The 57,671-nt window shown below is 35.1% G+C and carries 41 protein-coding genes (2 of these 41 only partly in view); 28 read left to right on the top strand and 13 right to left on the bottom strand.

Annotated features, from left to right (window positions below):
* The 7 genes from M666_RS19765 to M666_RS19735 form a co-directional block, all read left to right on the top strand.
* Positions 1-907, top strand: partial view of a glycoside hydrolase family protein gene (locus tag M666_RS19765; protein WP_039326118.1) — the 3' portion only. Its footprint begins 188 nt before the window's first position; the window shows 907 of its 1,095 coding nt (coding positions 189-1,095); its start codon lies off the left edge, out of view; the stop codon is at positions 905-907.
* A gap of 27 nt (positions 908-934) precedes the next feature.
* On the top strand, positions 935-2,530 hold the full coding sequence (locus tag M666_RS19760) for a sialate O-acetylesterase (RefSeq protein WP_029445493.1): 1,596 nt from the start codon (positions 935-937) through the stop codon (positions 2,528-2,530).
* Positions 2,531-2,595: 65 nt separating this feature from the next.
* Positions 2,596-3,345: a DUF6250 domain-containing protein gene (locus tag M666_RS19755; protein ID WP_029445494.1), complete on the top strand. Its 750-nt coding sequence runs from the start codon at positions 2,596-2,598 to the stop codon at positions 3,343-3,345.
* Between the two features lie 467 nt (positions 3,346-3,812).
* A complete protein-coding gene (locus M666_RS19750) occupies positions 3,813-5,114 on the top strand; it encodes an MFS transporter (RefSeq protein ID WP_029445495.1) in 1,302 nt (433 codons plus the stop codon).
* Between the two features lie 30 nt (positions 5,115-5,144).
* On the top strand, positions 5,145-5,987 hold the full coding sequence (gene kduI / locus M666_RS19745) for a 5-dehydro-4-deoxy-D-glucuronate isomerase (protein ID WP_029445496.1): 843 nt from the start codon (positions 5,145-5,147) through the stop codon (positions 5,985-5,987).
* A gap of 4 nt (positions 5,988-5,991) precedes the next feature.
* On the top strand, positions 5,992-6,786 hold the full coding sequence (locus M666_RS19740; RefSeq protein ID WP_029445497.1) for a gluconate 5-dehydrogenase: 795 nt from the start codon (positions 5,992-5,994) through the stop codon (positions 6,784-6,786).
* Between the two features lie 11 nt (positions 6,787-6,797).
* Positions 6,798-7,970 carry a BT3233 family polysaccharide utilization protein gene (locus M666_RS19735; protein WP_029445498.1) on the top strand — a complete coding sequence of 391 codons (1,173 nt, stop codon included), beginning with the start codon at positions 6,798-6,800 and terminating at the stop codon, positions 7,968-7,970.
* A 121-nt stretch (positions 7,971-8,091) separates the two neighbouring features.
* On the opposite strand, the gene M666_RS19730 is transcribed toward M666_RS19735, so the two are convergent.
* From M666_RS19730 to M666_RS19705, 6 genes are read right to left on the bottom strand one after another with little or no spacing between them, the layout of a single operon-like run.
* Complete coding sequence (locus M666_RS19730; protein WP_173399838.1) at positions 8,092-9,396, bottom strand: TRAP transporter large permease; 1,305 nt, start codon at positions 9,394-9,396, stop codon at positions 8,092-8,094.
* A 2-nt stretch (positions 9,397-9,398) separates the two neighbouring features.
* A complete protein-coding gene (locus M666_RS19725) occupies positions 9,399-9,893 on the bottom strand; it encodes a TRAP transporter small permease (RefSeq protein WP_226989936.1) in 495 nt (164 codons plus the stop codon).
* Positions 9,893-10,867, bottom strand: a complete 975-nt coding sequence (locus tag M666_RS19720) for a TRAP transporter substrate-binding protein (protein ID WP_024479531.1) — start codon at positions 10,865-10,867, stop codon at positions 9,893-9,895. Before M666_RS19720 ends, M666_RS19725 begins: the two co-directional genes overlap by 1 nt.
* A gap of 5 nt (positions 10,868-10,872) precedes the next feature.
* Positions 10,873-12,282: a glucuronate isomerase gene (uxaC, locus tag M666_RS19715; protein WP_029445501.1), complete on the bottom strand. Its 1,410-nt coding sequence runs from the start codon at positions 12,280-12,282 to the stop codon at positions 10,873-10,875.
* 3 nt (positions 12,283-12,285) lie between these two features.
* Positions 12,286-13,461 carry a mannonate dehydratase gene (gene uxuA / locus M666_RS19710; RefSeq protein WP_024479533.1) on the bottom strand — a complete coding sequence of 392 codons (1,176 nt, stop codon included), beginning with the start codon at positions 13,459-13,461 and terminating at the stop codon, positions 12,286-12,288.
* An 18-nt stretch (positions 13,462-13,479) separates the two neighbouring features.
* Positions 13,480-14,295 (bottom strand): SDR family NAD(P)-dependent oxidoreductase, encoded by an 816-nt coding sequence (locus M666_RS19705; RefSeq protein WP_029445502.1) that lies wholly within the window; start codon positions 14,293-14,295, stop codon positions 13,480-13,482.
* A 181-nt stretch (positions 14,296-14,476) separates the two neighbouring features.
* Between M666_RS19705 and M666_RS19700 the strand changes: the two genes are divergently transcribed.
* Positions 14,477-15,529: a substrate-binding domain-containing protein gene (locus M666_RS19700; RefSeq protein ID WP_029445503.1), complete on the top strand. Its 1,053-nt coding sequence runs from the start codon at positions 14,477-14,479 to the stop codon at positions 15,527-15,529.
* Between the two features lie 23 nt (positions 15,530-15,552).
* On the opposite strand, the gene M666_RS19695 is transcribed toward M666_RS19700, so the two are convergent.
* Genes M666_RS19695 through M666_RS19680 form a run of 4 tightly spaced genes read right to left on the bottom strand, consistent with a single transcriptional unit; the run spans position 15,553 to position 21,394 of the window.
* Complete coding sequence (locus M666_RS19695; protein WP_029445504.1) at positions 15,553-17,388, bottom strand: family 78 glycoside hydrolase catalytic domain; 1,836 nt, start codon at positions 17,386-17,388, stop codon at positions 15,553-15,555.
* Positions 17,389-17,420: 32 nt separating this feature from the next.
* Positions 17,421-18,602: a Gfo/Idh/MocA family protein gene (locus M666_RS19690; protein ID WP_029445505.1), complete on the bottom strand. Its 1,182-nt coding sequence runs from the start codon at positions 18,600-18,602 to the stop codon at positions 17,421-17,423.
* A 49-nt stretch (positions 18,603-18,651) separates the two neighbouring features.
* Positions 18,652-20,013, bottom strand: a complete 1,362-nt coding sequence (locus tag M666_RS19685; protein WP_039326113.1) for a Gfo/Idh/MocA family protein — start codon at positions 20,011-20,013, stop codon at positions 18,652-18,654.
* The gene (locus M666_RS19680; protein WP_029445507.1) at positions 20,006-21,394 is read right to left on the bottom strand and encodes a 3-keto-disaccharide hydrolase; all 1,389 of its coding nucleotides are present in this window, start codon (positions 21,392-21,394) and stop codon (positions 20,006-20,008) included. The genes M666_RS19685 and M666_RS19680 overlap by 8 nt, the downstream gene beginning before the upstream one ends.
* Positions 21,395-21,704: 310 nt before the next feature.
* Here M666_RS19680 and M666_RS19675 point away from each other — a divergent pair, with 310 nt between their 5' ends.
* From M666_RS19675 to fucP, 14 genes are all read left to right on the top strand, one after another.
* The gene (locus M666_RS19675) at positions 21,705-24,830 is read left to right on the top strand and encodes a SusC/RagA family TonB-linked outer membrane protein (protein ID WP_029445508.1); all 3,126 of its coding nucleotides are present in this window, start codon (positions 21,705-21,707) and stop codon (positions 24,828-24,830) included.
* 18 nt (positions 24,831-24,848) lie between these two features.
* Positions 24,849-26,516 carry a RagB/SusD family nutrient uptake outer membrane protein gene (locus tag M666_RS19670; protein WP_029445509.1) on the top strand — a complete coding sequence of 556 codons (1,668 nt, stop codon included), beginning with the start codon at positions 24,849-24,851 and terminating at the stop codon, positions 26,514-26,516.
* A gap of 121 nt (positions 26,517-26,637) precedes the next feature.
* Positions 26,638-28,695 carry a glycosyl hydrolase 115 family protein gene (locus M666_RS19665; RefSeq protein ID WP_029445510.1) on the top strand — a complete coding sequence of 686 codons (2,058 nt, stop codon included), beginning with the start codon at positions 26,638-26,640 and terminating at the stop codon, positions 28,693-28,695.
* Positions 28,696-28,705: 10 nt separating this feature from the next.
* The gene (locus M666_RS19660; protein ID WP_029445511.1) at positions 28,706-31,036 is read left to right on the top strand and encodes a GH92 family glycosyl hydrolase; all 2,331 of its coding nucleotides are present in this window, start codon (positions 28,706-28,708) and stop codon (positions 31,034-31,036) included.
* Between the two features lies 1 nt (position 31,037).
* Positions 31,038-32,339, top strand: a complete 1,302-nt coding sequence (locus M666_RS19655; protein ID WP_029445512.1) for an alpha-L-fucosidase — start codon at positions 31,038-31,040, stop codon at positions 32,337-32,339.
* Between the two features lie 35 nt (positions 32,340-32,374).
* A complete protein-coding gene (locus M666_RS19650; RefSeq protein ID WP_029445513.1) occupies positions 32,375-33,793 on the top strand; it encodes an alpha-L-fucosidase in 1,419 nt (472 codons plus the stop codon).
* Positions 33,794-33,800: 7 nt separating this feature from the next.
* Positions 33,801-36,380, top strand: a complete 2,580-nt coding sequence (locus M666_RS19645; RefSeq protein WP_226989935.1) for a glycoside hydrolase family 3 protein — start codon at positions 33,801-33,803, stop codon at positions 36,378-36,380.
* Positions 36,380-37,450 (top strand): phosphatidylinositol-specific phospholipase C1-like protein, encoded by a 1,071-nt coding sequence (locus M666_RS19640; protein WP_082007938.1) that lies wholly within the window; start codon positions 36,380-36,382, stop codon positions 37,448-37,450. Before M666_RS19645 ends, M666_RS19640 begins: the two co-directional genes overlap by 1 nt.
* Positions 37,451-37,454: 4 nt before the next feature.
* Positions 37,455-40,421, top strand: coding sequence for a glycosyl hydrolase 115 family protein (locus tag M666_RS19635; RefSeq protein ID WP_158400261.1), 2,967 nt, complete (start codon positions 37,455-37,457; stop codon positions 40,419-40,421).
* A 5-nt stretch (positions 40,422-40,426) separates the two neighbouring features.
* A complete protein-coding gene (locus M666_RS19630) occupies positions 40,427-42,277 on the top strand; it encodes a metallophosphoesterase family protein (RefSeq protein WP_052206698.1) in 1,851 nt (616 codons plus the stop codon).
* Between the two features lie 67 nt (positions 42,278-42,344).
* Positions 42,345-46,379: a hybrid sensor histidine kinase/response regulator transcription factor gene (locus M666_RS19625; RefSeq protein ID WP_029445518.1), complete on the top strand. Its 4,035-nt coding sequence runs from the start codon at positions 42,345-42,347 to the stop codon at positions 46,377-46,379.
* A gap of 143 nt (positions 46,380-46,522) precedes the next feature.
* Entirely contained in the window at positions 46,523-47,401 is an 879-nt protein-coding gene (locus M666_RS19620; RefSeq protein WP_029445519.1) for an inositol oxygenase family protein, read from the top strand.
* Positions 47,402-47,490: 89 nt separating this feature from the next.
* Positions 47,491-49,068, top strand: coding sequence for a solute:sodium symporter family transporter (locus M666_RS19615; protein ID WP_029445520.1), 1,578 nt, complete (start codon positions 47,491-47,493; stop codon positions 49,066-49,068).
* Between the two features lie 19 nt (positions 49,069-49,087).
* Positions 49,088-50,386 (top strand): L-fucose:H+ symporter permease, encoded by a 1,299-nt coding sequence (gene fucP / locus M666_RS19610; RefSeq protein WP_029445521.1) that lies wholly within the window; start codon positions 49,088-49,090, stop codon positions 50,384-50,386.
* 148 nt (positions 50,387-50,534) lie between these two features.
* Here fucP and M666_RS19605 read toward each other — a convergent pair whose 3' ends face one another.
* The 3 genes from M666_RS19605 to M666_RS19595 all read right to left on the bottom strand — a co-directional run bounded on the left by M666_RS19605 (position 50,535) and on the right by M666_RS19595 (position 52,189).
* The gene (locus tag M666_RS19605) at positions 50,535-50,720 is read right to left on the bottom strand and encodes a CsbD family protein (protein ID WP_024479538.1); all 186 of its coding nucleotides are present in this window, start codon (positions 50,718-50,720) and stop codon (positions 50,535-50,537) included.
* 115 nt (positions 50,721-50,835) lie between these two features.
* On the bottom strand, positions 50,836-51,423 hold the full coding sequence (locus M666_RS19600) for a porin family protein (protein ID WP_029445522.1): 588 nt from the start codon (positions 51,421-51,423) through the stop codon (positions 50,836-50,838).
* Between the two features lie 217 nt (positions 51,424-51,640).
* Complete coding sequence (locus M666_RS19595) at positions 51,641-52,189, bottom strand: lipid-binding SYLF domain-containing protein (RefSeq protein ID WP_029445523.1); 549 nt, start codon at positions 52,187-52,189, stop codon at positions 51,641-51,643.
* A 313-nt stretch (positions 52,190-52,502) separates the two neighbouring features.
* Between M666_RS19595 and M666_RS19590 the strand changes: the two genes are divergently transcribed.
* From M666_RS19590 to M666_RS19565, 6 genes are all read left to right on the top strand, one after another.
* Entirely contained in the window at positions 52,503-52,901 is a 399-nt protein-coding gene (locus tag M666_RS19590) for a VOC family protein (protein WP_029445524.1), read from the top strand.
* Between the two features lie 13 nt (positions 52,902-52,914).
* A complete protein-coding gene (gene hpf / locus M666_RS19585) occupies positions 52,915-53,217 on the top strand; it encodes a ribosome hibernation-promoting factor, HPF/YfiA family (RefSeq protein ID WP_024479542.1) in 303 nt (100 codons plus the stop codon).
* Positions 53,218-53,354: 137 nt separating this feature from the next.
* Complete coding sequence (locus M666_RS19580) at positions 53,355-53,750, top strand: hypothetical protein (RefSeq protein WP_029445525.1); 396 nt, start codon at positions 53,355-53,357, stop codon at positions 53,748-53,750.
* Between the two features lie 36 nt (positions 53,751-53,786).
* Positions 53,787-54,788, top strand: coding sequence for a DNA topoisomerase IB (locus M666_RS19575; RefSeq protein WP_029445526.1), 1,002 nt, complete (start codon positions 53,787-53,789; stop codon positions 54,786-54,788).
* A gap of 296 nt (positions 54,789-55,084) precedes the next feature.
* Positions 55,085-57,388, top strand: a complete 2,304-nt coding sequence (locus M666_RS19570) for a chondroitinase-B domain-containing protein (protein ID WP_029445527.1) — start codon at positions 55,085-55,087, stop codon at positions 57,386-57,388.
* Positions 57,389-57,399: 11 nt separating this feature from the next.
* Positions 57,400-57,671, top strand: partial view of a heparinase II/III family protein gene (locus M666_RS19565; RefSeq protein WP_029445528.1) — the start only. 1,969 nt of this gene lie beyond the right edge of the window; 272 of the gene's 2,241 nt are visible here — the first part of the coding sequence; its start codon is at positions 57,400-57,402; its stop codon lies off the right edge, out of view.

Here is a 57,671-nt window from a genome sequence, read left to right as displayed (position 1 = left end):
AAAATTTCTACCCTTTCATCCCGGCTGGATGACTAATTCAGAAATTGTCCATGCCACTTCCAATACCCCAGAGGGACCCTATACATTTAAGGATGTGGCTTTAGGAGCTCGTGGTGCTCAGTATTGGGATGGCAGATCTTGTCACAACCCTAAAATTGTGAAATATAAAGACACCTATATTTTATATTATATGGGATCCACACATCCTTTTGAGGATGTGTCAGAAAATAATATAGCCCAATTTACACTTACTAGTAAATGGTGTATTTCGGCGCGGTGGGGAAAGCGTATAGGAATGGCGATTTCTAAAAATCCTAACGGGCCTTGGGAAAGGTATGATGCCCCGATATTTGATGTGAAACCGGATTCATTTTATAGTTTTTTAACCTCTAATCCGTCACCCTTACTAAAAGATGATGGCGCTGTAGTATTACTTTTCAAAGGTCGAAATTATAAAGAGGACGGTATTTCTAATTCAGATATGAGTATAGGTGTTGCTACAGCACCCTCTTTTGAAGGGCCATATACGGTAGTAGGTGATCAACCCCTTTTTTCTACGGAACATTTAGGGGAGATTGAAGATCCTCATATTTGGAAAGATGTTAACGGGATACACATGGTAGCCAAAGACCAACGCGGAAAAATTACAGGGGTCGCAGGAGATGGATTATTGGCACATTCTGAAGATGGTATTCAGTGGGAGGTAGATCCAAACCCAAAAGCATATACTAAATTGGTGAAATGGGACACCGGCAAAATTATAAAACAAGGACAATTAGAACGGCCGTTTGTTTTGGTTGAAGACAATGTGCCTACTCATATTTTCTTTGCGACCATGGATGGACCTGGAGGTTTTAGTAAAGGATCAAAAACGTGGAATATGGTGATTCCTTTATCTCAAAAATAATCATTCAATCTATTTAAAAATTACACGATGATAAAGAATTTCACTTTAGTACTTTTTGTTATTTTTCTTTTACCACAAGCGCTTCGAGCGGAGGTAACCGTAAATGCCATTTTTTCTGATCATATGGTACTACAGCGCGATACAAAAGTGCCAGTATGGGGTTGGGCAGATCCAAAAGAAGCAATAACTATTTCTGGGAGTTGGGGAAAAACGGCTTCTGTACTAACTAGCCCTGAAGGTAAATGGCGCGTAGATCTAGAAACACCTAGCGCTGGAGGCCCTTTTACCATCACTATTTCAGGAAAAAATACGATTGTTATTCATGATGTGTTATCAGGAGAAGTTTGGCTTTGTACAGGGCAATCAAATATGGATTTTTCAATTTCAAAATTCTTGAATGATTCTAAAGATCCAAAACATCAACCTTTGGTAGCATATATTAGAAATGAAGCAGCTACTGTAAATGACCCTTACTTAAGACACATTGAAGTGCCACAGGCAACATCCTTATTTGATAAAGAAGTTAATTTTGAAGGCAATTGGCGAAAGGCAACAACAGATGAAATAGGGAAGATAACGGCTACAGGTTATTTTTTTGCTAAGGAACTAAGGAAACAGTTAAACGTACCCATAGGGCTAGTAGAATGTTCTTGGGGAGGAACACGTGTACAGCCCTGGATTTCAGAAGCATCTTATCTTGAGGATGAAAATCTGAGAGATTATTTTTTAGCCAATAGAAAAGAAGAGAAGGCATTAATTTCTAAAATGGATGCTGAAGATTATCAAGATACAGAGTACAACGAGCAGATGGAACACTGGAAAAGCAAAGGTGAAAAGGGAAAACAACCCAAACCTATGACGCATCCTAAAGAAGATCGACAAGCACCTGGAACATTATATAATGCGATGTTACATACCATTATTCCCTATAAAATAAAAGGAGCCATTTGGTATCAAGGGGAAAGCAACGCCGTGTACATGCCCAATGAATATGAGGCATTTTTAACCAATATGATTCGCAGTTGGAGAGCCGATTGGGGGCAAGGAGATTTTTCTTTTTATATGGCACAACTAGCAGCGTGTACTAGAGGAAATGATACTGCAGACAAAGGTTGGGCAACGGTTAATGATCATTTGAGGAGAACTACTAAATTACCAAATACAGGCCTTGCCGTATTATATGATATAGGAGAACCGCGCGATATTCATCCTCACAACAAAATGGATGCCGGTAAAAGATTAGCGTTTTGGGCATTAGAAAAAGATTACAACGTAAAAACATCGGTTTATAGCGGACCACTGTATAAAAGTAAGAAGGTTAAAAAGGATAAAATTATCATCTCTTTTGATCATGCGAAGTCGGGTTTAATGGTAGGATATAAAAACCTGCTAGATGATACAATTTCAGTAGATGAACCATTAGAATGGTTTGAGGTTTTAAGTAGTGATGGAATCTGGTATAAAGCAAATGCCACTATAATCTCTAAAAATAAAGTAGCCGTTTGGAATGCTACTGTTTCAGAACCGCTAGAAGTGCGTTATGCATGGTCAGGAAATCCTGAAGGGGCAAACCTTTACAATACGGGAGGTTTACCAGCAGCAGCTTTTAGTACAGAAGACTAAAGCTTATAAGCTAAAGCAAGCTTATTTTTTAATCTAATTATGAATATTGTTTAAGATAAAAGTATATGAATTTTGAAAGATCGATAGGTCATTTTGCTGGGTATAGCGTGTTGCTATTTTCACTATTTGTTTTAAGTGCATGTAATTCTAAGATCAAATTGAATGATACTCAAACAGTGGATGTAACCTTACTACATACCGAGTCTTTTGATGAAAATTTAAATAATTGGAAGGTAGAGCAGATGCCGGGGGGAACAGTGCAAATTGTCAACAAAAAGCTCGAAATATATGATGCTGCAGGATGTACTATTTGGTATACACAAAAGTTAGAAGGCTCAATTATGATAACCTATGATGCGACGGTCATTGATAACGGAGAATTACATGACCGCGTATCAGATTTAAATTGCTTTTGGATGGCTACAGATCTTGAAAATCCAACTAATTTATTTGAAAATTCAGCACGTCGGGGTGGAAAGTTTTCAAACTATGATTCGTTACAATTGTACTATATGGGTGTTGGCGGACATAACAATACCAAGACCAGATTTAGACGTTACTTAGGTAATGGAGAAAGACCCTTATTGCCAGAACATGATTTAACGGCATCAAAGTTTCTTCTTAAAGCTAATACTACGTATAAAATTAAAATAATAGCCCATGAGGGCATCATTCAATATTATAAGGATGATTTGCTTATTGCAGATTTTCAAGATTCACAGCCTTACACTTCGGGTTATTTTGGACTCAGAACAGTAGATAATCATATGACGGTTGATGAGTTTAAAGTATACAGATTATCACCTGCCAATTAATTGAAATCAGCTTTATTAAAAAGATTCTTGATCTTTATAACTACTAAGATTCCACTTAAAATTTGCAAGGTCTATTTGATATCACTTGTCTGGTAATTTTTAAATAAAGCTTTTGTGGGAGCTGCTGTTGGGAGGCTATAGTTCTAAAATGAATTATAGTTTATAGGCTTTGAATACTAATTTATCCTTTCACTTTTTATTAATTTTTATACTTGTTTCAAAGATGTTGAGGTGTATAAACTATAATTCAGGCCAATAAAAAAATAGCGCTTGAATCGGTCTTTTAAAATCATATTGTTAGGTATTCTAAGCTGCTTTTGTATTCAAAATATAATCAGAAGATACAAGGTGTAGTTTGAGAATATTGATCTAAAAGCCATTCCAAGCGTATTTAGAAAATAGCAATAATTAATGAAATAATAGCATACTGTTTAAGGAGGCTAAAAGAGGAATAATTTAAAGACTACATGAATAAAATAAAACAAAAAATTGGAAACTATCGCTTTAGAATTTTAGGATTACTATTATTTGCGACGACCATAAATTATTTTGATAGAAGCATTATTGGTGTTATGGCGCCTACACTTCAAAAAATGTTTGATTGGACTAATGAAGATTACGCAAACATTATCATTAGTTTTCAAGTAGCCTATGCCATTGGTATGTTGACCATGGGAGGTATTATAGATAAATTAGGAACAAAAATAGGATACACATTAGCCATTGCCATATGGAGTATTTTTGGAATGCTTCATGCTGCGGTTAGACCAGGTTTTAGCGTCATAGGCTTTAGTCTAGCTCGTTTTGGTTTAGGTTTTGGAGAGGCAGGTAATTTTCCTGCAGCAATAAAAACAGTCGCAGAATGGTTTCCGAAAAAAGAACGTGCTTATGCTACTGGAATATTTAATGCAGCAACAAGCATTGGAGCCATTGCAGCACCATTTGTTGTAGGGTGGATTGTACATGAAGACGGTACCAATTGGCAGATTCCTTTTTTAATAACAGGTGCTTTAAGCGCTATTTGGGTTTTTCTGTGGTTAAAATATTATAAAAAACCGGAGGATCATCCTAAAGTAAGCAAAGAAGAGCTTGAGTATATTATTAGTGATTCGGCCGTAGAAGTGAGTAAAGAAAAACTACCGTGGATCAAAATCCTAAAAAGACGAGAAGCTTGGGCTTTTGCAGCTGCTAAAATTACCGATGCTGTTTGGTGGTTTTACCTTTTTTGGGGTGCAAAATTTTTGGCAGAAACTTTTGGTTTAAAACTAAAAGACATAGGAGTTCCTTTCTTTATTATGTATGTTCTTGCAGATGGGGGTAGTATTCTGGGAGGCTACTTATCGGGATATTTTATTAAGAAAGGATGGTCTGTAAATAAAGCTAGAAAAACCACTTTATTGCTTTGTGCGGTAATGATTTTACCCGTTTGCTATGTGGCTTTTGCCGAGAACAAATGGTTAGCTGTGTTCTTAATTGGGATTGGAGCAGCAGGGCATCAAGCATGGTCGGCAAACATATTTACCTTAGTCTCTGACGTTTTTCCTAAAAAAGCCACAGCATCTATTGTTGGGCTAGGAGGAATGATTGGTGCCGTAGCAGGTATTATTAGTAATAAACTACTGGGTAAGTTTCTAGACCAGGCCGATAATACCGCTTATTTCTGGGCTTTTTTAGTGGCAGGTTCTAGTTATCTCATTATTTTAGGTATTGTTCATTTATTGATGCCGAAAATGATTCCGCTAGACGAAAATTTAAAACAAATTCTATAACTATATAATTAATATTAAATACAATTTTAAATGTCAAATACTTACGAAACACGTTATGCTTCACATCCTGAAGCTGTAAAAAAATACGATACAGAACAACTTAGAGAAGAGTTTTTAATATCAGACTTATTACAAGAAGATAGATTGAAACTAGTCTATTCTCATTATGATCGGTTTATTACGGGTGGTGTTGTTCCAGCAGCAAAGAAAGTACTATTAGAAAGCATTGATCCATTGAAAGCTTCGTACTTTTTAGAAAGAAGAGAACTTGGTATAATTAACATTGGAGACAGTGGAACAGTTACTGTAGACGGAGAAGAATTTCATTTAGATCATAAAGAAGCACTTTATTTAGGCCGAGGTAACAAGGAAGTGTATTTTTCTAGCAAGTCAGAAAAAAGTCCCGCTAAATTTTACTTAAACTCAACTCCTGCTCATAAAGCTTTTCCAAATAAAAAAATTGGAATTAATGATGTAGAGGTAGTAGAATTAGGGTCTCCAGAAACCGCTAATGCCAGAACACTTAGAAAGTATATAGTAAATAGTGTCGTAGACGTATGTCAATTGCAAATGGGAATGACGTCTTTAAAATCAGGGAGTGTTTGGAATACCATGCCAGCACATGTTCATGATCGTAGAATGGAAGTGTATTTCTATTTTGAGATTCCAGAAGGGCAAGCGGTAAGTCATTTTATGGGACAGCCTACAGAAACAAGACATATTTGGATGGATAATAACCAAGCTGTTATTTCTCCACCATGGTCTATACATTGTGGTTCAGGAACTTCAAACTATACTTTTATTTGGGGAATGGCGGGTGAAAACCTAGATTATGGCGATATGGATGTGTGTAAAATAACCGAATTACGATAAAACTATGAGTATCTCATTATTTGATTTAAAAGGAAAAATTGCATTAGTAACAGGAAGTACTCATGGCTTGGGTATGGCTATGGCAATGGGTTTAGGAAAAGCAGGAGCCACTATCATCGTGAATGGTAACTCATCACAAGACAAAATAGATACAGCCTTAGTCGCTTATAAAACAGAAGGTATCAATGCTTTTGGTTACAAGTTTAATGTTACAGATGAAGACCAAGTAAAAGCTGCAGTGAAAAGCATTGAAGCAGAAGTAGGGACGATAGATATTTTGGTGAATAACGCAGGTATTATCAAAAGAACACCACTCGAAGATATGGAAGTATCAGATTTTAGAGAAGTGGTAGATGTAGATTTGGTGAGTCCGTTTATTGTTTCCAAACATGTTGTGAAAGGAATGATAGCTCGTAAGAGTGGTAAAATTATCAATATTTGTTCTATGATGAGCGAATTGGGGAGAAATACGGTTGGTGCATATGCAGCAGCAAAAGGTGGACTTAAAATGTTGACGCAGAATATGGCGACCGAATGGGCAAAACATAATATTCAGATTAATGGAATTGGTCCTGGGTATTTTGCAACGACACAAACGGAACCCATTCGAGTAGAAGGGCATCCGTTTAATGATTTTATTGTGAATAGAACGCCGGCAGCAAAATGGGGAGACCCTAATGATTTAAGTGGTGCTGCTATTTTCTTAAGTTCTAAGGCAAGTGATTTTGTAAATGGTCATATTCTGTATGTAGATGGCGGAATTTTAGCAACCATAGGAAAACCATCCAATGAAAACTAAAACAAACAAGAATGAACGTTAATAAATTAGCCTTTTTTTTAAGTATAGGATTCGTATTACAATCTTGTGAGCCAGAAAAAAGTACCTCAGTTTTTATTGTTAATAATAATTTGAATGTGGAGCGCTCTTTTGAGACGGTAGAACTATCCAAAGAATTTTTAGCGGATAAAGATTTAAATACTATTGGCATTAAAGATATTGAAACAGGAAAATTACAAATTGTCCAATTGGTAGATACTAATGGAGATTCAATAGAGGATGAACTGCTGTTTCAGCCTACATTAGGGCCAAATTCTGAAAGAAGATTTGAAATAGTAACCGCAACAAAAGAAGAGCAACCTACTGCTCCCGACTATTGTTATTCTCGTTTTGTTCCAGAGCGTACAGATGATTATACGTGGGAGAATGATAAAGTCGCTTTTAGAATGTATGGACCTACAGCGCAACAAATGATTGAAGATAGTATTCCGGGAGGAACATTGTCAAGTGGGGTAGATGCCTGGTTAAAAAAGGTAGAATACCCTATTATTAATAAATGGTATGAGAAGAATAGCAAAAGGGCAGGGGCCTACCATGAAGATACTGGTGAAGGTTTAGATAACTTTCATGTAGGATCAAGTAGAGGTGTAGGCGGTCTTGCCATAAAAGAAGATACGACGTACTACTATTCTAAAAATTTCATAGAATGGAAAACAATCACAACAGGCCCTATTAGGACTAGTTTTTATTTAAAACATAAGGATTGGAACGCCGGTGAACATCAAATTCAAGAATCAAAAATAATAAGTTTAGATCTAGGAAGTAATTTTTCTAAATTTGAGATTAGCCTTGAAGGTTCAGAGCATATTTCTGTTGGATTAACGCTGCATGAAAAAGATGGTGTAGTTACCGGAGATACAAACAAAGGTTGGGTGAGTTATTGGGAGCCGCATGCAGATTCAGAATTAGGGTCTGCAATCATAGCAAGTAAGAACTACTTTATAGATTACGAAACCTATGATACAAATATAACCGATTTAAGTAATGCATATGCGAACTTAAAAGTTATAAATGATAAGGTAGTTTACTACGCTGGTTTTGGCTGGAAAGAGAGTGGTCAGTTTAAAACAAAAGAAGCATGGGAGCAGCATTTAAATAGTGTTTCTGAGAAAATAAATAACCCATTGATCGTTCGTAAAGAATAACATCTAATCATTTTTGAATGATAACAGAAAACCCTGTAACGTTTTGTTACAGGGTTTTTTAGTTTTAGGAACTAACAGCGATAAAAGAGCTATTAGCTAATTATTTTTAGGTCTGTTTATTCTATAGATCAAACAATCTAGGTAAAAACATAGATATTTCAGGAATGTATAAGACCAGTAATAACACAATCACCATTATTGCTAAAAAGGGCAATAGGGGTTTAATTACCTGAGATACGGATATTTTGGCAACGCCACTACCTACAAAGAGAATGGTTCCAACAGGAGGAGTACATAATCCAATACAAAGGTTTAATACCATGACGATTCCAAAATGGACAGGATCCATACCTAAAGCAACAACTACAGGTAAGAAGATAGGTGTAAAGATGAGTACGGCAGGAGTAATATCCATAAACGTACCAACAATTAATAGGATAATATTGATCACTAAAAAGATGACAAATTTATTGCTAAATTGTTCTAGTAGAAAGTTACTCATAAGTTCAGGTACACTTTCAAAAGAAAACAGCCATGACATCGCCATAGAAGTACAAATTAAGAACATAACTACCGCGGTAGTTTTTGCACTGGTCAATAATACACTAGGAAAATCTTTTACACGAATATCACCATAGATTAAAGCAAGAATTGCAGCGTATAAAACAGCAATTACGGATGCTTCTGTTGCGGTAAAAACTCCTGCAACAATACCGCCAACAACAATGAAAAGTAAAAGAAGGCTAAAAAATGCCTTTCTAAAATACGTCCAGATTTCTTTTAATGGAGCTCTTTGTTCTTTTGAGAATTTTCTGCGGATAGCCACAAATGCAACGTAACCCATTAATGCTAGACCTAGCAATATTCCAGGTAAATAACCTGCAATAAATAAGGCAGCTACAGAGGCGGTACCGCCACTAGCTAAAGCATAAACAATTAAAATGTTACTGGGTGGAATTAGAAGCCCGGTAGTAGATGAGGTAATATTTACCGAAGCACTAAACTCTCTTGGGTATCCTTCCTCTTCCATTCTGTCTGTCATGATGCTACCAATAGCTGAGGTTGCCGCAATAGCAGAACCAGATATGGCGCCAAATAACATAGACGCCAATACGTTCACATACGCTAGACCACCAGGTAAACTAGCAACTAATGATTTTGCAAAGTTGATGAGTCTATTGGCAATACCACCTCTTTTCATGATTTCACCTGCCAAAACAAAGAACGGAATGGCAAGTAATGCAAAACTATCAATACCGGTAATCATTCTTTGGGCTATGGTGGTGATGCCTGGTAAACTATCAATATTCAGGAGTAAACTAATGGTGGTAGAAATGCCAATAGAAAAAGCTACAGGCACTTTAAGCATTAATAAAATGAAAAAACTAACAAATAAAACGATGATACTTATCACTTCAATACTCATAATTATTCGGTTATTTGGTTAGAATTAATTTTAGCTATGTGGTAGATAGAAAAACACATCATAAGTAATCCACTAAATGGAAAAATGCTATACACATATCCCAAAGGTATACGTAAGGTCCCCGAAAGTTGCTCTAAATCTAGGGTAGTATAGACTAAATTAAATCCGCCAATGACCATAACAATTAACGCGAATAAGAAGACACATACTTCAATTAAGAGCAGCACTTTTTTCTTTTTAGCCGATGAGAATTTTTGGTATAAAAAGTCCATCGATAAATGTTCTCTTTTTGCACTTAAATAAGCAGCTCCTAATATGGCAAGCCATATCAAAGAAAAACGGGCAAATTCTTCGGTCCAAGAGAAGGACCTGTTTAAAAGGTATCTTGAGAATACCTGCCATAAAACGTCTAAAACTAATAATGCAAAAATAAAGATCAAAAGCACTTCCATTATTTTGCAAGTATTTTTAAAAAGGGTATCTAATCTATTCATCATTAGTTCTTTTTTATTTGTTCAATTAAGCTTGATAAATCAGGATTTTCCTTTTCAAATTCTTCTAAGACGGATTTAGATTTTTCAGCGAATAAAGATTTTTCAGGAATGATAATTTCTACACCAGCCTCCGTTGCTATTTTCATAGATTCTTCTACGGAATCATTCCAATATTTTTTTTCGGCTTCAGAAGATTCTTCGGCCGCTTCTTGTACCCATATTTTTTCTTGATCTGTTAATTTCTCCCAATATTTGGTACTTATTAAAAGTACATCTGGTACGGCAGAATGTTGATCTAAAGTATAGTATTTACTGACTTCAAAATGGTTAGAAGAAACAAAGGATGGTGGGTTGTTTTCTGCGCCATCAACAACACCTTGCTGTATTGCAGTATACAGTTCTCCGTAAGCCATTGGCGTAGCAGAGCCTCCCATAGCATTCACCATATTTATTGCCATTTGGTTGTTCATTACACGAATTTTTAAACCTTTTAAATCATCAGGAGTTCTAATGGCTTTATTACTGGTATAAAAACTACGACTTCCTGCATCATAATAACATAAACCACGCAAGTAGAATTTACTCCCTTTTTCTAAAATAGATTTACCGATGGGACCTTCTAAAACATCAAATTGATGTTCTTTGTCTCGAAACAAATAAGGAATACCCAGTACATGATATTCTGGGACAAAATTAGACATGGTGGCAGCACTAACTTTGGTGATAGCCACACTACCAATTTGTAATAACTCTAATACCTCGCGTTCCGAACCCAATTGACCATCAGGGAATATTTTAATCTTTAAAGTACCATTAGATTTTTTATCTAAAGATTCTTGGAATTTTAGAATCCCTTTATGTACCGGATGTGTTTGAGGTAGGGTGTGCGCTAAATAAAGTGTTTTAGTTCCAGACTCTTCTTTACATGAAGTGATAAATAAAGCGAAAACAACACAGAGTAGTGTATAGTATTTCATGATGTTTAGTTGAATTTAAAATAGTTTACCGCGTTGTTATAGCAAATATCTTGGACCATTTTACCTAAAAAGTTTAAATCATCAGGCACTAAACCTTTCCGAACATCTTCCGCAAGCAAATCACATAAAATACGTCTAAAGTATTCGTGTCTTGGAAAAGATAAGAAACTTCTACTATCTGTAAGCATTCCTACAAATCTGCTTAAAAGGCCCATATTAGAAAGTGCATTCATTTGCTTTTCCATACCGTCTTTCTGGTCTAAAAACCACCAGCCAGATCCCCATTGCATTTTTCCTGCACATTCTCCCGTATTATAATTCCCCATCATGGTAGCAAAAACTTCATTTTGCGACGGATTTAAATTATAACTAATCGTTTTAGCCAGAATTCCCTCATAATCTAACCTGCCAAAAAAGGCAGACATAGATTTTGCATGCGTATTATCACCCATAGAATCACAACCAGAATCGGCTCCTAATTCCTCCAATAAGCGAGTGTTATTATCCCTAAGTGCTCCTAAGTGAAACTGTTGTACCCAGTTTTTTGCATGATACATTTTACTTAAATGGTATTGTATACATGATTTGTAGCTATTTGTCTCGGCATCAGAAAGGGAGCCTCCAGAAAGTCTTTTTTTCAAAATGGAATTGGCTTCATCATCCGTAAAGTCAAAAGCATAAATTTGCTCTAGACCAAAGTCAGACAAACGGCAACCATTAGCATTAAAGAAATCTACACGTTCTTGAATCGCTTTTAATAAATCATCTAAAGAGTGAATAGGAAAAGAAACGCATGTGGCTAATTTTTCTAAATAACTTTCAAAAGATGTTTTATTGATTAAGAAAAGCTGATCCGGCCTAAACGTAGGATATACTTTAGTGAAAAAACCTTGTTTTGCTATTTCTTGATGGTACGCTAAATCATCAATAGGGTCATCTGTGGTACAGATAACTTCTACATTCATTTGTTCAAGCAGTTGCGCCGGAGTTTTATGTGCTAAAATAGTATTCGCTTTAGCATAAATTGTAGAAGCCGTACTTTCTTGTAAAATAGCATCAACATCAAAGTAACGTTTTAATTCTAAATGCGTCCAATGAAATAAAGGGTTCCGCAAGGTGTACGGAACCGTTTCTGCCCATTTGTTAAACTTTTCTTCTTGTGACGCGTTGCCTGTAATATATTTTTCATCGATACCATTAGCTCTCATAGCACGCCATTTATAATGGTCGCCATTAAGCCAAGCATCAGAAAGATTTGCCATAGGCTTATTTTCTGCGATTTGCTTTGGGGATAAATGATTGTGATAATCAATAATAGGCATGTCTTTCGCAAAATCATGATATAGTTTTATGGCTATATCAGAATTTAATAAAAAGTTTTCTGTAATAAAGTTCTTTGATGTTATGGAAGCCATTGCTTATAAACTGTTTTTAATACCTAATTCTAATCCTCTTAATTCCGCTAAACCGCGTAACCTTCCAATTCCTGAGTATCCAGGATTCGTTTTCTTATTCAAATCATCTAACATTTGATGTCCGTGATCTGGTCGCATAGGTATTACGGCATCTTTTCTGCCTTCTTTAGCCCTACGCTTTTGTTCTATTAGAATTTCTTTAACCACACTATACATATCTACATCGCCTTCTAGATGGTTGGCTTCATAGAAATTACCTTGTGCATCTCTTTTGGTGCTTCTAAGGTGAATAAAGTGAACACGATCTGAAAAATGTTTAAAGATTTGGACCAAATCATTATCATCTCTAACCCCTAAAGAACCGGTACAAAAAGTAATTCCGTTGGCTATATGTGGAACTTGTTCAAATAAATAAGCATAATCAGCCTCGGTACTAACCACTCTTGGCAAGCCTAATATTGGAAAAGGTGGATCATCTGGGTGAATACACATCACTACATTTTCTTGTGCAGCAATGGGGATAATTTCTTTTAAGAAAGCAACTAAGTTTTCTCTTAATTTCGACGCATCAATAGTATCATAGGTATTTAATACTTTTTGAAACTGCTCTAAAGTATAGCCTTCTTCAGCACCAGGTAAACCCGCGATAATATTATTAATCAATTGCGTTTTATCAGCATCCGATAATTGATCAACATAGGCTTTAGCCTCGGCTTTTTGAGTAGCTGAATAGGTGTTTTCCGCACCAGGTCTTTTTAAAAGGTAAAGTTCAAAAGCAGCAAAAGCAGTGACATCAAAACGTAGTGCTCTAGAGCCGTCTTCTACTTCATAATCAAGTGATGTTCTGGTCCAATCTAAAACAGGCATAAAATTGTAGCATACAATATGAATACCACAAGAAGCTAAATTTTTAATACTCTGTTTGTAGTTCTCTATATAAGTTTTAAAATTCCCAGAACGGGTTTTTATATTTTCGTGAACAGGAATACTTTCTACAACACTCCATGTTAATCCTACTTTTTCAATAATAGCTTTACGCTCTTTAATAGCAGCTACTTCCCAAACTTCTCCGTTTGAAATTTGGTGTAATGCAGAAACAATACCTGTTGCACCTGCTTGTTTTATATCTGATAAGGATACGGGATCATTTGGCCCGTACCAACGCCATGTTTGTTCCATACTATTTTATTTTTTCAATTAAACCCCACTAAATGCACTAAAACCACCATCAATAGGCACTACCACTCCTGTTACAAATTTTGAAGCATCTGCACATAAGTAATGAATTGTTCCGTTTAATTCGTCTGTTTCTCCAAAACGATTCATAGGAGTATTTCTAATAATAGTATCTCCACGATCTGTGTACTTACCCGTTTCTTTGTCTATTAATAAATCTCTATTTTGATTGCCAATAAAGAATCCTGGAGCAATGGCATTTACACGTAAACCTTCACCAAATTTTGTAGCTAATTCTACAGACAACCATTTGGTGAAATTATCTATGGCCGCTTTAGAGGCAGAATATCCAACAACACGGGTAATTGCACTCTGTGCAGTCATGGAAGAGATGTTGATAATTACCCCTTTTTTATTTTCAACCATCTTTTTTCCAAACACTAATGCAGGTAAAATACTTCCGAATAAATTTAAATCGACAACCTTTTTAAAGTCATCAATATTCACATCAAAGATGGTCTGGTCTACACCAATGGTTGCGCCAGGCATATTCCCGCCAGCAGCGTTAATGAGCACATCTATTTTTCCGTGTGTTGTTATAATTTGATCGGCAATTTCTTTTAAGCTAGTTTCATCTAATACATTACATACATAACCAAACACATTGGCACTAACTTTTTTTAATTTTTCTAAAGCAGCATTTACGGTTTCTTCTCTACGGTCAAGTACAATTACGGTAGCACCATTACCTAGGAGGTAGTTAGACATTTCACCGCCTAATACACCGCCACCGCCTGTGATTAGGATTACCTTATTTTCTATATCAAACAAATTCATTCTAACTGTTGTTTTTCTGAGGTTATACTTCTAATTTTCAAGCGTTACGAGTGTGTTTTATTATATATTAAAAATTTTCGTGTACGCACACGTAAATATAGACAGATTTTTTTCATTTTCACTATATTTACCAAAATTTGTGTGCGCACACGAAAAATAAATCCAATTTGAAGATTAGCATATGATTACAATTAATGACATTGCAAAAGAAGCTAAAGTTTCAGCAGGGACTGTAGATAGAGTAATTCATAAAAGAGGAGGCGTTTCAAAAAAAACAGAAGCTAAGATAAAGTCGATTATAGCTAAGCATGATTTTCAAATCAATGCTATTGCTAGTTCTTTAGCATTGAATAAAAGAGTACAAATTGCGGTATTAATTCCTGATTATGATGCGGAGAATACATTTTGGAAATCACCAATGATGGGAATTCTAAAAGCAAAAGAGGAAGTAAAAAAAATAGGGGCTAGTGTTTCTTATTTTAGTTTCAATCAATTTGATGAAGCTTCGTATGTGTGTCAATTTAAAGAAGTAATTGCCGCAAAACCTGATGCCTTATTGTTGGCTCCTTTATTTGGTTCTGCGACTAAAGTATTAGCTAAAGAATTAGATAATAAAGAGATTCCTTATGTATTCTTAAATATTAATTTAGAAGGCTGTAATAATATATCATTTATAGGACAAGATTCTTATATGAGCGGATTTCTTGCAGGGAAATTAATGCGACTCTCCATAAAAGACAAAAGTGCCATTGCTGTTATGCAAACGAGAGCGAACCTAGATAATAACCATGCTATTTACAAGAGAATAAAAGGCTTTGAGGATTACTTTAAAGCAAATAAGGATACAGTTTCGTTGCTAAACATCAATATTGCAGATTTAGAAAATGCGGTAGCACTAGCAGAAAAACTAGAAGCGATGTTGGCTGAAAACCCAAAAATTGAAGGCGTTTATGTACCCAATAGTCGTGTTTCTAGCTTTGCAAATGTTATTAATAGTTCAAAAATAAGCGAGTTAGTGCTTATTGGTTTTGATGGTACGGAAGAAAATGTAAGCTGTTTAGAAAATGAGAAAGTGGCTTTTTTAATTTCGCAACAACCGTTTAAAGAGGCGTATGAAGCTATTAAATTGATGGTTGATTTTTTAGTAGATCAGAAAGCGTTGGAGGAAAGAATTTATTCTCCTATAGAGATTTTAACTAAAGAAAATGCACAGTTCAGTAAACACAGCAAGTAAAAAAAACAGTAAAGCTCATAGCCTTACTGTTTTAGTTTAATTTCGTTAATTCCGCTTTCAAGAAGAATTACAGTTTTATTTTTTTTGATTTTCTTCCCATTAAAAAAGATCTTTCTTGGACTTGAAGGAATTGTAAATTCAGCAGACATTCCTTTTGGAATTTCTAGGGTGTAAAGTTCAGATTTTTCACTCTTTTGATACGTTCCAGAAATGATTCCATTTTTGGTAGGTACTTTAATCGTCGTATGCGATAATTCTGCTAATTGGGGTTTTATTTCGGCAATTTCAAAACCTGCAGTTTTAGGTTTTATCCCCCACATGTAACGTGTAATAATATTTAAGGGAGCAGTACCCCAAGCATGGTTCCAATCAGAATTTGGCTTATATTTTACATCCCAAGCTTCCATAGTCATGGTAGCACCTACTTCCATCATATTCCACCAATTTCTGTCGCCTTCAGTTTCCGTAATTAAATCAAAACCATATTGTGCTTCACCATTTTTAAAAAGACCTTCTAATAAATATTGAGCCCCATAGACACTACAGGCCATACCTCTTGTTTTTACAAAAGCGGTAACACTTTCTACATGCTCTTCGGGTACTAACTCAAATGCCAACGGAAGCATATTAGCGTGTAGGGAGGCATGTGTACTGTTCTCTCCATCTATATAATATCCTTTTTCAGCATCAAATAATTTGGTGTTGATTACCTTTTTAACAGCTGCCGCTCTATTTTTAAAGAAACTCACGTCTTCTTTTTTACCAAGAAAACCAGCAATTTCAGTCATTAATTTTAAATTATAATAGTAAAAAGAATTCACGACCGTATTTACGGGTACAATTTCATAGCCATCTCTTTCACCTTCGGCAGTGGCTAGTTTCCAACCCGTATCTTTTTGAGCAGGGGGCCAATCTATAATATCTTTTATTTTGGTGTCTGGTTTTTTAAATCCTAGTTCGTTTATTAATTTTTGATTTAGATGAGGTGAAGAAGAGCTTATTAAACCGTCTTCTCGTTCTAAATCCATTAAGGTTTTCAGTTTTAGATTTTCGTAATATTTTTCAAGAGGAGCTAAGTCGCCCGTATACATGTAATCGGCATGGAACATTAAAACGGTATGCAATAACCATTCTGTAGGCCAAGTAGGGTTATCTATAAAATATTCATTAGTTCTGCGACCTATGGTATATACACTATCTACACTATAATGACTTAGTTGATTGATGTAGGCATCTGCTTCGTAAGGAATTCTTTCGCGATCGCCATCCACATAGTAACCTGTAAAACTAGTTGCTTTTATGGTGTGTTTGCAAAGATCCCAAATAGCATCTAATACCTTATCTGAAGAGGTAAAATCACTAGCATTATCATTAAATTTATTATGAACTGCCTTCTGAAAGAATTGTAATTCTTCTATTGGAATGGTTAAATTGGCTACTTCGCAATACCTAAAAGGCATAACGGTGCCCATAGATTCAGGGAGTAGTATAGCCGCTCCGCTTGTATTCCTTTTATCAGGAGTAAGGTTTAAATGAATTGTTTTATCTGCTAATAATCCATTTAAAACTACTTTTTGATAGCGAATGGTTCCTCCAGGGGTTCTGTCTACTTTATGTTGATCGTTTAATTTTTCACCCAAATGGAAAACTACAGAATCGTTTTGAGCCTTTTTGCTTTCTAATTGAACCGTACCAAAAAAAGCTTTTCCAAAATCTATAAGGTAAGAACCTTCTCCTAGTTTAGTGATTGTTTTAGGAGCAACTAAAGTGGTTTCTAACTGTATTTTTTCAGAACGATCTTGAGCTTGGTTATTGGTAATAAAAGTAACAAAAAGGAGTAAAGTAATATACTTTCTCATAGTGTGTTGTAATAAAATAATGGATGTAAAATTTATAATTTAGGATTTGAAACTATAGTATTGTTGTACATAGCGTCTAAGCCCATTTGTATACAAACAGCAGTATTTGCGCCTGTAACAATATCAGAGATGGGGTTTTTATTGGAAATAATACTATCTCTAAAATCAATTAAAGCTTGTTCACTCGGTTCCAAATGTTCCATAACAATTGGAATACCTAAGCCTTCTTCCCATCTTAGAGTGGCTCCAGAAACACCGTCAAGAACTCCTATTTCTTTTTTTTCATTTCCTTCCGGGTAAAACCATGCTTTTGAATATTCTAAAATAATAGAACCTTTATCGCCCTTAACGCGTATTTTGTATCCGTCTTTAGCATTGCTCGTTAAACAGGTAAATGTTGCTTTTACACCACTTGGGTAGCTGTAAATCAAGTGAATGTTATCAAAGGTTTCGCGGCCATCTTTCCAATAATCTACACCACCAGCACCCATAACTTGGTGTGGTACTTCATCTAAAACCCAATTTGCAAAATCTATCTGGTGTGAGCAAAGTTCTGCGAGTAACCCTCCAGAGTATTCACGGTACATGCGCCAGTTTATGGCTCTCTCTAGTTCTGGTTTAGGAACCATGCGTCTCCAGTCTCCATGACGGTTCCATTGGCACTCAAAGGAAGTGATTTTTCCAATTTTTCCATTTTTTATCAAGTCTACTACGTGGGTGTATAACCTAGAGCTGTGGTATTGATGACCTGTTTGGAATATGGTATTCGATTGGCTAACTTTTTGTGTTAATTGATCAATACCCTCATAACTTTTTGCCATTGTTTTTTCGCAGTACACATGCTTCCCAGCATCTAATGCATCCATAGCAATTTGGGAATGGGTACTAAATGGTGTGGAAACTAGAATGGCATCAATAGCTTTATTGTCTAATAATCTACGGTAATCATCATATCCTTTTGCTTTTCCTTTTACGGCTTTTAAACCTTGTTCTAATCTAAAAGGTAATACATCGCAACATGCGCTCACATTAAATCTATCAATTTTATTAATATTAGATATCATTCCAGTTCCTCGGTCACCGGTGCCTATAATTCCAATAGTTAAAGTATCATTTGCATTTTTAAAATCAAGAACGTTTCCTAAAGCTACTGCAGATGTTGATAAAGCTGCTGTTGCAACAGATCCTTTGATTATAAATTCTCTTCTTTTCATGTAAAACTTTTAGTGGTGTTATAGGGTAATATAAGATTTTTTTGGATGGTTATACGGATTTAATCTCCCATCCTGGTTCGTACGTTCTAGACCATAATTTCATGGCTTCTCTATTAAATATACGTCCTGTAGTTTCATCAACTTCAAAAGAATCATCTATGCGGTACGCAATATTTGCATAATGGGTAAGCATTTGACTTATAGCACCTTGGTCAATAGGAGAGGTTAACTCCGCTTTACCTCTAATAGCGTCAAAAAAGTTTACGGTATGTGCTGCAGAAAGCTGTCCGCCACCACCTAAAGCATTCCCATCTTCTATACCAGGCACAACATTTTCTCTAATTAATTCGCCCTTAAGGTTGTATAAACGATAGCCATCACGATCTATTTTTGCAGAACCTTCAGATCCATAGACAATCGTACCTCTTCCAGCACCATATTTGTCATACCCATTACGGCTGCGACCATCCCATTGGATTGTTTTTTTGTCGGCAAAATTAAAAGTAGCTTCCATAGTATCATACATTTCCCAACCATCATCCTTGTATTGGAATTTGCCAGCGTTGACAGCCACATGCTCAGGGTATTCTACATCTAAAGCCCAACGTGCAATATCTAATTCATGTGTCGCATTATTACCCATTTCAGCGGTACCATAATCCCAACCATACCAGTGCCAATTATAATCCCAAGTGTTGTCTGTATAAGCTCTTCTAGGCGCAGGACCCTGAAATAAATCCCAATCTAAACCAGCAGGTGGGTTTGCTTTTACTTGATGCGGAACGGCACCTCTTTTACTGGTATAAAAGGCAATTGCTTTATACGCATCACCAATAACACCATTATGTATGTCTTTTATAATTTCTTGTGATTGTAATGAAGAACGTTGTTGGTTCCCCATTTGTACAACTTTATTGTATTTTTTCTGATAAGCAACTAATAGCTCTCCTTCCTCAGGATTGTGGCTACATGGTTTTTCTAAAAACACATGTTTCCCTGCTTGCATAGCCATACAGGCACCTGGAGCATGCCAATGATCAGGAGTTGCCATAAAAATGGCATCTACATTTTTATCGTTAATGATGTTCCTAATGTCATTTTCTAATTTTGGTTTTGCGCCAATAGATTTAGAAACATTTGCAGCAGCTTTATCGCGCTGACTTTTCATAACATCACATAAGTACGATAGTTCGATATTATTTTTCTTATCACCCATAGCAGAGATATAGGCATTGTATCGTCTTCCTAAACCTTGAATAGCGACATGGATTCTGTCATTTGAACCTATTATCTTTGAGTAGCTCTTGGCAGACATTGCATTTACGCTATGGCTTCCTAAAGTAACTCCTACAGCTCCAATAGCTGTTTTTCTTATAAAATCTCTTCTGTTTGACCCCATCTTCTTATTCATTTATAGTATTAATTGGACGAATTTTTACATTTTTAAAGGACACTAAATCACCATGATCTTGTAGTAATATTTGTCCTTTTTCTAAAGCACCAAAATTTGGCCATTTCTCATATTTACTTTCAGATACTAATTTTAAGTACTCCTCACTATTTCTTTCGTATTCTAAAACTTTTACATCATTTAACCAGTGTTCAACATGGTTGTCTTTAGATATAATATAAGCGGTATTCCATTCTCCGATTGGATGAATAGGTTTGTTGGTATCTGCTTGTATTAAATCATATAACGAAGCCACGGTTCTACTACCATCATGATTGCCAAGCTTAGCATCAGGATGTAAGGCATCATCTAAAAGCTGATATTCCAATCCAATAGAAGAACCATCACCTTTATTTAATTCTGTATCTACATAATATTTTATACCGCTATTTGCGCCCGGTGTTAATTTAAAATCTACTGTAAGTTCAAAATCAGCATACAATTCATTCGTAACAATATCTCCGCCAGCAGTAGATTCTCCGCCACCAGAAGCTAGAACACTTAAGATACCATCTTCAATTTTCCAGCCAGTTTCAGGAAACTTATCTAGTTTAGCACCACGCCATCCATCAGTAGTTTCTCCATCCCATAATAATTTCCAGCCTTTCTTCTTCTCATCGATGGTCAATTGGTTTTTTGTGTTTATGGGTTGGATGGGTGATTTTCTGCTGTATTTAGAAACGCTATCTGTAAGAATCTTTACGTTTTTCCAGATAATCTCTGTTCCTTCTTTTTTATCTGCATGAATTTCATGAACCTGTAAGCATATGAAACCACTTCCTGTTTTCCCATCAATTAAATAAGCAGCAGGAACGTCATTAATCCAAGTCTTTAGAGTGTCACCAATCGCCTCAATTCTATAATGGTTCCAATCATTTTGTTTGAAAGCCTTTTGTGCGGCTGGGTTACCATCTAACGGGTTTAACCAACCACGTCTAGATTCGTCATAAATACCACCGCTCCAAGCTCTTTCAGAAGGGTCTATCTCTACTTGATAGCCATGCACTCTCCCGTCTTTATAGTTAGGAAAACTATTGCTGCGTATTTGTATACCAGAATTCATGCTAGAATCTACCTTGTAATCTAATTCTAAAATAAAATCACCATACATTTTATCAGACGTTAAAAAAGAATTTGGAGTATCATGAACAGTACTTCCTACAATTGCCCCATCTCTAACGGTATATTTAGCGATACCTCCTTTTTGGTTCCATCCATTTAAGGTTTCTCCATCAAATAAGCTTATCCACGGAGTATCATCTTTCGGTTCGTTCTTACAGTTAAAAAATAACGATACTACACATAGGAGTAGTATTCTATTAAAGAAAATGGAATTTTTCATGGTAAATTTTAGTTTGTTAATAAGTTAGGCAAATTAGGGTATCTACACTTTTTTTGGATGGATAAATCAATCCAAACCATGGACATACTGTCTATATTGGTTTCTAAAAATAATGCATCAGAAATTAATATTTGATATTTTACGGCTAATATTTTTATAAAAAGTAGCTTTTAAACTGGCACTTTTTGTGAAATTGACAACTAACTTAGGATTCATATAGTAATTATGTCCATATATCAGAATAATATGTCCATTCGTTAACAGGCTCTTAACATTACTTTAGCGAACAATTAACTTAACAAAGAAAAAAATGGAAAAACTAAAACTATTAATGGTTACCTTATTATTGGGTTTGTCATCAACATTATTGGCGCAGACTAAAGTGTCTGGTGTTGTTGCAGATGAGTTAGGTATGCCCATTCCGGGAGCAAACGTAGTCGTAAAAGGAACAACCAATGGGACTGTTACGGATTTTGATGGAATTTTTGCAATTGAAGCGAGTAGTGGTGCAATTTTACAGTTTTCTTATATAGGATACAGTACTAAGGAAGTAGCGTATAAAGGACAATCTTCTTTAAATGTAACCTTGACTGAAGATACAGCATTGTTAGATGAAGTAGTTGTTATTGGTTATGGTTCTGTAAAGAAAAGCGATTTGACAGGAGCGGTAGCTTCTTTAAGTGCTGAAAATTTAACAGAGCAAAAGAAAACAGATATTGGCCAAGCACTACAAGGTAGAGTAGCTGGGGTAGATGTTAGAACATTAAATTCAAAGCCAGGTGCACCTCTGAATATCCAAATTAGAGGTAATACAGTTATTACGGCTAACCAAGGTGGTGAAAGAGATGGTGTTAGTGATGATTTGAGTGATGATCCAGATCAACCATTATATGTTGTAGATGGTATTTTCTTTGATGATATTAATGTATTAAACCCTTCTGATATTCAGCAAATGGATATTTTAAAAGATGCTTCTGCAACGGCTATTTATGGTTCTAGAGGAGCAAATGGGGTAGTTATTATAACTACTAAGAATGGTATTGAAGGAAAAACTGTGTTTACTTATGAATCTAGTTTTGGTTTGCGTTCTGCAACGAATATACCAGATATGCTTAGTGGAGATGAGTATGTTGGTTTCGTAGATGACGTGTTACGTGCTAGAGAATGGTTAAACACTTCAAGAACCGTAGCAGATTATAATAATGTAACTATAGATCGTTCTACAGAATATTTCAGTAGCAACGGAAACCAAGAAGTTGCTAATGTAGCTAGCGGTAATTATACTGATTGGATGGGCTTATTAAGAAAAACAGGAGTTCAAACAAGTCATACTGTAGGTATGTCAGGAGGAGCAAATGGTTTAGTTTATAGTGGTTCTTTAGGTTATTTACATGATGAAGGTGTAATGGGAATTGAAGAATTTGAGCGTTATAATATTAGTGCTTCTCTTTCAAAAAAGGTATCAGATAAACTAACCGTAGGGATTAAAACATATTTAGCATTATCAGAACGCGAGCAAGGTAGTAGAGAATTATTTAGAAGTTCTTTACGATTAGCTCCTACTGTGAGTGCCTATGATGCGAATGGAGAACCTGTTCTTGCTCCAGATGCACAAGATGATCGTTTTCTTAATCCGCTTTATGAAGCAGATGGGGCTTGGAGAGTAAATGACAGATCTTTGGATGTAATTGCAAACGTATTTTTAAATTATAAGCCAAAAGAATGGTTAAACCTTAAAACACAATTCTCTCCAAATGTAAGCGCTAAGCGTTTTGGTGAGTACCGTGGTTTATTGACAAAATCTTCAAGAAATGATGAAAGCAGAATAAGATCTTATTATGATTCAGGTTTAAATACTTCATACACTTGGGATAACATTGCTGATTTTAATTTTGATGTTGCAGAAGGTCATAATTTAAAAACAACCTTAATTACTTCTATCTATTACAATAACGAAGAAGGAAGTAATATTCAAGTTCGTAATTTTGATACCGATGCTTACTTGTTTTTTAATACGCAAGCAGGAGCAGATACTCCTAATGATTATGGAACTTTTTATTCTAAAGAAACCTTATCTTCTTTTGCAGGCCGTTTAAACTACAGCATTAAAGATAAATATCTTTTTACAGCAACAGGAAGGTATGATGGTTCTTCTAAATTATCAGAAGGAAATAAATGGGCTTTCTTTCCATCGGCAGCATTTGCATGGAAAGCTAGTGAGGAAGAATTTCTTCAAAATACAGATTGGTTAAATAATTTAAAATTACGAGTAAGTTATGGGGAGTCTGGAAATGATAAAACAGTGAGTCCATACAGTTCATTAGCATTTTTAAGTCAGACAGGCTATTTATTTGGCGATGAATCGAATATCGGAAAGGTAGTTTCAAACCTGTCTAATGCAGATTTATCTTGGGAAATTTCTAAAGAATACAATTTTGGTTTTGAATTAGGGGTTTTAAATAATAGAATTAATTTAGGATTTGAATATTACAATAAGAAGACAGAAGGTAGTGTTCTTGCGCGCCAATTATCTTTCATAACAGGTTTTGGGGATGAAGAAAATACCCCAACTGCAATTGGTAATTTTGGTTCCGTACGTAATAGTGGTATCGAAGTAACTCTTAATACCGTGAATGTAAGAAGTGATAATTTCACTTGGAAAACGAATATCAATTTCTCAAACAACAAGAACGAAATTCTAGAGCTATACGCAGGTGTAGATCAAATAATTCTTGGAGATTCTCGTCTAAATGGAGTGTTACAAGTAGGTGCTCCTATTGATGCTGTATTTGATTATGAAGTTGATGGTATTTGGCAAATTGATGAAGCTGCAGAAGCTGATGCTTTAGGAGGTATACCGGGGCAATATAAGTTTGTAGATCAATTAACGGTAGATACTAATGGTGATGGTATTCCAGATGAAAGAGACGGAGTGATCAATCAAGATGATAAAAAAGTTATAGGGTCGCAATCACCCGATTGGATTGCGGGGATGACCAATACATTTAGTTATAAAAATTTAGAGCTGAATGTTCAAGTAAATACCAGACAAGGCGTATTCGGACATTCAGAATTCCACCAAAATTTCGCAACTTTTAATGGTGATAAAGCAGTATTCAATAGCTTAGATCAAGATTATTGGACTCCTAACAATCCAGATGGTAAATATCCTTCACCAGAATATGGGGAGTCAAATCCTTGGTTCTATGAAGATATGTCTTTTGTTAGAATAGCAAATATTGGTATGGCATATGATTTCCCAGACACTCTTTTAGATAAATTTAAAATGTCAAGTTTGCGTATGACTCTAAATGTTCAAAATCCATTCACTTTTACAGATTTTGATGGTCCAGATCCAGAAACAGGATTACAGAACTCTTATAATATGGGGTATTCTGTAAAAACAATATTATTCGGTCTTAAGTTATCCTATTAATTTTTAAACTAGAAAAAGATGAAATTATTAAAAAACATAAATAATGCTATAGTCTTGTTCGCTGTTTTGGTAACAACAAGCGCATGTAATGACTATATAGAGGAAGATATTTACTCAGATATTACTAGTGAGAATTTTATTGATCAAGATAATGCCGATCAATTAGTGGTAGGTGTATATACAAGTATGCGTACGGTATATAGAGATTACACCTTTAAATTTGATGGTACCGATATTTTTGCGAATAAAGGAGACCTTTCTTCGCTTTCTGCAACCAATGATTATTTTAATTTAACGTCTAGTGCAGGGCAATCTGTTTGGGCAAATAATTATGGAGTTATTGGTAAAGCAAATTTTGTTATTAACCGTTATGAAAATCAAATAGAGTGGAGCGATTCTAATTTAGACGCTAGAGCATATGGTATTGCACAAGCAAAAGGCTTAAGAGGCCTGGCTTATTTTAATTTAGTACAACAATATGGTGGTGTGGTTCTTGAAGTAGAGGAAGCGCAGAGTATCCGTACTGATTATGTAAGATCTTCAGAGCAAGAAACATACAATCTTATTATTGCAGATTTGGAAGCAGCTATACCAGATTTGGAAGAAGCCCCAGAAACCGGACGTTTTTCTAAAAGAGCAGCCCAACATGTATTAGCAGACGTTTACCTTACTAGAGCCTATACTTCTTTTGGAGAAAGTACAGATTTCGCTACAGCAGCAGCATTAGCAGAAGAAGCAATTAATGGTTATGATATTAGAAGTCAGTCTTTTGCGGAGTTATTCGCTTATGACAATCAAGTAAATGATGAAGTGCTTTTTGCCATGCAATGGGGTACTAGTGGTTTTACAGCAGACAAGGATAACAATAAGCATTCGTTATTTATGAATCAAGTGGCTAATTATCCTGGTGTTAATAGAGCAACAACGCCATACGGGTTTAGTGATTTTTCAATGATGCCAACACCCTACTATTATTCTTTATTTGCGGCTAATGATAGTAGAGATGATGTTACTTTTCATAGAGCCATTTTAGCTGATGCAGATGATGAGCTAAAAGATGCTAGCGGAAATTTATTAGATATTATAGTGGCTGGAGATACCGTAGTGTACTATCCAAAAGTTGCTTTAGATGCAGCAGAATTGGTAGAGCATTTAGATCGTCATTGGGTATATCAACCAGATGAATATTTATTTGGAAGACCAGATGCTATAGCTGGTGTAAATTATTTGTACACTTTAAATGCAGAATTAACCAACTTTCCAATCTTCAAAAAGTTTGATGATGAAGATTTTAATGAAACAAGATTGGGAGCACGTGATACGTATGTATTTAGAGTAGCAGAAACTCATTTAATAGCAGCAGAAGCTTATTTAGGAGCAGGAAATTCTTCTCAAGCGTTATTTCATATCAATAGAGTACGTGAAAGAGCTACGGGTGTAGCTAATGAATATACGTCAATTACTATAGATGATATTCTTGATGAGCGTGCTTTAGAGCTTGCAGGGGAAGATAATAGATGGGCGATATTAAAGCGTACTGGTAAATTAGAAGAAAGAATAGCGCAATATAATCCGCAGGTTATAGATCACGGAGCTTTTGATGCGAGTATTCATTTATTACGTCCAATACCAGCTAGTGAACTTCAATTGTCTCCAGAGACAATGACTCAAAACCCTGGATACTAATTAACTAGAAGAATTAATTTTTAGTGATTTTAATTTTTTAGTCTATAGGCAGGCGAGAAATTGCCTGCCTATTTTTTAAAAATTCTATTCCCCTTTTTTAAGTCCTTTATAGATCAAAACTATGACTACTACTCCTTATAAAAAAAATGTGGCAATGACTTTATGTGCCATAGCTTTATTCCTATTTTTTTCATGTGCAAAACCTAATGCAAACCAGTATTTCTTACTTATTGGTTCTTCAGCTAATCCTGTTGAATTAGAGACCATTAATGATCTTAAAAAAGACTTGTCTAAGGTGGTAACGGAAGATATTTTTATTCTTACTGATGAAGACGAAGTACCAACGTCAGGGACAATTTTTGTTTTAGGGACAACAAGTTCTAATTCAATACTAAAAGAATTAGCTGCTGATAAAAAAATAACATTGTCTGCAGAATTGCCAGGATCAAGAGGAGGAATTTGGGCAAAAACAAACTTACAAAACGGACAAGAAGCAATCGTTATTGGCGGGTCTGATGTAGAGGGACTGCAATACGCAATTTATGATTACGCAAAAGAAATTTTAGGAATAGACCCTTTTGAATATTGGACAGGAAAAAAGCCTAGTGCCAAATCTAAAACGGCTATTTATAATTTTAAAGCTAAAACTATAGCACCCCCGAAAGTGCCCATTTTAGCCTATTTTGAAAATGATGTAGATGAATTAGCAAATTACAGAGGTAAACTTCTAGAATATGATTGGGAGAGTTATACCGAAATGATAAACTCTTTAGTGCGCTTACGTTACAATGCTATCCAATTTTTTGACATGTTGGGCAGGCCAGAATTTTATGTAAGACCTGAATATAAAAAATTAAACCCTGACTATCAGATAGATATTGATTATCTAGACAAGATGATAGACTATGCCAAATTAAAAGGTATGAAGATTCAAATAGATTTTGAATTAGGGTATCAAATACATCCAATGGATGAAAGTAAAGCAGAATGTTGGGCAACTTATAAAGAAGATTGGATCACTGCTTGGAAATATTATTTAGAAAAAACACCTTTAAGTAAGACCGATATTTATGTGCTGCGTCCTAGAAACCAGGTTTGGGATTGGGAATATAAGAGCTCTTGTGGCGAATCTAAAATTGATGTTTTTAATGAAGTCTACGAGGCCTTTGGCGCTCTTGTAGATCAATACAATCCGGAAGCTGTAAAAGTAGCCATCTGTTATAGTGATGGGATGGAAATGTTTAATGAAGGTTTCAATCCTCCAAAAGATTGGACCGTAGTTTGGTCAGACCATGGTTTTGGAACTTTTGACCATGAAATAAAAGATACAAAAGGATATGATTTTGGGACTTATATGCACGCAGGATACTGGCTAAACCATACCGTTCATAACCCTTATCCAAATCTCGTAGAAGCAGCCATGAAACATATGTTTGATACCTATGATGCGGATAAATACTGTTTAGTTAACGGTCAAAATTTTAGACCATTTCTTTTAAATTTAGAAGCCTACAGTGAGGTTTGTTATAACCCAGATACCTTTACCAGCGATGGTTTTTATAAAACTTGGACAGAGCGTTATTTTAGTCCCGAGGTAGCTAAGCATGCCGTTGCTTCAATGCAATATTTACATAAAGCACAAGAAGGTAGAAAAGGGTATGTAGAACATTTATGGGAAATTAGAGAAGCGGTCTCCTACCTTTCAAATGCTCCTATAGTACGCCCAGGAAAAACATCCATTCCTTTTGATTATGAACGTGTTTTAGGAGATTTAGAAAATACAGCAAAAACAAAATCATATTTAGAAAAAGCATTTAATGAAGCGGAGATAGGGTCTGAAAAAGTGAGTAAGAGTGATACTTTTTATCATTCCTATATTTTTCTTCCAGTACAATTATATTCAGATTTAATTGCATTTGAAACGGCACTTCATAAAATGGCAATGCTTAAAAGAAAATATGAAACTACACAGGATAAGAAGTTTCTAGCAGAAGCCATGACAATACTCCCAGAAGCAAGAAATAAACTTAAGATAGTTTTTGATCACAGAAGCTCGGGAGATCTAGATGACAAATGGAAAGATTGGTATTCTATTGCTATTCGCAGACAAAATAATGGTTTTCCAACCTATGAGATGTTAGATGCCATTGAGGCAAATCTTAAAAATATGACACTGTAAATCAAGGATAATGAGATTGATAAAAACACTTAAAACCAGCACTGCTTTACTAAGTATTTCTCTCCTTTTTCTTATGTCATGTAAAGAGGAACCAGAAAATACCTTAGCGACTACAACCGTTAAAGACGCGGTAGACTATACGGCAAAAGTATATCCATTATTAGATTCAGAGAATTCTAGATGGTTTTTCTTTTCGTCTGCAAACCGTCCTTTCGGAATGGTAAATTTAAACCCAGATACGCAAATAGGTGGCGCTTGGGGCAGTGGTTATCGCTACAAGACAGATACCATTAAAGGCTTCAGTCATATTCATGCCTGGCAATTATCGGGCATTTCGGTAATGCCTGTTACCATTAACGAGCATACCAAGGAAGCTATTTATACCGATTTTTATTCAAAGTTCAGCCATGAAAAAGAACAGATTACTCCAGGTTATCATTCATTAGAATTAGAGAGGTATCAAATTAAAACGGAATTAACCAGTACAAAAAGAGTTGGCCTACATCAGTATGAATTTCCAGATACAAGCAACAAGGCCATCTTATTTAATTTAAATACTGTACTAGGTCCTTGTGAAAATATAAAAGGATTGTTGGAGCAAAATACACCTAAGGAACTTTCTGGTAAATTAGTAATGACCCCTACGCATCGGAGGCCAAAGCCCGTTACTGTTTATTTTAAAGTAGTACTAGATACAGAGATAGCTTCTTTGGAACAAGATGAAGAAACCAAGAATTATCTTATCAATTTAAAAGATACAGCACGTTCTGTAACCATGAAAGTAGGTATTTCTTATACCTCAGTGGCCAATGCAACTACTAATATTGAGAAAGAATTACCAAACTGGGATTTTAATACTATTGTAGATGAGTCAAAAAAAGAATGGAATAATCTATTAAGTAGAATTGAAGTAAAAGGAGGCTCTGAAAAAGATCAAAGAAGATTTTATACAGATTTATGGCATGCGCTTCAGGGCCGTAGAATCATTAGTGATGTAAATGGCGCATACCCTGATAATACAGGAAAAGAATTTAGGGTAGGACAATTGTCTTTAGATGCTAATGGTAAACCAAAATTCAATCACTATAATTCAGATTCTTTTTGGGGAGCACAGTGGACTTTAAACACCTTATGGGGGCTTGTGTATCCTGAAATTATGGAAGAGTTTACGTATTCATTAATGCAATATTATAAAGATGGAGGACTCATCCCAAGAGGGCCATCAGGAGGGAATTATACCTATGTAATGACAGGAGCATCTGCGACTCCTTTTATAGTAAGTGCCATCCAAAAAGGTATTGTGAAAGATGATATAGAAGAGGTGTATCAAGCTTTAAAAAAGAACCATATGCGCAATGGTATTATGGGGAAAGCAGGGTATGAACATACTACAAACTTAGGAGGTGGTTTAAAATACTACATAGAAAATGGTTTTGTTCCTTACCCTATTCCTGAAGGAGATTTTGGGAGCCATCAAGATGGCGCAAGTATGACGATGGAATATGCATATCAGGATTGGACTTTAGCGCAATTGGCTAAAAAATTAAAGCACACGGAGGATTATGAGTATTTCATGAAAAGAGCATCAAATTATAAGAATGTTTTTGATACAGAAATAGGGTGGATGCGTCCAAAAAATGTTGAGGGAGAATGGAAAAAAGACTACGATCCGTACCAAGTTGAAAACGGCTTTATAGAATCAAACGGAGCGCAATCTACATGGTTTGTACCACATGATTTAAAAGGCTTGGCTTCATTAATGGGAGGAGAAGAAGCCGCCGTAGAAAAGTTAAATATTCAATTTGAAAAAGCAGAAAAATTAGGCTTTACGGCAGGATCATCTCACGCTCTTGAATTGCACCCTGAATATAGCAGAATTCCTATCAATTTTGGTAACCAACCCTCGATACAAACTTCATTTGTTTTTAATCAATTAAACAGACCAGACCTTACACAATTTTGGACACGTAAAGTAATTGCAAAAACGTTCAGTGGTTTATCACCATCAACAGGATATAATGGTGACGAAGATCAAGGTTTGATGGGGAGTTTAAATGTATTGCTTAAAATTGGTCTTTTTCAAATGAATGGCGGAACAGAAGAAAACCCTGAATACCAAATAGGAAGCCCCATTTTTGATGAAATAACGATTGCATTAAATCCAGCGTATTACGCAAACAGTTCTTTTAAGATAAAAACGATTAACAATAGCCCCGAAAATGTGTACGTGAATAGCGTAACATTAAACGGAAAACCTATAGATGCCTATAAAGTTTCACAAAGTGATGTTGTTACAGGAGGAGAATTACTATTAGAAATGTCTAATAAACCTACTAATTAAAATGAATTCTAAATATATACTTGTTGTAGTACTTTTTGTTTGTTTTTCAGCATTTTCACAGTTGAAAAATAAACCAGAACTCAACGAAGAGTTTATGGATATGGGCTTCGGAATTTTTGTGCATTGGAGTATGGATTCACAATTAGGGAGTGTTATTAGTCACTCTTTAGTGGGAGCTTCTGATGATTATGTAAATAAATATTTTAACGAGCTTCCTAAAACTTTTTATCCGGATAAATTCGATGCTGATGAATGGGCGCGCTTGTTTAAAGTAGCAGGTGCAGAATATGTTGTTTTTACAGCAAAACACCATAACGGATTCTGCATGTGGGATACAAAAACGACGGACTTTAATATTATGAATACGCCTTATGGTAAAGATATTGTTGGAGAATTAATAGCAGCATTGCGAAAGTATGACCTCAAAGTAGGCATCTATTTTTCTCCTGAAGATTTTAGTTTTATACATAAACAAGGACATTTAATTTCACGCAAGGGGCCAATGACGCAAATCTCAGCGAATAAAGAACTTTTTGAATACGATAAAACACAGGTTAAAGAACTCATTAATAATTATGGTCCTATCGATGTGATGTTTTTTGATGCTTTCGATGCAAAGTCAATGGCACAATATGTCCATGAAATAAACCCGGATATTGTGGTGACCAGAGGTGAAATGAGCACTCCAGAACAATCTATTCCTAGTGGTGCTATGCCTGGACCTTGGGAAACGTGTATGACGATGGGGACGCAATGGCAATACAAACCTACAAATGAAACCTATAAAGATGGTTCCGAGTTAATTGAGAAATTAATAGAAATAAGAGCTAAAGGAGGAAATTTCTTGATGAATATAGGGCCAAAACCAGATGGCGAAATTCCTATTGAACAAGAAGAGCGCTTGCGTGAAATAGCACTTTGGATGTATGTGAATGAAGAAGGGATAATAAATGTAAGACCCGTACCTACTATAGTAAAAGATGGTGCTATGTGGTTTACTAAAGGTAAAGATGAAAACACCGCATATGTGTTTATTACCGGGCAAAAAGATTGGTTTAAAGGTTTTAGAAGAAATTTTCTTTTGAAAAATATCAAATCAACGAAAAAGACCACTATTTCTGTACTAGGGCAGAATGATTTGGTGGTTGAGTATTGGCCAGAAAATACGCCGACGTCTCGGTTTATACAGCACAAAGACTTGTTAGAAATATCAATAAGTAGAGCGCAAAGGCTTTATAATGATAAGGTATGGCCAAACCCTATAGTAGTAAAACTAACGAATATAGAATTTATAAAGAAATAGGCGTTTTTGTTGCATCAACTTAAAACTAAAGACCAATGAAGAACGATGTTTGTGGTAGAAATTTTTATTTGAGTTTAGGTTTTGTAATTATTTTTATGAGTAGTGCCTTAGCCCAATCATCCGATAAAATGGACTGGTGGAAAGATGCCAAATTTGGTATGTTTATGCATTGGGGTTTATACTCGCTAACTGCTGGATATTGGGATGGACATGTAGCAAAAGGAAATGAGCATTTCATGATTCATGAAAAAATAGCGCTAAAAGAATATGCTACCATTGCAGATGATTTTAACCCCACTAATTTCAATGCAGAAAAATGGGTGCTTACCGCAAAGGAGGCAGGCATGAAATATATCATCATCACCTCTAAACACCATGATGGCTTTGCAATGTTTGATTCTCCATCAAACGATTATAATATAAAAAGTAGAACACCCTACGCCAAAGATCCTATGAAAGAATTGGTGGCCGCTTGCCATAAGCAAGACATGAAATTTGGGTTTTATTACTCTTTAGGTCGTGATTGGGAAGACCCTGATGTAGCAACAAATTGGCCGCATAAAGGTGGACGTAGTAATTTGGTAGATTTTCCAGATGAAGATATAAAAGTGTTTAGTCGGTATTTTGAGCGAAAAGTGAAACCACAGGTAAAAGAATTACTTACGCAATATGGAAAAATTGATGTTATGTGGTTTGATACTCCAGAATTGATTAGTTCTGAAGAAAGCAAAGAATTGCGAGCGTTAATACTTGATTTACAACCTCATTGTATTATAAACAGTCGTATTAAACATGGTTTTGGAGATTATAAAGTGACCGAGCAAGAAATTGTTGATGGCTTGGAAGTAGAACCTTGGGAAGCGTGTATTACCATGGGGAAAAACTGGGGATATATTGAGTATGATACCGTTTATAAATCTTCAGAGTTAATGACCAGACAACTTCTTGAAATTGTAAGTAAAGGAGGAAATTTATTATTGAATAACGGTCCAACTGCCAAAGGAGAAATTACAGATTTAGCGCAAGAACGATTAACTGAAATGGGTTCTTGGATCAAACAGAATGCTGAAGGCATCTATGGCTCTAAACCATGGAGCGTACAAAGTGAACGACTTACAGAAGTTGTTGAAAGCGTTGAGGAAACTAATGCTTCTCAGGAAGAAGATACCATGAAAGATAATTTGCATGATGGTACTTCTAAAGATATTTTTCCAGAAGTAATATTCACAACAAAGAATAACTTTATCTATGCCTACGTATGCAGTACCACTACCGCGGAAGTAACCATTGCAGCATTGGCGACAAAAAACGGAGCTAAAATAAAATCGGTGGCACCACTAAACAGTTCAAACAATGTAAAATGGAAGCAAACCAAAAAGGGTCTTACCATAAAAATGCCTGTGACTAGTAATCAAGTTATTCCTATTTCTGGTTTTAGAATTGAGTTAAAATAAAAAACGAATGCATAATTTTAGTTTTAGAATGATCGTAAAAAAGAGTTTCATAGTTGCTTTAATACTCCTTCCTGTCCTAGTTTTTTCACAGGAAAAATACACGTTTCAAAATCAAGAGTTGCCTCTTGAGACCAGAGTACATGATTTAGTAGCGCGCTTAACTATCGAAGAAAAAATTTCTATGATGGTTTCTACAGCCGAAGCAATTTCAAGGTTAGATGTAGAAAAATATTACCATGGTAATGAAGCATTGCATGGTGTGGTTAAAGGAGGGCGCTTTACGGTTTTTCCACAGGCTATTGCATTAGCAGCGACTTGGAACCCTGATTTAATTTATGAGGTATCTACGGCCATTTCTGATGAAGCTAGAGGTAAATGGAACTTCTACAACCAAGGTAAAGATCAAAAAAATGTCTATAGTGATTTGCTTACATTTTGGTCGCCAACGATCAATATGGCAAGAGATCCACGTTGGGGGAGAACACCAGAAACTTATGGTGAAGATCCTTATTTAACCAGTAGAATAGGAGTGTCTTTTGTAAAAGGTTTGCAAGGTGATGATGCAAAGTATTTAAAGGTGGTTTCTACACCAAAGCATTTTGTAGCTAACAACCAAGAAGATAACAGGTTTGCGTATAACGCTAAAATATCTGAAAAGTCATTACGAGAATACTATTTCCCGGCCTACAAAGCAACAGTACAAGAGGCGAATGCACAATCTATTATGAGTGCTTATAATGCCATTAACGGAGTACCTAGCACCGCGAATAGTTGGTTGTTAAATACGGTATTAAGAGAGGAATGGGGTTTTGAGGGGTATGTGGTGAGCGATTGTGGTGCGCCGACGTACATTGAAAAATCACACAAATATGTATCTACAAAAGAACAAGCAGCAAAAGTAGCACTAGAGGGTGGTTTAGATTTAGAATGTGGTGATGATATTTATGCGAAACATTTACTTACAGCCTATAATAAGGGTTTAGTACCTAAAGAAAGTATAGATAAAGCAATCACGAGAATTTTAACGGCACGTTTTAAATTAGGAATTTTTGATAGCACGGAAGGGAATCCGTACACTAAAATTTCTCCAGATGTTATAGGTTCAGAGGAACATCAAAATTTAGCATTAGAAACTTCAAGACAATCTATAGTACTGCTTAAAAATCAGAATAGCATATTACCTTTAGATTTATCAGAAAAGAAAAAAATAGCCGTAGTTGGTTTCAATGCAAATCAAGTTGTTTTTGGAGATTATAGTGGTCTCTCGGTAGTAAAACCAGTATCGCCTTTAGAGGGTATTAAAGCAAAAGTAGGTAGTAGCGCAGATATTACGTATGTAAAATGGAAAACAGCAGCTAGAAATTTAAACCTTATTGAGGCTGAAAATTTACGAAATGACCATAATGAGGAGACTGGCTTGTATGGAGAATATTTTGATGATAAATTCTTAGAAGGAACTCCGCAAACAAGAGTAGATAAGGTTGTTAATTTTGATCCTGTAAACAACCCACCAGATCCTTACACAAATTTTAGACATAAGTCTATGCGTTGGACAGGTTATATTACGCCTAACTTTTCAGGGACGTATAAGATTGGAGTTAATTCTGATGACGGCGTAAGAATGTGGTTGAATGAGGAGCTTGTTGTTGATGAATGGCACAATCGAGGAATGACTACAGATCAAGTAGAAATACCGATGGAGGCGGGAAAAAAATATGCCATCAAATTAGAATATTTTGATAACGGGGGCGATGCTATTTGCCAATTGTTATGGGAAGTACCAACCTTAACCGATGATTTGTATAAAGAAGATAAAGAGGTTGCTAGCGCTAGTGATTACGTCATTGCTGTTATGGGGATTAACAAGTCTATTGAAAAAGAAGGTAGGGATAGAACAGATTTAGAATTACCGGAAGATCAAGTGAACTACCTAAAAGAGATTTATGCCGAAAATAAAAATATCATCGTGGTTTTAGTAGCAGGGAGTTCTCTGGCTATAAATTGGATGGATGAACATGTACCAGCAATAGTAGACGCATGGTATCCAGGAGAAGCTGGTGGTACTGCCATTGCGGATGTGTTATTTGGTGATTATAACCCCGCGGGTAGATTGCCTTTTACCTTTTACAAATCGGTAACAGACTTGCCAGATATGGATGATTATGAAGTGTCTAATGGAAGAACTTATATGTATTTTGAAGGTGATGTCTTGTATCCTTTTGGATACGGATTGAGCTACACAAAATTTGAGTATGATAAGCTCAAGGTAAAATCAAAGGCTGATAAAATTACAGTAACAACAACTGTAAAAAATATTGGAAAGTATAAAGGGGATGAAGTTGTGCAGTTATATTTTAAAGCGATACATCCTTCAGAGAAAAGACCTCTTAAAAAATTGATAGGCTTCAAAAGAGAATCTTTGGAGGTAGGGGCCTCTAAAACAATCACCTTTGATGTTTCTAAAAAGGAGCTTGAATTCTGGGATGAAAAAACAAAAAAGTGGACTTTTGAAGAAGGTGATTATGAATTTATGATCGGAGCTTCTTCTAAGGATATTAGGGTACAAAAAACAAAAGCAATCAAATAATGAATTTCTCGATCTCATACGTTCGTAGTGTTTTAGCACTTTTGGTTTTCACCCTAATCGGGTGTAAGAGTAACATAGTTAGGCTGAATGATATTCAAGTTATAGGCAGCCATAACTCTTATAAAATAGCGATAGAAAAGCCTTTGTATGATTATTTGTATAGCCTTGAACCTGAAAAAATAGAAGGGTTACAATACGGACATATATCATTAGAACAACAATTAGATTTAGGACTGAGGAATTTAGAACTAGATGTTTTTCATGATCCACTAGGGGGGCACTTTTCATATCCAAAAGGATTAGAAATCATAAGGTCTCTAGGAAAAGAGTCTTTGGCTTTTGATGTGGAAGAAAAATTAAAAGTACCAGGGCTTAAAATGTTTCATGTACAAGATATTGATTTTAGAAGTCATGATTTACTCTTTAAAGACGGACTCCAATCTTTAAAAAAATGGTCTGATAAACATCCAGAGCATACACCAATTGTTATTTTAATGAATACAAAAGACCAAAAGGTTCCGCAAACAAGAACGCCTTTAGTTTTTGGTAAAAATGCCTTAGATAGTTTAGACCTAGAAATTAGAAGTGTTTTTCCTTTGGATAAATTGATCACTCCAGATTTTGTTCGTGGTGATTTTAAAACCTTAGAAGAAGCTATTTTAACGGTTGGTTGGCCTAAACTAAAGAATCTAAGAGGCAAGTTCTTATTTGTTTTGGATGAAAAGGAGGAGAGAATTAATGACTATTTAGTAGATCACCAATCTTTAAAAGGAAGAGTCCTTTTTGTAAACAGTAAGGAAGGCAACCCTGAAGCAGCCTTTAGAATAGTAAATAACCCCGTTAAAGATTTTGAATATATTAAAACATTAGTAGCCAAAGGGTATATGGTACGCACGCGAGCAGATGCGGCCACAAAAGAAGCACGTACGAACAATTACAAGAAATTTAAAATGGCAGAGGCTTCTGGAGCACAAGTAATTTCTACAGATTATTATGTGCCGTCTACCTTATTTACTTCTGAGTATAAAGTGATTTTTGAAGACGGTACCTATGAAAGAATTAAAAAATAAAAGTATGTTTAAATATCTAGGAGTACTATTGGTTTGTTTTCAGGGGGCTGTTGTAATGGCGCAAGAGATTAAGAAGGCAGAATTCTCAATTGTTGATGAAAGCAACACTGTAACTATACTAATCGATAAAAAAGATGCAAAAGTAGTCTCTATTGCAGCAACTATTTTTGCAAATGATGTTTTAAAAGTAACCGGGAAAAAGCCAGTAGTAGGTTCTAAAGCTCAGTTAACTTCTTCAGCTATCATTGCGGGGACTATCGGTAAAAATACCATGATAGATAAATTGATTGCCTCGGGGAAGCTAGACGTTTCTGAGCTTCAAAATCAATGGGAACGTTATGCAATTCATAGTATTGAAAACCCAAGTAAAGGCATAGATAAAGCTTTAGTCATTGTAGGTAGCGACCGTAGAGGTACCGCTTATGGGATTTTAGAATTGTCTAGAAAAATAGGAGTATCTCCTTGGGAATGGTGGGCAGATGTAACACCAGAAAAGAAAGACGTACTTTCTGTTAGTATTCATAATACGGTGTCTAAAAGTCCGTCTGTAAAATATAGAGGGGTATTCTTAAATGATGAAGATTGGGGCTTACAACGTTGGGCAGCTTTAAATTTTGAACCAGAAACAGGGGATATAGGTCCTAAAACGTATGCTAAAGTTTTTGAATTGTTATTGCGATTAAGAGCCAATACTATTTGGCCTGCCATGCATTCGAGTACAAAACCATTTTATTCGTATCCTGAGAATAAATTTGTGGCAGATGATTATGCCATAGTGATAGGCACATCACATGCAGAGCCTATGTTGAGTAACATTAATACAGAATGGAAACATGATAAAATGGGCGAGTATCGGTATGATACTAATTCAGAAACTATTAAAAATCTATTTACGAAAAGAGTAAAAGAAACAGCAAAATTAGAAGGTATTTACACTACGGGAATGCGTGGGGAACATGATTCGCCTATGATTGTTGGTGAGGATGATACAGATGCACAGGTTCATTTATTAGAGCGTGTCATTACAGATCAACGGGCCATATTAAAAAAGGAAACTAAAAAGAATCCAACAGCTATTCCACAGGCATTTGTACCTTATAAAGAAGTATTAAATTATTACCAAAGCGGATTAAAATTACCAGAGGATATTACGCTGGTATGGACGGATGATAATTACGGATATATGCGTCAATTAAGCACTCCAAAAGAACAAAGAAGACCGGGTGGGGCAGGAGTATATTACCATACTTCATATTGGGGAAGACCACATGATTATTTATGGCTGAATTCTACCAACCCTGTTTTAATGTGGGAAGAAATGTCTAAAGCTTATGAGTTTCAATCGCGTGATATTTGGATTTTGAATTGTGGCGATATTAAACCTCACGAATATAATATGGAGCTATTTTTAGACATGGCTTGGGATATGGATAACTTTGAAAAGAGTGCTTCCGTGAAAACACATATGCAAAGTTGGGCAGCACGTGAATTCGGAAAAGAAACGGCCGCTGAAATTACCGAGGTGTTATTCGAAAATAACCGCCTAGCCTACATCAGGCGCCCAGAATTTATGGCTTGGAGTCAGGTAGAACCTGTGACAAAAGAAGGGGAAACAGAATTAACGCAGTACCATTATGGCGATGAGGTTTCAGAACGTATTAAGAGCTATGAAACTATTATTGAAAGGACAGAAAGTTTATATGCAGATATAGCTGATCATAGAAAAGATGCTTTTTATCAACTCGTGTATTATCCTATCATTGGAGCATCAAAACTAAACCAGAAATGGCTGTATAGTTTTAAAAATAAATTTACAGCAAAGCAAGGCAGGCAGAGTGCCAATGCTTTTGGAGCTTTGTCAAAAGAAGCCTACCATCGTATAGAAAAAGAAACGACGTATTACAATACAAAACTTCAAAACGGAAAGTGGAATCATATCATGACCATGGCCCCTAGATTTTTACCTGTTTTTGCGCAACCTGCAACATCAACTGTGCAAACAGATCAAAAAGTAAAATTAGGCTTGGCTTTAGAAGGGTATCAGATGGAAGTTAATGATGAGATCATAAACAGTTATGCAGATGTTTTGCCTGTATTTAATAGCTATACGAATAGCACTTATTTTATTGATGTCTTTGTAGAAGGTGAGGGGGAAGTAGATTGGGTAGCGATACCAAAGGTAGATTGGATAAAATTATCAGAAGATAAAGGGACCTTACATTCCGAACATCTAGAAAAACGTATTTGGGTAAGTATCGATTGGACTAAAGTGCCAAAAGGAGAGAACAAAAAAGAAGCTCCTCTAGGTCATGATTTTCAATTGATTCCACCAAGTTTTAAAGTAAATAGTGCTATAGATTTTAGATCGGAAGGAAAAACAACAACGATAGGAGTTTCAGTTTATAATCCTGAATTTGATGCTTTAGAAAACTACAAAGGTTTTGTAGAAGACAAAGGGTATGTATCCATAAATGCGGAGAATTACACGCGAAAACAAGCAGGTAATGAAGCAGATTGGCAGTTGTTTGAGGGTATTGGTTATACGAACAAGGTAATTACGGCTTTGCCTAGAAATGCAACGCCAAATGTAACTTTAGAGGCCATTAAGGCAAATAGCCCTGTTTTAGAATATGACTTTTATACTTTTAACTTTGGAGAAGTAGCTGTAAATTTACAAGCAGTGCCCACCCATGCGCCACATGCTGGGATTGGCGTACGTTGTGCTGTTGCTATAGATGATGCATCACCGGTTTTAGTAGATTTTCAGACCATAGGACGCAGTGATGAATGGAAAGAGAATGTACTTAAAAATGCATCCGTAAAATCTACTAAGCAAATAGTAAATAAAGCAGGGAAACATACCTTGAAAATATGGATGGTAGACCCTGGAGTACTAATAGATCAAGTGTTGATAGATTTAGGAGGATGGAAAAAGAGCTATGCGTTTCCGAAAGAAACAGCCAAAAAATAAATAGTTTGTTATTAAAAATAATAGGGCGGAGTAGTCTAGTAGTCTTACTATTTTCAATACTTTCTTGTGCAGATAAGACTGTTGGAAAAAGTGTCGAGAATGTTCAGATTGCTTTTATAGCAGATGCGCATTTTCAAGATATTTATGCACATTTTGAAGATGCCGACTATCAAGGGATTAACATTCCAAATACGGAAACCTTTGTGAATATCAGGACGATGAATGCACAATTAAAGTCCACCAGAATATTCAACGAAAACTACTTTGCATTTATAGAAGCTTTAGAGGATATCGCTGCTAGAGGAATTAAATATGTTGCCTTACCTGGAGATTTTAGTGATGACGGGCAACCTGTTCATGTAAAAGGGCTGCGTAAAATATTGGATACCTATACTAAAAAGCATGGAATGTTCTTCTTTGCAACAACCGGGAATCATGATCCTGTAAAACCATTTACCCAAGAAGCGGGTAAATCAGATTTTTTAGGAATAGGAGGTAGGGAACAAATAATTACTAGCGCTGTTACTAATTTAAAGGAACCTGTAGCGGGAGAACTAACACCAATTATCACCTCAGAAATTAAAAAATGGGGCTATGAGGATATTTTGAATGAAATGTCTTCTTTTGGGTTTTACCCACAGAAAGAATATGTGTATTGGGAGACCCCATTTGCTACCTATGCCTATGAAGATTATAGTTTTGATAAAGCAAAATCGGCATCAGTTTTACAACAAAGAACATACCCTATTGATGCTTATAATGTACATCCTGATGCTAGTTATTTAGTAGAACCTACTGAGGGTGTTTGGCTGTTGGCCATAGATGCCAACGTATATGTCCCAAATAAAGAATTAACAGAAGCATCTACAAACCCAAAAGATTTTTCAGGCGCGAGTATCGGGTATAATAATGTGCTTTTGCAAAAGTCTCATTTAATCTCTTGGGTTAAAAAGGTAGCGGCACTAGCAAAGCAAAAAGGGAAAGTCTTAATTGCCTTCAGCCATTATCCTATGGTAGATTTTAATGATGATGCTTCTTATGAACTTAAACAACTTTTTGGTGCTACTAAAATGCAACTACACCGTGTTCCAAAGGAAGAAGTGGCACAAACTTTTGCAGATGCCGGTCTACAAATTCACTTTGGTGGCCATATGCATATTAACGATACGGGGGTGAGAACAAGTGATCAAGACAATACTTTGTTCAATATACAAACACCCTCTTTAGCAGCTTATGCTCCTGCCTATAAAATCTTAACCATTAAGTCTACATCCCAGTTTGAAGTAGAAACGGTGGTTATCACGTCAGCTGAAAAATTCAACAGTTTGTTCCCATTATATGAGCAAGAATATGCCTATTTAAAAGAATCAGGAGCAACAGGGGTTTGGGATAAAGATATATTGACGACTAAAAATTATAGGGATTTTACAAAGTGGCATTTGAAAGAATTAGTGCGATTACGATTTTTACCAGACGATTGGCCTGTTGAATTTTCAGAAGCCATGCTGAATAAGTCAGGAAAAGAACTGTTAGTAGAGAATTCTAATGATCTTGAACGTATCAAGTTGCAATTAGAAGCGCAAAACATACGCCTTGAAGAATTTAACTCTTGGTCCGGATGTGATATGATTTACGATTTTTATAAATTAAGGAGCGCAGATGAGCTAGCCTTAGGGGATATTAGTCCTGATCGTTTAAAACAGTATGCGATTGTCTGTCAGGAGTTTAAGAAATCTAAAAGCACAGCATACCAACTTTGGGCTCAAATTTTTGTAAAAACGAGGAAAGGAGAACCTTCAGATCATTTTACTATAGATCTAAAGTCTAACAAAATTACCAGAATAGTACCTAAATAGTAAAGGCTTGTTTCATTTAGCTTTTGTAAATTTAGACATCACTCAACTCAAGTATTAAAATCAATCTATGCGAAACATTGTTGCGATAACATTCTTTGCACTATTTTCGGTTTTGTGCAGTACAGCGCAGAATATAAAATTTGAACATTATAACGATGACAGCGGATTATCGCATAACTCCGTACGCCATATTGTCCAAGATAAATATGGTTTTCTTTGGCTAGGAACCTTCTCTGGCCTTAATAGATTTGATGGCTACGAGTTTAAATCTTACTTGAGTACCTCTACAGGAAACAATAAGATATACAATGATGATATAACGGCATTAGTTCTAGATGAAGACGCCCATAATTTATGGATTGGGACTAGAAACGGATTAACATTATTTAAAACCGATACTCAGGCCTTTACAACATACCTCCCAGATAAGAATGATCCGAATAGCTTACCAGATGCAGAAATAAGATCTGTATACGTAGATAAGTTCAAGCGGGTTTGGGTTGGAACAAAAACCAAAGGCTTATATATTTTTAATGTTGATGACGGTAGTTTTAAGAAAATTGAAATTGCTAATTTCAATTATGTAAAAGAAATTTTCGAAGACAAAAAGGGCTATATCTGGATAGGGAGTTATGATACGGGTGGCGTTGCAAAGATTACATTAAACGCACAGGGAGAAATTTACCAAACCGTAACCTATACCCTTGCTATTCCCAATTCTATTGAAAAAAACCCGTACTTAAATTTTATTTATGAGGATGCTAAATCTGATATTTTTATAGGAACACGAGAAGGCCTTTATAAATTAAACAGTGCGGCTAATGAGTTCGTAAATCTTGAGATTGATGACCTAGAGATTAGAGACAGTTTGGGGCCTTATTTTTTATCGGTAATACAAGCGCCAGATGGTAAGTATTGGTTAGGAACCTTAGGTGGTGTAATTGTTTGCAATCAATTAGAAGATATTAGCAAAGGGGCTTTCAAATGGTATTATTCCGTCTTGCCAGATGATAATTCTTTAGTAGATAATTTAGTTTCTGCTTTGTACTTTGATGCCTCCGGAGTTTTATGGATAGGAACAGAAGACGGCCTAGATAAATATGACCCGTATGAAAATCAATTTAATATCAATAAGGATATTTCATTGCATATTAATAATCAGGTTCCTAGAATTCGCGGGTTTAATAAAACATATGATGCGAAGGTTATTGTAGCCACGCGGCATAACGGGTTGTTCATTTCAGAAGAGGATAGCTTTATCCCGTTGTATAACAATCAAAAAGATATTGCCAGTATTTATTCTTTAGATGGCGAAGTGTTTTATTGTGGCTTATGGAACGGTAAACTATTGGTATATGATTATAAAAAGAACACCTCTACAGTTGTCAATGTGGGCTTTGAGCAATCACCTATTTTTGCTTTTGAAAATTTAGGAGATAATCAATTATTAGTAGGTTCTTTTGGAGAAGGGGCCGTCGTTTTTAATACCAAAACCTTAGAAAAACAAGCAGGTACCAATGTCTTGTTGAAAGGGTATCAAATTAATGAGATTGTAAAACAGGCAGATGAATACATCTGGTTTGCGACAGAGACCGGTGTGGTTAAATACAACCGAAATTTAAATTCGTTTACATACTACAAGACATCAGCTACGGATGAGGAAAGCCTGCCACATGATAATGTCAGTGATATCATGTTTGATAAGGAAGGAAGGCTATGGGCAGCGACAAGACAGGGTATAAGTTGGTACCAGCCTAAAACAGATAATTTTAAAGCACTCAGGAGCCCAAAAGAACTTGAAGGAAAATGGATAACCGATATGCTCACCGACGCCAATGGTGATCTATGGTTAAACATGAATAATAATAGTGTTGCAAGACTAAAATCTGATTTAAAAAACTATAATATTTATAATGTGAATAGTGGTAATCGATTAGATGTATTTAGTTCTAGCGGTTTTTATAATTTTGGGAATTCTAATATTTATTTAGGAGGTAAAAACGGAATTATTTATTTCTCACCATATACCATTAGAGAAAATCAAATAGCTCCAGAACCGGTAATTACAGAGTTTAAAATCCAAAATGAAGTAGTATATCCTGGAACAGAAATTAATGATCAAACTCCCTTAGAAAAAGATATAAATGATAGTAAGAATATTACTTTAAATTATAAAAACAGAAACTTTTCACTCCAATTTTCGGCACCTTCTTATGCGAATGAAAAGCTAAATAAGTTTGAGTACATGTTAGAAGGTTTTGATGAGAATTGGATTGCGACCACGAGTAATTCAAGGACCGTACAGTACACCAATTTATTTCCTGGCGATTATGTTTTTAAAATAAAATCTAGCAATAGTGATGGTTTTTGGAGTGATGAAGTGTCTTACCTTATTAAAATAGAACCGCCTTTTTGGCTCACCTACCAAGCATTACTTTTAGTTTTCGTACTTCTAATTAGTATAGGTTATTTAATTAGAAGAGATATGAAAAATAGACTTCGATTAAAACAAGAATTAGTCACGGAAAAAGTAAATAGAGAGCGTGATGTAAAATTGAATAATGAGAAGCTCCGTTTTTTTACCAATATCTCGCATGAACTAAGAACACCTTTAACGCTAATTTTAGGCCCGGCAAAACAATTGCTAGAAGAGGCAAATGAGAATAGTAGTGATTATCAAAAAAGCAGGTTTAATCTTATTCATCAAAATGCGAGTAGACTCTTAAATTTAGTGAACCAAGTGCTCGATTTTAGAAAAGCACAAACAGGAGAATTAAAGCTGAAAGTTTCTAAAACGGACATCCTCCTATACACAAAAAACACTTTTGATTCTTTTAAAGAGTTTGCGTATAATAAAAATATAGAGCTGAATTTTAATAGTGAGCACGAAACTCTTTTTGGTTGGATAGATAGAGATAAGTATGATAAAATATTATACAATTTATTATCTAATGCGATAAAATTCACCAATAAATATGGGCATGTAGATGTTTTTATTAGACTTAAAGGAGAGGCTAGCGAAGTCCTGGTTATAGAAGTGAGTGATGATGGTATCGGAATCCCTTTAAAAAGTCAGGAGAAAATTTTTACGAGGTTTTATCAAGCCACAAATAGTAAAGAAAACAATACAGGTTCCGGTATTGGTTTATCCTTAGTAAAATCTCTTGTAGAATTACATAAAGGAACCATAAGGGTTTCTAGTGAATCTAATCAAGGGAGTATATTTACTTTTGAGATTCCAGTAGGAAGAAAGAGTTATTCTAAAAAAGAAGTTTTTGAGTTTGTTTCTAATATTGCGGAAGAAGAGGCTATGCCATTCGTTCCCCAGAAGAAAATTACGACCAATACAGAGATCAAAGAGAAAATTCTGGTTATAGAAGATAATACGGAATTAAGGAAATACCTAATAGATTATCTCTCTGATTATTACAAGGTGTATGAAGCAGAAAATGGCGAAGAGGGCTTGAAGATTTGCAGAAAAATAAAGCCTATGCTTTGTGTTGCAGATGTTATGATGCCGATTATGGGCGGACTAGAATTTTGTAATGAATTGAAGAACGATGAATTTATAAGTCATATTCCAGTAGTACTCTTAACGGCTTTATCTGAGAATGAAGACAAGGTAAAAGGCTATGATGTAGGCGCCGATGCTTATTTGGTAAAACCATTTGACCCCTCGTTACTAAAATCTGTTATCGTAAACATCATCAAAACACGCTTAGAATTAAAATCTAAGTTTTCGGATGAGGTAGAAAGTGAAGTAGGCTTGCTTACGCACTCTCCAATAGATAAGGCTTTGATGGAACAAATTACTACCTTAATTGAAGAGAATTTAGATAAGGCAGATTTGACGACTACGTATCTATGTCAAGAATTAGGAATGAGTTCTTCTAAATTATACCGAAAAATTAAGGAGCTAACAGATTTAGCACCTAATGAATTTATAAGAACCATCCGCTTAAAGAAATCTGCACAATTATTAAAAACTAAAAAGTACAATGTCTCTGAGGTTACAGATTTAATAGGTTTTAATGATCCATTGTATTTTAGCCGTTGTTTTAAAAAGCAATTTGGTTTTCCGCCGAGTAAGTTGTTAAAATAGAGGATCTTATATTTTAATGTCTTTCCTAAAAATCCATGTTTTTGGTGTTTTAGTCCATTGGTCTACAGTATTTATATTTTAAATTGCCTAGTGTAATTATGGTTTTAATTACATAGACTCAACATTTAAAACTAAAGATCGTAATGGAAGAATCATTGAATAGCAATCATAAAAATCCAATGGATAACATTGATGATTGGGAAGATAACTTATTAGAACGTTATCCTGATCCTGTAGAAACTGTAAAGGAAAAAGAAGAGTTCAGAAATTATGTAGATTCAGAACGCTTAGATACCGTAAAGGAATTCTATAGAATTAACCATCAATACCAGACCTATGATTTTGTTTGTGAGAAGGAAAAAGAATTTTTAAAGTTTGATAGAAAAGAAATGTCTATTTGGGAAGCTGTAGACTTTTTAAATACATTGGTAGATGATAGTGATCCAGATATAGATCTAGATCAATTACAACACCTTTTACAGACTTCAGAGGCTATTAGAGCAGATGGTCATCCAGACTGGTTTGTACTTACTGGCTTTATTCATGATTTAGGTAAAATTTTATGTCTTTTTGGAGAACCACAATGGGCAGTGGTAGGAGATACTTTTCCTGTGGGCTGTGCTTTCTCTGACAAAATTGTATATCCAGATTTTTTCGCAGCTAATCCGGATGCTACAGATGAACGTTACAATACTAAATATGGTGTTTACGAACCAAACTGTGGCTTAGATAAGGTTAAAATGAGCTGGGGTCATGATGAATATTTATATCAAATCATGAAAGATTATTTACCAGAACCTGCGCTATATATGATACGGTACCATTCATTTTACTCGCAACATAGAGAAAATGATTACCTACATTTAATGACAGATAAGGATGTTGAATTATTTGAATGGGTAAAAAAGTTTAACCCTTATGATTTATATTCAAAAGCACCAGTACCACCAAATGCGAAAGAATTATTACCGTATTATAAGGAATTAGTCGCAAAATATATCCCTGAAAAGTTGAGTTTTTAAGTTGTGTTATTTTAAATTTTGCAATGCTCTAGCAATTTTTTACTAGAGCATTTTTTTGCTTTTTATTTTCTAACCTAACTCACTATCTCATGTATACCGCTATCACCTTTATTGCTTTTACGGCTTTTGTTGCATTTTATTCATGGTTTAAACTCCGAAAAGAAAAACTAGACTCAAAAGATGGGTATTTTCTTGGGGGTAGAAGTTTAACGGGGGTTGTCATTGCAGGATCCATGTTACTAACCAATATATCTACAGAACATTTAATTGGGATGAATGGTTCTTCCTATAAAAACGGATTTATTATTATTGCGTGGGAGGTAACCTCTGCTATTGCCTTAGTGGTTGCCGCTATTTATTTTGTTCCTAAATATTTAAAAATGGGCTTAACCACCATTCCAGAATATTTAGAAAAAAGATTTGATAGTACTACCAGAACCTTGGTGGCGCTATTTTTAATGGTATCATTTATTGTAACCTTACTTCCCATAGTACTTTATACGGGTGCTATCAATATTGAAAGTATCTTTAATATTTCTGAAGTTTTAAATGTCTCTAAAGAACAAGGCCTTTGGATTACCGTAGTTTCTATTGGTGTCCTAGGATCTATCTATGCCATTTTTGGAGGCTTAAAGGCAGTGGCTGTTTCAGATACGATTAATGGGTACGGTTTACTTATTGGCGGATTAGCCATCCCGATCATAGCATTGGTAAGCATTGGTGATGGTAATCCAATAGCGGGTTTAACCAAAGTATATAACCATAGTCCAGAAAAATTTAATGTAATAGGCGCTAAAGATTCGGTACTACCCTTTGAGGTACTCTTTACGGGGTTGATTATTAATCAATTATATTTTTGGAGCATGAACCAAACCATTGTTCAGCGTGCTTTAGGAGCTAAAAATTTAGTAGAAGCTCAAAAAGGATTATTGTATACCGGTGTTTTGAAAATACTAGTACCTATAATTATTATCCTTCCCGGGGTCATCGGGTTTTACTATTTCGGAGATTCTTTATATGACAAACAAGATATGATCTATCCAGAACTGATAAAAAAGGTGCTTCCTATAGGTCTTGTCGGTATTTTTGCAGCCATAGTTATGGGGGCTGTTTTAAGTACTTTTAATAGTGTGTTAAATAGTGCAGCAACTATATTTAGTATCGATGTGTATAAACGTCATTTTGGAAGAAATGCTATAGATAAAAAACTCGTTAAAATTGGAAAGCTTACTTCTGCAGTTTTAGCCGTTTTCGCTATTCTTGTGGCGCCAATGGTGGCCAATGCACCAGATGGTTTGTATCAACTTTTACAACAATTAAACGGAATCTTCTTTATCCCGATTGCATCAATTATGTTAGCAGGCTTTTTTCTAAAAAAAATATCGGCGACTGGTGCGAAGGCTGCATTATTTATAGGTTTAGCCTTCTATATTCTGACCACTTTTGTTTTTAAGCTTAATATACATTTTGTGCACCTCTGGGGAATAGAATTTGTATTAAATGTTATTGTAATGTTTGCAGTTTCTTATTTCTACCCCAACCATAAGAAAAGTGTTGAAGAAGAACATGATTATGTAGAAATGAAAGAATGGAAATATACAAAACCAATGGCAATAGCACTTTGTGTGATTACGATTTTAATTTACGTGCTATTAGGAACTAACTAACTATTTAAAATTCACTATTATGAGCAAACCAGCAATTGTTTCTAAATCGGTTTTGTTGCCATTTATATTAATAACCTCTCTTTTTGCTTTATGGGGCTTTGCTAATGCCGTTACAGATCCAATGGTACAAGCTTTTAAAAAAGTATTAGAGCTATCTAATTCTCAGGCAGCATGGGTGCAAATGGCATTTTATGGTGGTTATTTTTGCATGGCATTACCTGCAGCATTATTCGTAAGAAAATATTCCTATAAAACAGGGGTTTTAATAGGCTTAGCCTTATTTGCAGGAGGAGCGCTTTTATTTTATCCCGCAGCAATAACACAGCAATTTTGGTTCTTTTGTTTGGCACTTTATATTCTAACCTTTGGCTTAGCTTTTTTAGAAACTACGGCAAATCCTTATGTTTTGGCAATGGGAGCTCCAGAAACGGCAACTTTGCGGCTAAATTTAGCACAAGCCTTTAACCCAGTGGGTTTATTATTGGGACTTTTAGTGGCACAACAATTTGTACTTAAAAAATTACAATCAGATGATGTGGAAAATTTTAGTGCCCTTGCAGAAGCCAAGAAAGCATTGATCCGTACCTCAGATTTAATGGTGATTAGGGATCCTTATGTGATCTTAGGATTGGTAATCTTGGGCGTATTTGTGCTCATATTGGTGAGTAAAATGCCACAAGCAAAGGAAGATGGAGCCATACCAAGTCTATCTACCACCTTTAAAGATTTAGGTAAGAACCACAAATATGTCTTAGGGGTTATTGCTCAAATCATGTATGTTGGGGCGCAAATAATGTGTTGGACCTATATATACCAATATGCAGAAGCTATGGGTATGTCTAGTGAAGATGCGGCCAACTATCAATTTGCTGCATTCTTCTTATTCATGATAGGTAGAGCTATAGGTACGTTTCTACTTCGCTTTTTAAGTTCAGGAAAGTTATTGATGTATTTTTCAATCCTTGCGGCAGTTTTTGCCTTAGGGACCGTATTCATTGAAGGAATTTATGGGCTGTATTGCTTGGTAGCGATATCCTTTTGTATGTCTTTAATGTTTCCTACAATCTATGGTATTGCCTTGCATGGCTTAGCGGAAGAAGAATCAAAAATTGGGGCTGCAGGCCTAGTTATGGCTATTGTAGGAGGGGCCTTAATGCCTAAGCTTCAAGGAATGATTATAGATTTGGGAGGTAATAAGGTCAATGATATAAAAATTGCGAGGGTCTCAGAAGTGAATTTTTCATTCGTACTTCCATTGGTATGTTTTTTATTCATAGCGTATTATGGCCGCTTAGTGTATAAGAAGTACATGAAGTAGCTAAAGCTTGTTCTTTATTGGAATGATCTGTAAAATAATAAACCACCAAAAATTGCTTTTTGGTGGTTTATACATTCGTCTTAACGTACTAACAGACATTTTGATAAGAGTACTCTCTTAAAAAAAGTATGCTCTATGATTTAGAATTTTACAATTCTTGAATCTCTTTTTCAATTTCCTCTTTCTTTTTGCCTGTTTTTTCTTGAAGTTTTCCAATCATCTCGTCAAACTTTCCTTCTGTATAGGTAAGGTCGTCATCGGTAAGTTTTCCATATTTTTGTTTAAACGTACCTTTTACTTGTTTCCATTTACCTTCTAATTGTGTCGTATTCATATCGTTATTTTTTTAGATTATTATTTTTGTATACCCTAAAATTAAGAATGATTACGCGAAGAAATTGCTCCATTAGCGTTAAGTTTTAACGGGATGCATTTAGCAGTTGTTTTTATTAAAACATGTATCCGATACCTGCAGAGAAATAAGAATTATGTACGTCTGTGTCTTTAATTAATTCAGAGAAACCGTATGTGTACCTTGCTTGAATAAAGAAAGATTCTGCAAACTTATATTCCAAGCCAGACGTTAATTGAAAATCAAAATCTCTTACAGCATCCGTGTCAATATCGCCATCATCATTTGTTGGTTGAAAATCTACTTCTTCATTTACTTTAAAACCAAATTGAGGTCCAGCTTGAATGTTTAATCCGTCTACCAAATAAACTTTTAGAAGTACAGGAACTTGAATGTAATCTATTTGATATTCTGCATCAGCTCCGTTAGCATTATCATTTAAATCAAAACCTTGTCCTGAATAAAATACCTCTGGTTGTAGTGATAATGTTTCCGTTAATGGCGCTTCTGCTACAAGACCTGCATAAAAACTTGTTCTACTATCTGGACTGTCAAAATCATCACCGGCTACGGTAGCAAAGTTGGCTCCACCTTTAACCCCTATTTGAAATTTATCCGACCATGATTGTGCAAATAGAGAAGAACCCGCTGTCATAAATACTAATAATGCTACTACTTTTTTCATAATTTTTATGTGTTTAAAATTTTATAAATTGTTTTTAATTTTGGTCAAAACTAAGTCTCGGGAATAGAAGAATTTGAAACAATCAAAACACTTTTTGACGCTAAAAAAAGTGCTTTGTTAAAATGTTTTAAGGGTATTTTTAAGTACAGAATTTAAATGTAGAGCAAAAAAAAAGGCTGTCTATTTAGACAGCCTTTTTACCATATCAAATATGTTATTATTTATCAGAACGATCATCAAAAGAATCGTAACTCAAACGTTGTCCTCCAACAGATAAATCGGCCATAACTCCAGCTTTTGGCATTGCAAATACAACGACACCATCACTATAGTTAGCATTTTTTGATGCTCCAGATTCTAACACTACCGCAGATGCTTCTGCAGAAAATGTAAGCTCATCGTCTTTAAATTTAGCTAGAGCTTCTTCTGTTTCAAAAAAGATAATTTCAGAAAGTGCTTGTCCACCAGCTTGTAGTCCTACATCTACTTTTTTAAGATCTGCTAAACCTACTGGTTTTCCGTTCTCGTATACAACTCCATTTCCAGAAGCCCCACCGATAATAAGTGCTCCTTCACCAACATTTGGAAAAATTACATAAGCTGTAGAATTATCCATGAATGTCTTTAGACCTTGATCTGTCTTTACCATTTTCATTTTAACTTTTTCTGCATCTTTCATAATTTTTGCTTCTTTCTCTGTTTGAGAAAATCCACTGAAAGAGGTGAAAAGTATTGCTCCTAATAATATTGTTTTTAAAGTTTTCATATGTGTTTTATTTTTAATTATTACTACCACAAAATTAGAGAGCTCTTTCGTTACAATTTAGCTTGATTACCGATTTTCTTGACGCAATGAAATCAAATTTATTAAGAGAATTATAAAATATTTACTACAACTCAGAAATCATTATAATTCTTACCTTATTATATATAAAGGCCTTTTAAAAAGGTAGAATTCGAAAGCTGTCTGTTTATTTCTTTATACGGTAATTTTTAATATTACGGAACGCATCAAAACTTATTTCTTTCGAGCAAAAGTAGCCATCATGATAGTTCTAATTTAGTAAAAAATTAAAATTATGAACGTACAAGCATATTTAGCCTTTAATGGCAATTGTCAAGAAGCCCTAAGCTTTTATGGGGATATATTTAACGCAGAAATTAAAAACCGTCAGACCTATGAAGACAAAAAAATAGATGTTCCAGGTAATTATCGGAAGAAATTACAGCACGCAGAGTTAAAAGGTAAGGGCGTAAATTTTATGGCTTACGATGCCTCTCCGGATACTCCAATAAATAACGGAAGTCAAATTCATATGAGTGTGGACTTAGATACCGTAGAAGAAGCTGAGAAGATTTTTACTAAACTCTCTAGTGGAGGACAAATTCACCATGAATTTAGAGAGCGAGAATGGGGGCATTTTGGTAGATGTAATGACCAATATGGAATTAGTTGGATGGTAAATTGTGATAAATAAAAAAAACAGAATTATGCAGATAATATATGAGTACCATGATGTTACTTCAAGTGATCGATTAGAAGCGATGGCGAAGGAGAAATTAGATAAATTAAAAGAAAAGTATGACATGTTGATTAGGGCAGATGTATTCTTTAAAGAAGAAAATACATCTTCCGATGAAACAGGTAAAATTTGCAATATTCGCTTAAGCTTACCTGGACCTCGATTATTTGCAGAAGCTAGTCATGACAACTTTCAGAGTTCTATTAGCGAAACAATCAATGAGCTAGAAAGACAGTTGCGAAAGAAGAAAGAAAAGATGCAACAGCATTAGATTTAAATGATACTTAGAAAAAGCCTTGAGAACCATCTCAAGGCTTTTTTTTGTAGCGATAAGATTCAAAAAAAAAGCAATTAGAGTAATATCACATAAAATCTGGACTTAGATTTGAACATCTAAAAATTATACATATGAACTCCACTATAGAAGAACAATTACAATTATTAAAAGAACAGGCTTTAAGAAGAGAAACGCAAATTAGTGCGTTTAAGAAATCGCTACTGTCTAACTATGATTCGTTGGTATTATCGAATGGTTTGGATGAATTAAGAGATGTCAATATTCTAATTCTTGATTGTGATTATACCAATAGAAACTTATTAAAGCTTCTTGATGAGGCTTTTGCGGTCAAAGATGATCATCATTTAGTAGATAGAGTTGAGCTAGATACGCTAGTGATTAACAATTTGGCATGCGTAAAAGAATTTCAATCTTTAAAAGTTGCCATGGGCAGCATCAGAAACTCAAATAAAGCTAGTGCGTTGAATATATTAGGATCAAATGCTATTATAGAGCAAAGATTTTAATCGTACAAATTATTTAAAAATTCAAAACCACTCCCGATGACTAATATTCAAGAAGTAGACGATTCTGCGATGTGTATTTCAAGAAAAAAGAAGGGGAGGGGTTTTGCTTTTTATGATGAAGATGGTATAAAAATTCAAGACAAGAAAATCTTAAAGAGACTTAGAAATCTTGTCATACCACCTATGTGGTCCGATGTGAATATTTGTCGTTTTGATGACGGTCACATACAGGCCATTGGTCGGGACCTCAAAGGCCGAAAGCAATACATTTACCATTCTGTCTATGAGAAAAATAGACAAGAGGCAAAATTTAAAAAGATGTTAGATTTTGCAGATCATTTACCTAGAATTAGAAAGAGAGCCTATAAAGATTTACAAGCAAATGAGTGGGGCAAACGTAAGTTATTAGCATTAATCATACTTATCTTGGATGAATATGGGGTGAGAATTGGTAATAAACATTACCGGAATGTAAATGAAACGTTTGGATTAACCACCTTACGTAGAAAGCATTTGAATTTTGAAGGTGATGAGTTAATCTTTAAATTTAAAGGCAAAAGCAATCAAGAAAGAGAAGTGCATATTGATGACGCAGATTTGATCCCATTTATAAAAGAAACAGCTAATCTACCTGGTTACGAAATCTTTAGATATAAAGATCAAGCCGGAGTATTTCAAGATGTGGATAGCGAAGAAGTAAATACCTATATCAATACCTTTATGGGAGAAAGTTTTTCTAGTAAAGACTTCAGAACGTGGTCTGGTAGTAGACTGGCTATAGAATGCTATGATTATGCTTTGAAAAATCAAGCAAAAGGTACCCGCAGAAAGTTTAGCAATATGGTCATTAAAATGGTGGCAGAAGAACTGGGGAACACACCATCGGTATGTAAAAATTATTATGTGCATCCGGCAGTATTCAATGCAATAGATACGAAAGAGGTTCCTAATCCAAATCCTTATAAAAATACCCGCAGTAAATATAAATTATCAGCAAGTGAGCGTCTTGCTTATGATATTATTGCCGCTAGTTATTAGTTTTTAGCTTAAAAAAAATATTTACAGTATCTTCAAGTATCTATTTTATTAGTATAATTCAAAACCATAGCGATAACGTTCAAAAATCGTCCAATTTTATTGTTATGATAAAACTTTCCTAATTGAATTCTGTAAAGTTGAAATAAAAGTTAAAAATTCGATAATACGACAAATATCAGTATATTTGGTAAACCAGTTTGGAAAACCAATTTTATAAAATTTACAGTGCTCTTAATTACGCATCGTGACGGTTTTCTAATCCTAATTCATTAAGAATTTTACATAAACCAAATAGCATGAAAAAGAGTTTTATCCTTTTGTTTTTAAGTCTTACACTATTTTCGTACCAAGAAAAAGTAGCAGCCCAAACCTTAAATGTTAGCACAGCCCAAGAATTGCAAGAGGCTATTGCTAAGGCGAAAGCAGGAAATGAAATTGTTCTTAAAAATGGGATTTGGAAAGATATTCAAATTAAATTTTATGGAGAGGGAACAGTAGATAAGCCGATTATATTGCGGGCAGAAACACCTGGGAAAGTAAGCATAGAAGGAGTATCTAATTTAAAATTAGGAGGAAAGTATCTTGTTGTTAGGGATTTACATTTTAAAAATGGATATACGCCTTCAAATAGTGTTATTCAATTTAAAATTAATGAAGATTCTATTGCAAACCATAGTAGGATTACCAATTGTGTAATAGATGAATTTACACAACCAAACAGGGAAGTGTCAGACCATTGGATAGAGTTTTGGGGAAGAAATAACCAATTAGATCATAGTTCTATTGTTGGGAAATCAAATTTTGGACCTACAGTTCGAGTCTTTCTAAAAGGAAACGAGCATGTAAACAATCACCATCAAATTGTATATAATCATTTTGGCCCTAGACCCCGTAAGGGTGGGCCACATGGCGAAACTTTACAGATAGGGAGTAGTCATACTTCAATGACCCCATCATATACGAATGTTTCTAATAATTTTTTCGACAGGTGTAATGGTGAAGTTGAAATAATTTCTAACAAGTCTAATTTCAACGAGTATCGTAATAATATTTTCTTTGAGAGTGAAGGTTCTTTAGTTTTAAGACACGGTAACTATTGTACTATAGATGGGAATGTATTTATTGGAAATGATGATTCTGAATTTATAGGAGGTATTCGGGTGATTAATACGGGGCATTGGATTACGAACAACTATTTCTACAAAATAAAGGGTAATGAGTTTAGAAGTGCCTTAGCAGTAATGAACGGTATTCCTAAATCGCCACTTAACCGATACAACCAAGTTACAGATGTGGTGGTGGCTTATAATACATATATAGATTGTAAATCGCCATTTCAATTTGGTGTAGGAACTAATATTGATAAAAAAGAGGTGTTACCCGCTTCAGAAATTCGTTCCGCCAGACCAGAACGTATGCTTCTCGCTAATAACTTAGTATTTAATCATGAAAAAGAGGAGTATCCTATAGTAAATTATGATGATGTAGGTGGCGTTACCTTTAAGCGTAATGTTCTAAACAATCAGAATAAAAGCGGAGTTTCTAGTGAAGGTATAAGCACTGAAGACTTTAGCGTAAACAAACTATCAGAAAATCTCTATGTGCCTGCAAACAGCTTAGAAGATGTGTATCACGGTTTTGACTTTGAAACTATTAAAACAGATTTTTTTGGTGCAGACAGAACGCAACATAACAGTATTGGTGCTATGATTGTACCTGTAAATGGGAACCCTCTTTTAATCAAAAAAGAAATATATGGCGCCACATGGTTTTCTTTAGCGGCACCAAACGCTACTCCAAAAACGATGCAAGTAAGTTCGTCTAGAGCATTACAATCAAAACTTAAAAGCGCACACTCCGGAGATATTATAGCCTTGAAAGGCGGAGTATATAAGATAAGTACTTCTTTGTTAATCGATAAAAATATTACGATTACTTCTGCGGATAAAAATAGAAGAGCGGAAATTAGGTTTACTTCAGAAAAGCCTGGTTTTATTATGTTACCAAAAGGTGAATTACACCTAGATAACATAAGCTTAAAAGGAAATAAGACACAAGATGCAATTGCTACTTTAGACAAGAATATGTCTAAAGCTTTTAACTTGTATATTAAAAACACAGAGATTTCAAGTTTTAAAAGCGTTATAAAGGCTTACAAAGCATCATTTGCAGATACCATCTTAATAGAAGGCAGTACAATTAAAGATTGCCTTACCGGTATTCTCTTAAATACAGAAATTGATGCTAAAGGCGATTACAACGCTGAGTTCGTGACCATCACAAATTCTACCTTTGATCATATAGCATCTTCCGTTCTTAATTACTATAGAGGAGGGTATGATGAGTCTACCATTGGAGGTAACTTGGTGCTTAAAAATAATACATTTACCAATAGTGGTCAAGCCGATGAAAGTGGCTTGTTAATTCAGAATCACGGAATTGTAAATGTTATTTTTTCTGATAACACATTTAGAGACAACCCAGTAAAAGAGATCGCTATATTATGGGGAGAAAAAGGCCAAAAGCCAGTAAATAATGTTACTGAAAATTCTGGAGAAATTAGAATAGAACAAAACTTGAAACAAAAACTAATGTACTAGATACACCTGTTATGACTAATTTTAAGATCTATTTTATTACATTTTTACTAATTTCTGTATATGGTTTTTCTCAAACGATACCAGCCAATGAAGTAATAGCTGCTGAAGACTTAATCAATTATTTAACCCCAGAGGTTAAAGCAAAATTAAGTAAAGAAGGTGCAATTACAGAAGCTAGTTTAGCACAATACTTTCGCGATAAATTTTCTGAGCGTTATTTCTTTGACTACAAGGATATTGATACGCGTTTTCAAGCCTATAATACTATTTATACAGGAGTAGA

Origin of the sequence: Cellulophaga baltica 18 (assembly GCF_000468615.2) — a bacterium.
In the GTDB taxonomy this organism is placed as follows: Bacteria; Bacteroidota; Bacteroidia; order Flavobacteriales; family Flavobacteriaceae; genus Cellulophaga; species Cellulophaga baltica.
The sequence above is the reverse complement of the archived record's forward strand: the minus strand, read 5'-3'. Positions and strand labels throughout refer to the sequence as shown.

Excerpts from the sequence above, each read along its gene's own strand:
- M666_RS19680 (WP_029445507.1), bottom strand. The coding sequence starts at position 21,394 with ATGAAAAATTCCATTTTCTTTAATAGAATACTACTCCTATGTGTAGTA.
- M666_RS19730 (WP_173399838.1), bottom strand. The coding sequence starts at position 9,396 with ATGAGTATTGAAGTGATAAGTATCATCGTTTTATTTGTTAGTTTTTTC.
- M666_RS19575 (WP_029445526.1), top strand. The coding sequence starts at position 53,787 with ATGACTAATATTCAAGAAGTAGACGATTCTGCGATGTGTATTTCAAGA.
- M666_RS19620 (WP_029445519.1), top strand. The coding sequence starts at position 46,523 with ATGGAAGAATCATTGAATAGCAATCATAAAAATCCAATGGATAACATT.
- M666_RS19735 (WP_029445498.1), top strand. The coding sequence starts at position 6,798 with ATGAACGTTAATAAATTAGCCTTTTTTTTAAGTATAGGATTCGTATTA.
- M666_RS19670 (WP_029445509.1), top strand. The coding sequence starts at position 24,849 with ATGAAATTATTAAAAAACATAAATAATGCTATAGTCTTGTTCGCTGTT.
- M666_RS19655 (WP_029445512.1), top strand. The coding sequence starts at position 31,038 with ATGAATTCTAAATATATACTTGTTGTAGTACTTTTTGTTTGTTTTTCA.
- M666_RS19595 (WP_029445523.1), bottom strand. The coding sequence starts at position 52,189 with ATGAAAACTTTAAAAACAATATTATTAGGAGCAATACTTTTCACCTCT.
- M666_RS19740 (WP_029445497.1), top strand. The coding sequence starts at position 5,992 with ATGAGTATCTCATTATTTGATTTAAAAGGAAAAATTGCATTAGTAACA.
- M666_RS19760 (WP_029445493.1), top strand. The coding sequence starts at position 935 with ATGATAAAGAATTTCACTTTAGTACTTTTTGTTATTTTTCTTTTACCA.
- fucP (WP_029445521.1), top strand. The coding sequence starts at position 49,088 with ATGAGCAAACCAGCAATTGTTTCTAAATCGGTTTTGTTGCCATTTATA.
- M666_RS19570 (WP_029445527.1), top strand. The coding sequence starts at position 55,085 with ATGAAAAAGAGTTTTATCCTTTTGTTTTTAAGTCTTACACTATTTTCG.
- M666_RS19625 (WP_029445518.1), top strand. The coding sequence starts at position 42,345 with ATGCGAAACATTGTTGCGATAACATTCTTTGCACTATTTTCGGTTTTG.
- M666_RS19640 (WP_082007938.1), top strand. The coding sequence starts at position 36,380 with ATGAATTTCTCGATCTCATACGTTCGTAGTGTTTTAGCACTTTTGGTT.
- M666_RS19580 (WP_029445525.1), top strand. The coding sequence starts at position 53,355 with ATGAACTCCACTATAGAAGAACAATTACAATTATTAAAAGAACAGGCT.
- hpf (WP_024479542.1), top strand. The coding sequence starts at position 52,915 with ATGCAGATAATATATGAGTACCATGATGTTACTTCAAGTGATCGATTA.
- M666_RS19650 (WP_029445513.1), top strand. The coding sequence starts at position 32,375 with ATGAAGAACGATGTTTGTGGTAGAAATTTTTATTTGAGTTTAGGTTTT.
- M666_RS19725 (WP_226989936.1), bottom strand. The coding sequence starts at position 9,893 with ATGATGAATAGATTAGATACCCTTTTTAAAAATACTTGCAAAATAATG.
- M666_RS19705 (WP_029445502.1), bottom strand. The coding sequence starts at position 14,295 with ATGAATTTGTTTGATATAGAAAATAAGGTAATCCTAATCACAGGCGGT.
- M666_RS19685 (WP_039326113.1), bottom strand. The coding sequence starts at position 20,013 with ATGAATAAGAAGATGGGGTCAAACAGAAGAGATTTTATAAGAAAAACA.
- uxaC (WP_029445501.1), bottom strand. The coding sequence starts at position 12,282 with ATGGCTTCCATAACATCAAAGAACTTTATTACAGAAAACTTTTTATTA.
- M666_RS19590 (WP_029445524.1), top strand. The coding sequence starts at position 52,503 with ATGAACGTACAAGCATATTTAGCCTTTAATGGCAATTGTCAAGAAGCC.
- M666_RS19660 (WP_029445511.1), top strand. The coding sequence starts at position 28,706 with ATGAGATTGATAAAAACACTTAAAACCAGCACTGCTTTACTAAGTATT.
- M666_RS19750 (WP_029445495.1), top strand. The coding sequence starts at position 3,813 with ATGAATAAAATAAAACAAAAAATTGGAAACTATCGCTTTAGAATTTTA.
- M666_RS19645 (WP_226989935.1), top strand. The coding sequence starts at position 33,801 with ATGCATAATTTTAGTTTTAGAATGATCGTAAAAAAGAGTTTCATAGTT.
- M666_RS19675 (WP_029445508.1), top strand. The coding sequence starts at position 21,705 with ATGGAAAAACTAAAACTATTAATGGTTACCTTATTATTGGGTTTGTCA.
- M666_RS19600 (WP_029445522.1), bottom strand. The coding sequence starts at position 51,423 with ATGAAAAAAGTAGTAGCATTATTAGTATTTATGACAGCGGGTTCTTCT.
- M666_RS19700 (WP_029445503.1), top strand. The coding sequence starts at position 14,477 with ATGATTACAATTAATGACATTGCAAAAGAAGCTAAAGTTTCAGCAGGG.
- uxuA (WP_024479533.1), bottom strand. The coding sequence starts at position 13,461 with ATGGAACAAACATGGCGTTGGTACGGGCCAAATGATCCCGTATCCTTA.
- M666_RS19605 (WP_024479538.1), bottom strand. The coding sequence starts at position 50,720 with ATGAATACGACACAATTAGAAGGTAAATGGAAACAAGTAAAAGGTACG.
- M666_RS19665 (WP_029445510.1), top strand. The coding sequence starts at position 26,638 with ATGACTACTACTCCTTATAAAAAAAATGTGGCAATGACTTTATGTGCC.
- M666_RS19695 (WP_029445504.1), bottom strand. The coding sequence starts at position 17,388 with ATGAGAAAGTATATTACTTTACTCCTTTTTGTTACTTTTATTACCAAT.
- M666_RS19755 (WP_029445494.1), top strand. The coding sequence starts at position 2,596 with ATGAATTTTGAAAGATCGATAGGTCATTTTGCTGGGTATAGCGTGTTG.
- M666_RS19615 (WP_029445520.1), top strand. The coding sequence starts at position 47,491 with ATGTATACCGCTATCACCTTTATTGCTTTTACGGCTTTTGTTGCATTT.
- M666_RS19635 (WP_158400261.1), top strand. The coding sequence starts at position 37,455 with ATGTTTAAATATCTAGGAGTACTATTGGTTTGTTTTCAGGGGGCTGTT.
- kduI (WP_029445496.1), top strand. The coding sequence starts at position 5,145 with ATGTCAAATACTTACGAAACACGTTATGCTTCACATCCTGAAGCTGTA.
- M666_RS19720 (WP_024479531.1), bottom strand. The coding sequence starts at position 10,867 with ATGAAATACTATACACTACTCTGTGTTGTTTTCGCTTTATTTATCACT.
- M666_RS19690 (WP_029445505.1), bottom strand. The coding sequence starts at position 18,602 with ATGAAAAGAAGAGAATTTATAATCAAAGGATCTGTTGCAACAGCAGCT.